Origin of the sequence: Actinomycetospora soli (assembly GCF_021026295.1) — a bacterium.
Taxonomy (GTDB): domain Bacteria; phylum Actinomycetota; class Actinomycetes; order Mycobacteriales; family Pseudonocardiaceae; genus Actinomycetospora; species Actinomycetospora soli.
In genome coordinates this window covers 1-55820 of the sequence record NZ_JAJNDA010000010.1, presented here as the reverse complement: position 1 = coordinate 55820, position 55820 = coordinate 1, and the positions used below count along the sequence as shown (strand labels likewise).

The following is a 55820-nucleotide window of genomic DNA, read 5'->3' as shown; positions in this document are numbered from 1 at the left end:
GGTCGCGTGGGTCAGCGCGTGGGTGGAGGTGTTCGGCACCGCCCCGGGCATGTTCGCGACGCAGTAGAAGAGCGCGTCGTGCACCGCGAACGTCGGGTCCGAGTGCGTGGTCGGGTGGGAGTCCTCGAAGCAGCCGCCCTGGTCGATCGCGATGTCGACGAGCACCGCGCCCGCCTTCATGCGCCGGACGAGGTCGTTGCCGACGAGCTTCGGGGCCTTCGCACCGGGCACCAGCACGGCCCCGATGACGAGGTCGGCGTCGAGGACCGCACGTTCGAGGTTGTCGGTGTTCGAATACAGCGTCTGGACGCGGCCGGCGTAGCGGGCGTCGAGGGCGCGCAGCGTGTCGAGGTTCTTGTCGAGCACCGTGACGCGGGCGTGCATGCCCACCGCCATCTGGATCGCGGCGGCACCCGACACCCCGCCGCCGATGACGACGACGTGCGCGGCCGGCGCGCCCGGCACCCCGCCGAGCAGCAGGCCGCGGCCGCCGTGCGACCGCATCAGGTGGTACGCGCCGGCCTGCGGGGCGAGCCGTCCGGCGACCTCGCTCATCGGGGCGAGCAGCGGCAGCGCGCCGTGGCGGGTGACGGTCTCGTAGGCGATCGCGGTGGTGCCGGCGGCGAGCAGCGCCTCGGTGCACGCGCGGGAGGCGGCGAGGTGCAGGTAGGTGAACAGCGCCAGGTCCGGGCGCAGGCGGTGGTACTCCGAGGCCACCGGCTCCTTGACCTTCACGACCATCTCCGCCTCGCCCCACACCGCGTCGGGGTCGGCGACGAGGCGGGCGCCCGCCTCCTTGTACTCGTCGTCGCCGAAGGCCGAGCCGACGCCCGCGCCCTCCTGCACGACGACCTCGTGCCCGTGGGCGACCAGCTCGCGCACACCCCCGGGCGTCAGGGCCACCCGGAACTCGTTGTCCTTGACCTCGGTGGGTACCGCGACCTTCATGATCGTCCTCCTCCTCGTCGTCGCGCCTCACCTCCAGTGTGAACGTCCTGCTGTTTCACCGGTAGATTCGTGAAGAAGGTTCTGTAGCCTGCCGTCGTGGATGAACTTCCCGACGATTCCGTGGTCGCTCCGGGGCCGCCACCGAACGATCTGCGGCCGCTCGACCACATCGACCGCGCCCTCCTGGGGCACCTGGTCGCCGACGCCCGGATCACCAACGCGGCGCTGGCCGAGGCCGTGGGGATCGCGGCGTCCACGGCCCTCACGCGGGTGCGCGCGCTGCGTGAGCGCGGCGTGGTGCGGGGGTTCCACGCGGACGTCGACCCGGCGGCCGTCGGGCTGCCGCTGCAGGCCATGATCTCGGTCCGGCTGCAGAGCGACTCGCGCGACCGGCTCGGCGAGTTCACCGCGTTCGTGCGCCGCCTGCCGGCCGTGCGGGACGTCTACTTCGTCGCGGGCGCCGACGACTACCTGCTCCACGTCGCGACGGCGGGGACGGGGGCGCTGCGCGACCTGGTCGACACCCTCAACAAGCACCGCGACGTGGCGGGCACCGTCACGAGCCTGATCTTCGACCACGTCCGCACGGCGCACGGCCTCTGACGGGCTCGTGACGGCCTCCGACGGGCGCTACGGCAGCGCCAGGGCGGTCGCCGCGCTCGTCGCCGACCAGTGCTCGTCGCTGCCGGCGACGACGTCCGCGGCGCCGTCCATCATCCGCGCCACCCGCGCGGAATTCTCCAGCGCGAGCCGCTGGTCGGCCTCGGCCACCGGCCGCATCCGGTCCTCGTACGCGGCGAACGCCTCCCCGACCGGACGGACGTCGAGCTCGTGCGCGAGCAGGTACGCCCCGACCAGGGCGAGCGTGGTGCCCTGGCCCGACAGCGGCGTGGTGCACCAGGCGGCGTCGCCCAGCAGGACCGTCCGGCCGGTCGACCAGCGCGGCGCGACGACCTGGGTCATCGGCGCGAGGTAGAAGTCCGAGGCGTCGGCGAGGCCCTCGAGCATGCGTGGCACCCACCAGCCCCGCCCCGCGAAGGCGTCGGCGATCAGCTGCTTCTGCGCGGCGACGTCGCGGTGGTCGTACTCCGCCTCGCCCTCGAACCCGAGGTTGACCCGCACCTCCCGGTTCTCCCGCGCCGTGTAGAGCCCGGCCATCCCGTCCGGGAACCGGCAGAAGGTCTGCCACCGGTCGAGGCCGAACACGTTGGGCATCGTGTACACCGCGAGGTGGCTGCCGAGGGGGCGCAGGCAGCCGTCGCCCACGAGTCCGGCGAGCCGGCCGACCGCGGAGCGCAGGCCGTCCGCGCCGACCACGACGTCGGGCTCCAGCGTCCGGCCGCCCGCGAGCCGCACGCCGTCGGCCCCGATCGCGGCGACCCGGTCCCCGAAGCACCACTCCGTCCCCGCCGCCGCGTCCACGAGCAGCGCGGCGAGGTCGTCGCGGAGGATCTCGACGTCGGGCGACCCCAGGGGTCCTCCGGTCAGCGTGGTCTCGGTGGTGCGGGTCAGCTCGGTGCCGTCGGGCGCGACGACCGACATGCCGCGCATGACGGTCCGCGCCGCCCGCATCGGCTCGCCCAGCCCCAGCCGGTCCATCACCTCGAGGGCCGGACCGCGGACGTCGACCGCCTGCCCCCCGGGCCGCGGGCGGGGCGCGGACTCCACGACGGTCACCCGGTGTCCCCGGGCGAGCAGCAGGGCGGCGAGGGCGGAGCCGGCGATCCCGGCGCCGGAGACGAGAACGTGCATGACGAGCTCCTCTGGACGGTGTACGAACAGCGGCGACCGTGCCCGTCCGTCGGCGAGGAGCACCAGCGTGTCGCAGGACAGCGATCTCCCGTTCCGGCGCGTGGCCGCGGCGTTGCGGGCGCGCCTCGACGACCTCGCGCCGGGTGACCGGCTCCCCTCGGTCCGCGCGATCGTCGCCGAGTTCGGCGTCGCCTCGGCGACCGCGTCGCGGGCGCTCGCGCTCCTGCGCGAGGAGGGCCTCGTCGAGTCGCTCCCGCGGGTGGGCACGGTGGTCGCGGCCCGGACGCCGTCCCGACGGCGGGTCCGGCCGCGCGGATCGCGGCCCGCGCGCGAGGACGTCGTGGCGCTGGCGGTCGAGCTCGCGGACGCGGACGGGCTCCCGGCGGTGTCGATGCGCCGGCTCGCGGCCGAGCTGGGGGTGCCGACGATGACCGTCCACGGTCTCGTGCACGGCAAGGACGGGCTGGTCATGGCCATGCTCGACGACGTGTTCGCCGCCGAGCCGTGGCCGGTGGTGGCCCCGGACGCCGGGTGGCGGGCGCGTCTCGAGCTCTCGGCGCGACGGCAGTGGAGCGTCTACTCGCGCCACCCCTGGGCGGCCCGGGCGATCTCGCTGCACCGCCCGCAGCCGGTGGCCGCGCTGCTCGCGATCGCCGAGTGGGACCTGCCGACGCTCGAGGGCGTGGTCGCCGAGCCCGAGCGCCGCTTCGACCTGTACCTGGCGGTCTCGGGCTACGTGCGCGGGATGGCCCTGACCCTCGCCGCCGAGCGGGACGCGGAGGCCGACACGGGCGTCGACGCCGATCACTGGATCGACCACGACCCGGCCACGGTGCGCGGCATGGCGCGCCTGGCGGGTCCGGCGATCCGTCGGGCCGGGCCCTACGCGTTCGACCTCGACCGCGTCTTCCGCACCGGTCTCGCTGCCCTGCTCGACGGGATCGTCTGACCTAGGACAGGATCACCCGCGTGGACGTGCTGACGCGCATCGGTCTGGTGGAGCTGGCCTTCGGCGCGGTGCTGGGGTGGGCCGTCGCCGCCACGATGATCACCCCGCAGCTCGTCGAGCGGGCCGGCGTGCGCAAGCCCCGCCGCATCCTCCAGGCGCACCTCGACTACGTGATCATGGGGATCATCCTGATCGCGGTCGGCCTCGCCGTCCCCGGGCTGCCGACGTGGCTGGCGGCGGCGATCGTGATCGGCACGTGGCTGAACCCGACGCTGTTCCTCCCGCTGGCCTGGTCGCCCCGCGCGGCGACGCGGATGTGGTTCCAGGTGCTCAGCGTCATCTCGTTCACGCTCACCAGCGGCGGACTCGTCGGTGCCGCGGTCGTCGGCCTGGTGCGCTGATCGCCCCGGTCCCGATCTCGGCCGCGCGCCGGATGCCGGGGTCAGAGAGCGACCGGCCCGCCCGGTGTCGTGAGCTCGGCGCGCAGGGCGACCGGACCCGGCGTCACGGTGACGCGGTTGCCGAGGTGCCCCACCAACCCGGCCGCCACCAGTCGTGCGCGCAGGTCGCCCGCCGACGGGGTCGACAGCACGAGCCGCGACAGGGCGAGCCCGCCGTCCGCGAGCCCCGTCGACGGGTGCCCGCCGTCCCAGGCGATCAGCGACGGCCGGACGCCGGAGCCGTCGCCGGGGAACGACCCGTCGTCGGGAACGGTGAGCGACCAGGACAGGTCGTCGCGTGTGAGACGCAGGACCGGGTCGGACGCCGACGAGAGCGTCGGCAGCCGGAGCACCCAGTGCACGAGCCGCGGCGGGCCGGCGAACCGGTCGAGGTCGAACCAGCGCGGGCGACCGGGCGCGGGCGCCTCGGGGTCGATCGCGATCAGCTCGAGGTAGGTGCCGTCGTCGAGGTTCCACAGGGCGTTGTGGGTGCCGAACCGGTCGTGCCGCGCGCGGCCGGCGGGCTCGACACCGAGCCGCTCCACGAGCCGGGGCACGCCCTCGTCCAGCGACGTCGTGGCGACGACCAGGTGGTCGACGCCCGGCGTCCGCACCGCGGGACTCACTGCGCGGCGGCCTTCTTCGCCGCCCGCTGCCGGCGCTCCTCGGCCTTCTCCAGCCCCTCCGACCAGCCCGCCCGGTTGAGGATGAGCCGGCGGTACTGCATGACCTCGGCCCGCTTGTCGACGGCGAGCGCGCCGACGAGCCGCTCCCCGCTGCGGTAGAGCGCGACGAACGCGCCGTCGTCCTCCGAGCCCATGACGATCTCGGTCTCCACCTCGGGGTGCTCGTCGTCGGCGCGGGAGACGCCGACGAACTGGATGCGGCTCGAGTACCAGTCCGACCAGAAGTACGGCACGGTCTCGTAGGCCTTCGCCGACGCCGGGTCGAGGGCGTTGCGTGCGGCCAGAGCGCCCTGCTCGGACGCCGAGGTCCAGTGCTCGAGGCGCATCGGGGTGCTCAGCACGTCGTCGAAGAGCGCGTTCGGCCAGCGGGCGACGTCGCCGGCCACGTACACGCCCGGCGCGGCGGCGAGCGTCTCGTCGGCGACCACACCGTTGTCGACCGTCAGCGACGACGACTCCAGCCACCCCGTGTTCGGGGTCGCCCCGATCCCGACGACGAGCACGTCGGTGGGGATCTCCGTGCCGTCCCCGAGTACCACCGACTCGACGTGCCCGGACCCGGTCACCCTCTCCACCGAGACCCCGGTGAGCACGGTGGTGCCGTGGCGCTCGTGGATCGAGGTCAGGGCGCGCCCCATGCGCTCGCCGACCCCGCGGACCAGCGGCACCGGCAGCGCCTCGACGATCGTCACCTCGAGTCCGCGCGTGCGGGCGACCGCGGCGATCTCCGAGCCGATGAACCCGGCGCCCACGACCGTCACCCGCGGCGTGCCCTGCCGCAGCAGCTCGCGGAGGTGCCGCGAGTCGTCCAGGGTCCGCAGCGTCACCACGCCCGCCAGACCCGGCGCGCACACCGAGGCGGGCAGCGGCCGCGCGTCGGCGCCGGTCGCGATGACGAGGCCGGAGTACCCGATCTCCCGACCGCCGACGGTCACGGTCCGGTTCCCGACGTCGAGCGACTCGGCCGGCGCCCCCAGCACCAGTTCGACGTCGAGCTCGGCGAGCTTCTCCTGCTCGCGGTACGTGGGGTCGCGCGGCTCGTCGTCGCCGAGGTGCTCCTTGGACAACGGCGGGCGGTCGTAGGGCAGGTGCTCCTCCGCGCCCACCAGCGCGATCGACCCGGAGAACCCGTCGTTGCGCACGGCCTCCACCGCGCGCAGTCCGGCCAGCGACGCACCCACCACCACGAGATCGGCCACGTCCCGACCCTAGCGACCGTAATCCGGTCTACGGCACTCTCCTCGGACGGCAAGCGCTCATCCCTTCGGGGTAGGGCGCTAACACGGCCGGCCCAGCAGAGCGATCTCGACAGCACAACGGTTCGAGCGAGGTCGGGGGGTCGCGATGCGGAAGGCCGGAATCGGGATGGCCGGGTCGGCGGTGCTCGTGCTGGGCGCGCTCGGCGTGACGACGGGTCTCGGCCCGGCCGACCTCGGCGGCGAGCGACCCGCGGCGGTCGCCGCGGCGGCCGGACCCGCCGCGCCGCTCGCCACCGTGCCGCCGGTGCTGCCCGCGCCCGCCGCGGCGAGCGCCGGAGTGACGACCCGCCCGGCGACCTCCGCGACCTCGACGACGACCTCCACGCCGAAGCCCACCTCGTCCCGCACCGCCCGGACGACGACCGCCCGGACCGGGCGCGACCCGTCGTCGGGAATGCCCTGCTCGATCAGCGGCGACGGCGCGTGCGTCTCGCTCTCGGCGAAGCGCGCGTGGCTGGTGCAGGACGGGGAGGTCGTGCGCAGCGCGCCGATCACGAGCGGCCGGCCCGGCGAGCGCACCCCGACCGGCACGTTCCACGTGACGTGGAAGGACGCGGACCACCGCTCGAGCCAGTTCGACGACGCGCCGATGCCGTGGTCGGTGTTCTTCAACGGCGGCATCGCCTTCCACACCGGGAGCCTGTCGCGGCAGTCGGCGGGCTGCATCCACCTGTCCGACGCCGTCGCCCGGCAGTTCTTCCGCACGCTCGCGGTCGGCGACACCGTCGTCGTCGTGAAGTAGACGACCCGGCGCCTCGTGGGGCGAGGCGCCGGGTCGCGGCACTGGGAACCGTTCGGGGCAGTTCCCGACGAGCGGACGCGGGCCAGCTGGGGAACGAAACGCCACGCCGGTGCTCGTCACCGTCCGTTCGGATCGGTGCCCGGATCAACGCCGCGGAGCACCCGTCGTGACGCGTCCACGCCTTGGTGCACACGGTGGGGTGGAAGGTGCGCGAACAGGTGTGAACGGACGAAGTTCCACGTCGTTATCGTGCCCCCGTGAGCTCGCAGCGTCCTCTCGCCCTGGTCACGGGCGCCTCGCGTGGCATCGGGGCTGCGGTCGCCACGGCCCTCGCGCCGACCCACGACCTCCTCCTGGGCGGTCGTGACGCCGCGGCGCTGGCGGCGGTCGCGACCCGACTGGGTGAGCGCGCCCTGCCGTGGCCGGTCGACCTCACCGACCCCGCGGCCCTGGACGGCGCGACCGAGCGGATCGACGAGCTCGACGTGCTGGTGCACTCGGCCGGGGTCGGGATGCTCGGGACGGTCGCGGAGCTCGACGTCACGACGTGGCGGCGGCAGTTCGAGGTGAACGTCGTCGCGGTGGCGGAGCTGACGCGGCTGCTCCTGCCGGCCCTGCGCGCCGCGCGCGGCACCGTCGTCTGTCTGAACTCCGGGGCGGGACTCGCCGCGCGGCCCGGGTGGGGCTCGTACGCGGCGTCGAAGTTCGCGCTCCGGGCGTTCGCCGACGCGCTGCGGGGTGAGGAGCCCGACCTGCGGGTGTGCTCGGTGCACCCGGGGCGCACCGACACCGACATGCAGCGCGAGGTGGTCGCGCACGAGGGCGGCACGTACGACGGCTCGCGGTACCTCCGGCCGGAGTCGGTGGCGGCGACGGTCCTGGCGGCGGTCACGGCGGGTCGTGACGCGCACATCACGGACCTCGTCGTGCGGCCGACGGGATGATCCCGCGCGAGAATCGGCGCGACACCGCCGTCTCTGCTGGGAGGCCCCCGCCGTGGACCCGTCCGACTTCGCCGACGTCCTGACCTCCGTCCGCGAGTTCGTGCGCGAGCAGGTCGTGCCGCGCGAGGACGAGATCGAGGAGACCGACGAGGTCCCCGCCGAGCTCCGCGAGGCGTGCAAGGCGATGGGCCTGTACGGGTTCGCGATCCCGGAGGAGCACGGTGGGATCGGCCTGTCAATGGCCGAGGAGGTCGAGCTCGCGATGGAGCTCGGCTGGACCACGCCCTCGCTGCGGTCGCTGTTCGGCACCAACAACGGCATCGCGGGCCAGGTCCTGCTCACCGGGGGGTCGCCCGAGCAGCAGGCGGAGTGGCTGCCGCGCCTGGCCTCCGGCGAGGTGGTGGCGTCGTTCGCGCTGACCGAGCCCGACGCCGGGTCGGACCCGTCCTCGCTCACGACGAAGGCCGTGCGCGACGGCGACTCGTGGGTGATCAGCGGCGCCAAGCGCTGGATCACCAACGCGCCCTTCGCCGACGTGCTCATGGTGTTCGCGCGCACCGACCCCGACGCGGCGCCCGCCCGCGGGATCTCGACGTTCCTCGTGCCGACCTCCGCGGCCGGCGTCAGCTTCTCCGAGCACGACGCGAAGATGGGCCAGCGCGGCTCCTGGACCTGCGAGGTCTACCTCGACGACGTCCGGGTCCCCGCCTCGGCGCTGGTCGGCGGCGAGGAGGGCCTGCACCGCGGGTACGTCACCGCCCTGAAGTGCCTGGCGCACGGCCGCCTGCACATCGCCGCGCTGTGCATGGGCATGGCGGCGCGGCTGGTCCACGAGACCGTCGAGTTCGCCACCCAGCGCGAGCAGGGCGGCCACGCGATCGCGACCTACCAGCTCGTCCAGGGCCTCGTCGCCGACTCCGTCACCGACTGGCACGCCGGCCGCGCGCTGGTCCGCGAGGCGGCGAAGGCCTACGACGACGGGTCCGACAAGGTCACCGGCCCGTCCACCGCGAAGTACTTCTGCTCCGAGGCTGTCGGGCGGATCGCCGACCGCGCGGTGCAGGTCCACGGCGGGTCGGGCTACATGCGCGGCGTACCGGTCGAGCGCATCTACCGCGACGTGCGCCTGTTCCGGATCTACGAGGGCACGAGCCAGATCCAGCAGGTCATCATCGCCCGGGGTGCGCTGGGCAAGGCAGCGCGTTCCTGACGGCGGGTGCGGCCGGGGGTCGTGTGCGTCCCGCCGGGCCGGCCAGCTCGACGATCGACCCGCGCGACTCCAGCGCGTCCCGCACACACATTCGTCCGCGCCTGTCGCCTCCGGCGCCGACCTGGTGCACCTTGTCGCGGTCGTCCGCGCCGCCCCGCTCGCCTTGTCGTGGGGATTCACCACGACAAGGCGCGCGGGCAACCACCGGAACCCACGACAGGGCGGGCGGAAGGGAGTAAGAGGCGCAGCAGTCGGCACGCCGACACTCGAGCGGTCCGATGTGTGCGCGACGCGCAGCTCTCATCAGCACCGAGCTATCCGCCGGGCGAGGTGTGTGCGCGACGCGCAGCACCCGCCCGAACCGAACACGGACCCGGCCAGAGTGTGTGCGCGACGCGCAGCATCCGCCAGAACCGAACACAGACCCGGCCAGAGTGTGTGCGCGACGCGCAGCATCCGCCCGAACCGAACACGGACCCGGCCGGAGCGTGAGCGCAGCGGCCGCGAACCGAGCCCACCCGCCGTCGGGAAAGTGGCGTTCCTGTCACTGGACGACAGCAACGACGCTTTCCTGCCATGAAGGCGACGCGTCAGCGCAGGGCCAGGCGCTCCCGGAGCGTCCCGGGCACGGGGTCGGCCGGCATCCGGCCGCGGCGGCGCAGTTCCGGCACGACGTGGTGGGCCATCTGCTCGAACGTGCCGGGCGTGACCGCGTAGGCCAGGTTGAACCCGTCGGCGCCGGTCTCGTCGACCCAGTGCTCCATCTGGTCGGCCACCTCGGTCCCCGAGCCCACCGCCACGGGTCCGCGCCCGCCGACCGCGAGGTGGCGGGCGACCTCGCCGACGGTCCACTCGCGGTCGGGGTCGTCGGTGGTGAACGAGGCGAGCGCGGAGCGCCCGGCGTCGGACTCGACGTAGCGCAGGGGCTGGTCGGGGTCGATGCCGGTGAGGTCGAGACCGGTCCAGCCCGCGAACAGGGCCAGCGCACCCTCGAGCGAGAACGACTCCAGGTACTCGGCGTACAGGTCCTGCGCCTCGCCCGACGTCGCGGCGACCACCGGCGCGAGCTGGCAGAACACGGTGACCGAGGCCGGGTCACGGCCGGCGTCGGACACCGCGGAGCGGAGCCGGTCGACCTGACCCGCCAGCACCGCCGTGGACGGCCCGGACATGAACACCGCCTCGGCGTGCCGCCCGGCGAACGCCAGCCCGCGTGGCGAGGCACCGGCCTGGAAGATCACCGGGGAGCGCTGCGGGGAGGGCTCGCACAGGAAGGGGCCGGGGACGTCGTACCAGCGGCCGTGGAACCCGACGTCGTGCACCTTGGCCGGGTCGGTGTAGACCCCGCCGGCGGCGTCGCGGACCACCGCGTCGTCCTCCCACGACTCGTGCCACAGCCGCCGGCACACCTCGAGGTACTCGTCGGCCTGCTCGTAGCGCTGGTCGTGCGCGAGCTGCTCGCCGAGGCCGAGGTTCGCCGCGGCGCTGGCCAGGTAGCCGGTGACGACGTTCCAGCCGACCCGGCCCTTCGTCAGGTGGTCGAGCGTGGTGAAGCGGCGCGCGAGGGCGTAGGGGTGCTCGTAGGACGTCGAGACGGTGACCCCGAACCCGAGGTGTCGCGTCGCGGCCGCCATCGCCGACACCGGCATCATCGGGTCGCCGAGCGGGAGCTGGATGCCGGCGCGGACCGCCGCGTCGCGCGAGCCGCCGGCGACGTCGTACACGCCGAGGACGTCGGCCAGGAAGAGCGCGTCGAACCCGGCGTCGTCGAGCAGCCGGGCGAGGCCGGTCCAGTGGTCGAGGTCGGTGTAGCGGAACCCCCGGTCCGAGGGATGCCGCCACAGCCCCGGCGACTGGTGGCCCGCGCACATCATGGCGAAGGCGTTGAGGTGGACGCGGGGAGGGACGGCAGGCATCAGAAGTACGCGCGCGTGACCCACTCGGCGATGCAGGCGGGCTTCGGCGCGCCCTCGATCTCCACGGTGACCGTCGAGACCACCTGCACGCCCTGGTCGGGCAGGTCCTCGGCCTCGGTGATGGTCACCGTCGCGCGGACCCGGCTGCCGACGCGCACTGGCGCGGGGAAGCGCACCTTGTTCAGCCCGTAGTTCACGCCCATCCGCACGCCGTCGAGGCGGCGGGCGGAGTTGGCGAGGTGCGGCAGCAGCGAGAGCGTGAGGAAGCCGTGGGCGATCGTGCCGCCGAAGGGGCTGTCCTTCGCCCGCTCCGGGTCGACGTGGATCCACTGGTGGTCCTCGGTGTCGTCGGCGAAGCCGTCCACCCGGGACTGGTCGACCGTGAACCACTCCCCCGGGCCCAGCTCGCGACCGATGGCCCCCCGCACGCCGTCCACGCCGGCCAGGATCTCCACGTGTGCCTCCTCGAGTGATCTCCGACGACCCTAACGCCGCAGCGCGACCCGGGCGTCGGGTTCGTCGCGGGCGGCCGAGGCGAGCAGCCCGAGCGAGATCATGCTGACGATCACCGAGCTGCCGCCCGCCGAGATCAGCGGGAGCGTGATGCCGGTGACCGGCAGCAGTCCCAGGACGTACCCGATGTTGATGACGGCCTGCGCCACGAGCCACACCGTCAGCGTCGCCACCACGACCCGGTTCCACGGGTCGACGGTGCGCGCGGCGATGCGGAGCCCCACCCACGCCAGCAGCGCGAACAGGCCCAGCACGGCGCAGGCGCCGACCAGGCCGAGCTCCTCGCCGAGGATCGCGAAGACGAAGTCGTTGGACGCGTTGGGCAGGTAGCTCCACTGCGCCGCGCCCTGCCCGAGTCCGTCGCCGAGCAGCCCGCCGTCGGCGAGCGAGTACAGGGCCTGCTGGGACTGGTAGCCCGCGCCCAGCGAGTCGTCGCCGCTGCCGAGGAACGACGTCAGGCGGGCCAGCCGGTAGCTCGCGGTCACCGCCAGCACCCCGACCGCGGCCAGCGCCCCCGCGCCGAGCAGCCCGAGGAGCCGGCCGGACACCCCGGCGAACCAGAGCAGCGCGAACAGCACGACGACGATGCCGAGCGCGGAGCCGAGGTCGGGCTCGACGACGACCAGACCTGCCGTCAGGACCCCGACCGGGACCACCGGCAGGAGCCGGCGCACCCCGACGACTCCGCGCTGCGCGAGGGATCTCCCGTCGCTGCGCCCGCCCAGGCAGAGGACGTGCGCGCCCCAGAGCACCAGCGCGAGCTTCGCCGGCTCGCTGGGCTGCAGCGACAGGCCCCCGACGACGAACCACTTCTGCGCGCCCGCCACCGACGAGCCGAGCCCCGGCACCAACACCGCCACGAGCGCGACGAGGCTGACCCCCAGCAGCCACGGACTCGCGACGCGCCACTGCCGCACCGGGACGCGGCCGGTCAACCAGAACGCGACCCCGCCGACGACGCAGTAGACGACCTGGTGGAGGAACACGCCGTACGGGCTGCCGGTGCGGGTCAGCGAGTCGATCGACGACGCCGAGAGGACCATCACCAGCCCGAGCCCCGCGAGCACGACCGTCAGTCCGACGACGACGTAGTAGGACGCCAGCGGCCGCCGCAGGGTCGCGGCCACGGCGCGGCGCAGCGCGACGACGTGGGGGGCGACGGGGCTGCGCGCGGCGGTCACGCCGTTCAGCCTCCGGCAGGAACCGTCCCGACGGCGGGACGTGCCCGACCTGCGTGCCCAGGCAGCATCCGGACGGATCTCACCGCTCGGGCCGTTCCCACCACAGACCCGAGCCGCGCTCGCCCGCGGCCTCCTGTGCGTCGAGCTCGGCGTCGACGCGGCGCGCCTCCCGGGCGTCCGCCGCGGCGAAGCGGGCGGCGATCGCACCGAGGAACGGCAGCCCCGCGAGGTCGCCGCCGATCCACCACACCCCGGCCCCGACCGCCTGGTCGTCGCGGAGGCTCGGCCCCCAGTCCCGGTCGACGGCGGTGTCATGGGCGACCGCGAGCAGCGGCCCGAGCCAGAGCACCAGCCCGAGCACGCCGTCGGTGACGACCTCGGCGATCGCGATCCCGAGGGTCAGCCCGTGGTGCGTGGTCCGCGGCACGGGGTCGATCTGCAGCCGGCTCACCGCGTAGAGCAGTCCGGCGCCGAGGAGGCCGAGCGAGACCAGCCCGCTCACCGTCGGGCTCCGCAGCTCCAGCGGGTAGAGGCCGGTGAGGTAGAGCAGGAACGGCGGGCCGACGAGCGCGAGCGTCGCGATCCCCGGGGCGCAGGACGCCCGCGCGACGCCGGACCGCCGCAGCCGCCCGAGGGTCGCGACGGCGCGGGCGGGCAGCGTCCCGCGGGCCAGGGTCAGCGGTGCCGCGGCGGCCAGCAGCATCGGGGCGACGACCAGCAGGACGACGCCCTGGACCGCGCGGGCCCAGAACAGGGTGTCGTCGTAGACGGCGATCGCGCTCGAGGAGATCAGCACCAGCAGGACGAGCGCGAGCGCGAGGGCGACGGTGCGCCGGACCGGCCACGGCGCGGCGAGCCGGCGCAGCCCGAGCCCGTAGCCCCCGCCGAGGAGGGCGATGCCACCGAGCGCGCCCGGCGCCAGGGTCCACGACGTGAGCAGGCGGGCGCCGGTCAGTGGCGGCAGGCCCGCCCCCGGGACGATCACCGACGCAGCACACGCCCGCCGGTGTACGCCCGCCGTGAACTACGTGGGCCGACGCAGGTGGCCGTACACGGTGGTGCGTGGGACGTCGAGCTTCTCCGCGATCTCGGTGACCGACCGGCCCTGGTCGTAGAGCCGCTGCGCCTCCGCCGCGGCCTCGGCGCTCAACCGGGGCGGACGACCGCCCCGCCGCCCGCGCGCCCGGGCCGCGTCGAGCCCGGCCCGCGTGCTGGCCGAGACGAGGGTGCGCTGCAGACCGGCGAGCAGGTCGAGGGTGGGGAGCACACCGGCGTCGGAGTCGGAGGTCGTGTCGACGTCCTCCTCGAGCGAGCGCAGTTCGGCGCCGACCGAGCGCAGCCGCTGCCCCACCTGCACCAGGTGCAGCACCGACGAGGCCAGCCGGTCGAGCCGGGTGACCACGAGGACGTCGCCGCGGCGCAGGTCGCCGAGCACGGCCTCGAGCTCCGGCCGCGCACCGCGCGTGCCCAGCGAGGTGTCGACCCGGATCCGCTCCGTGGGCACCCCTTCGGCCTGCAGCCGCGCGACCTGGTCCGCGGCGTCGTCCGTCGCCGATGCCACCCGTGCGTAACCGCGCAGCACTCCGGCCCCCCTCTCGACGTCGGTACGGAGGGGGCATCGCCGCAGAGCCACGTTCCGTAACGCCTCCGGTGGCGGCGGTGATCACGATCCGGATCTCGCGCCGGTCGCGTCGGCGCCGTCGAAACCGCTTCCGTCGACGGGGTCGCGGACGATCGTCGCAGGTGGAACACCTCGGGCGGGTGACGAGAACTCGGTACGCTCCGTCACCGGATCGTGGGCGTGGCGCGGGCTCGTCGCCCGCCGTTCACGACTTCGTGATGCAACCGTGACCTCATTCGGACCTCCGTCGAGGCCCGCGCGCGTCCGAAACGGTGGAACCTCCCGGAGCGACACGCTCTGCGGAGCGGCCGTCGAGGTACCGCCGAACAGAGCAGGGCCCGCCCGGGTCCGCGGGAGGAGTGGGTGGACGTGCGCAAGACCGTCGCGATCGGGGCGGCCGTCGTGGTCGCCGTGCTGGCGGTCGTGGCCGCCGGGGCGATCAGCAGCCCCGTGGCCTGGGCGGCCGCCGCCGTCCTCGTCGTCGTCGCCGCCGCGGTGGTCGCGACCGTGTCCCTGCCGCCGACGCTGCAGAACGTCGTCGTCGGCCTCGGGGCCCTGCTCGGGCTCGTGGGGATCGCGGTGGCCGTCGCGGAGTTCGGGGTGCGCGGGTTCCGCACCGACTCGACCGCGACGCTGCTGGGGCTCACCGCCGGGCTCGCGGGCCTGCTCGTCGTCGTCGGCGTGGTCGCGGCCCGCTCGATGCCCGCTCCCGCGCTGTGGGGCGGCGCCGGCCTGCTCGCCGCCGTCGCCCTCGTGGCCGGGCTCGTCGTCGCCGCGACCGTGCCGTGGCTGCCCCTCTCCCGCGCCGTCGGCTACACCACCGCCGACGCCGCCACCCAGGTCACGCTCTCCACGCCGGCCGGCGTGGAGGAGGGCGACGTGCTCGTCGCGCAGATCTTCCGCTCGGGTGCCGGGCAGGTGACCCCGCCGGCCGGCTGGACCACGCTGCGCACGACCGCGCTGCCCGGTGGGGCCGGCTCGGTCTCGCTGTTCACCGCGACCGCGCACGGCGAGTCCGGCCCGGTCACCTTCACCTCCGACACCCCGGCCACCCTCCTCGGCGGGATCGGCGCCTGGTCGAACATCACCGGCGTCACCGCGCCGGGCGAGACCACCGGCACCGGCGGGGCGGTCACCGCGGCCCCCGCGCCCGAGGGCAGCTCCACGCAGGTCCTGTACTTCGTCGCGGGCACCGGCGTCGCCGACATCACGCCGCCACAGCCGCTGACCGACGCCTGGACGGTGAAGGCCGACGACGTCGTCAAGGCCACGACCGTGCTGGTCGCCCGCCCGGCGCTCTCGGCCGACGCGGCCGCGCCGGTGTCGCTCACGCCGACCGCGCCGCTCGGGTCCTGGGCGGTGCAGACGGTGGTGCTCGCGGCCCGGTAGCGGGCTCCGCCCGGCTGCGGCACCGTGGCGGGGGTGCGGGGCGAGCCGGGCGAGACCTACTGGGAACGGTACGAGTCCCTCGTCGACGAGCAGATCCGCCGCGCCACCGCCGAGGGCGCGTTCGACGACCTGCCGGGGGCGGGCAAGCCGCTGGCGCTGCCCGCCCGGGACGACGAGCACTGGTGGGTCCGCTCGAAGATGCGGGCCGAGGGCGTGTCGACCGACGCGCTCCTGCCCCCGTCGCTGCGGCTGCGCAAGGACATCGAACGGCTCGACGACGACGTCCGCGACCTCGCCGACGAGGCGGCCGTGCGGGCCGTCGTCGCCGACCTCGACCGCCGCGTGGTCGCGTTCCTGCGCGCCCCCACCGGGCCCCGCGTCCCGATCCGGCGTCCCTCGGCCGACGCCGTCGTCGCCCGGTGGCGTGCGGCCCGCACCGCGACGACCCCGGAACCGCCCGCCGCCGACCCGACGCCGGCCCGTCGCCGGTGGTGGCGTCGCCGCTGAGCCGGTGCCGCGACGGCGCCGACCGACGCACGAGCGTACGAACCGGTCGCCGGGACCCACATCGGCATCACAGGGACGTCACACCGCCCGGCCAGACCCGGGCAGCACGCTCACGATCATGACCGCACCGAACTCCCCCGCCTGGTACGACACCGCGTCGACGCAGGCCCCCGCTCCCCGCACGCCCGTCGGCGGCGCCGACACCGACACCGTCCGCACCCACGCCGTGTACGGCGCGCCCGCCGACGCCGCCCCGGCGCCCGCACCCGCCGTCGGGAGGACCCGGCGCACCGTGAGCGCGCGCGTCACCGCCGCGATCGGCGTCGTGGCCTTCCTGCTCGGCGTCGGCGTCTCGATGCTGACCGGACCGCTGCTCGGCGGCCCCGGTGGCCCGGGCGACGGCGCGCCGGGCGGCCCGCCCGGGACGAGCCAGCAGTCCGGCACCACCGGCACGGCGTCGGGCTCCGGCGCCACCGGGACCTAGATCACCTCTGGCGTTCGGTCCCCGGGCGGGACAGACTCCGACCCGCCCGGGGACCCCGCCGACGAGGAGCCAGCCGCATGACCGAGCCCACCCGCATCGACCTGCCCTCCGCGGGCGGCCACACGCTGGCCACCTTCCGGTGGCTCCCCAAGGGCGAGGCGCGCGGCGTCGTGCAGCTCACGCACGGGATGGGCGAGCACGTGCGCCGCTACCAGCACCTGGCCGACCGCCTCACCGGCCTCGGCTTCCTCGTGCAGGGGCAGGACCACCGCGGGCACGGCGCCACCGCCGAGGCGAACGGGACCGAACCCGGCGTCCTCGGCGAGGGCGGGTGGGCCGAGCTGGTCGCCGACATCGGGCGGCTGCTCGAGCGCGGCCGCGAGGACACGCCGGGGGTGCCGGTGGTGCTCCTGGGCCACAGCATGGGCTCGTTCGCCGCCCAGCAGTGGCTGCTCGACCACTCCGCGGAGGTCGACGCGGCGGTGCTCACCGGCACGTCGCTGCTCGACCAGCTCGAGGCCGCGATCGACACGAGCGGGCCGATCGACCTGTCGGCGTTCAACGCCCCGTTCGCGCCCGCGCGCACCGACTACGACTGGCTCTCGCGCGACGAGGCCCAGGTCGACGCGTACGTCGCCGACCCGTGGTGCGGCTTCGGGCTCGACCCCGCCGGCGGCGCCGGGATGTTCGAGGCCGGCCGGGCCGTGGCCGACCCGCAGCGCCTCGACGCCATGCAGAAGGACCTGCCGATCTACATCGCGGTCGGCGAGCACGACCCCGTCGGCGGCCCCGTCGTCCTCGCGCAGGCCCTCGCGGACCGCTACGGCAACGCCGGGCTGACCGACGTGACGTTCACGGTCTGGGCGAACGACCGCCACGAGATCCTCAACGAGGTCGACCGCGACGACGTGGAGAACGAGCTGGTCGACTGGATCACGCGCGCCGTGCGGCGCTGATCACCAGAGCGGGCGGACCCGGGCGAGCACGACGCCGACCACCGGCGGCACGAGCACCGGGGAGAAGGCGGTGCCGATCGCGCCGAGCGTGAGGAGCACCGCCGCCTGCAGGTGGATCCCGAGGGTCAGCGGGATCAGGCCGAGCAGCACCGTCGCGACGAAGCCGAGCAGCGTCATGATCTGGCCGCTGCGCAGGCGGTGCGGCTCGGACACCCGGCGGGCGAACCGCGGGTCGCCGGTGCGGAGCGCCCCGACGAGGGCGGCGAAGCGGCGGTCGACCGGGGCGCGTCCGCCGTCGGCACGGGGGGAGTCCGGACGCTGGTCGTCCTCGTCGGAGGGGTGCACGGCTCCAGAGTGACCCGCCGCCGTCCATGAGCACACCGTGGGGTCGGACACGCGGGGTAGGCGGGATCCGCGCACACTGAGCCGCATGGGGGTCTCGCGCCGCGTCGCGCTCGCGGCGCTCGGCCTCGGCGCGAGCGGGCTCGCGAGTTGCTCGGCCCCGGTCTGGCAGGGCTTCGGCCTCGACGCGGTCCGCCCGGCGGCGGACGACGAACTGCTGGTCACGCTGTGGGGCACCGCCGCGGAGCGCCGCGCGTTCACCGCACTCGCCGAGGGCTTCCGCGCGAGCACCGGCATCCCGGTCCGCCTGCAGGCCGTGCCCTTCTCCCGTCGCGGCACCACCGTCGACACCGGCATCCGGGCGGGTGCGCCGCCGGACGTCTTCCGCGTCACCTACAACGACGTCGGGCTCTACCGCGACGCGGGCGTCCTCGCGCCGCTGCCGGACTCCGCCGCGCTGCGACCCGCCTTCGGCGAGCAGTTCTGGGCGGCCGTGACGGGACCGGGCAGCGACACCGCCGTGGCGGTCCCCCACCACACCGACACCTCGATGCTGCTCGTCGACACCGCCGCGGCAGAGGCGGCCCGGCTCGGTCCCCTGCCCGCCGAGCCGGACGCGGCGTGGGACTGGGACCGCTTCCTCGACGCCTGCCGCCGGCTCGCCGCGCTGCGCCCGGGACGCGCGGCCACGGCGGTGAACTGGCAGTCCGACGGCGCCTACCGCTGGCTGAACTGGGTCGACCAGGCCGACGGCCGGCTGCTGACGCCGACGCTGGACGGTGCGGTCCGCCCGCCCGACGACGGACTGCGCGCGGCCCTCGACCTCACCCGCCGCCTGTTCGACGAGGGTCTCGTCCCGCGCTCCACCTCGACCTCCGGCGGCGTGACCACCGACGAGCTGTTCAGCGCGGGGACGGTCGCGTCCGCGTTCGTCGGGAACTTCTCGCTGGGCGACCTGGAGGGCGCCCCGGCGTGGACCGCGGTCCCGCTGCCCCGCGCGGCGCAGGCCTCCGCCGACCTCGGGGGCAACGCGCTCGCCGCCACCGTCGGCCCGCGCACCGAGCAGTCGCTGGCCTTCCTGCGCTGGTGCGTCACCCCGGAGAACATGGCCGCCTTCTGCTCCGCCGCGTCCGCGCTGCCGACCCGCGTCGACGTCCCCGCCACGGCGCTGCGCTACCCCACCGCCCCCGACGCCATGAGCCGCTACGTCGCCCAGGCCGCGACCGTGCGCCCCCCGCTCGTCGAGCAGGTGACGATCCCCCGGGCCGCGGCGGTGACCGCTGAGCTCGCCGACGGTCTGGAGCGGGCGTTCCTCGGCGATCCGGCGACCCCCACCGCCGACCTCGCGGACGGGCTCGCCGCCGCCGTCGACCGGGCGGTGCGGCGGTGAGGGCGGTCCGGGCGCACGCGTCGGCGTGGCTGATGCTCGCACCCGTCCTCGTCGTCGTGGTCGTGTTCGTCGCCTACCCGCTGATCGGAGCGGTGGCGACGTCGCTGACCCGGGACACCGGGCTGGGCGCCGCACGCGGTGTCGGGCTCGCCAACTACGCCGAGCTCGCCCGCGACCCGGTGTTCTGGCGCGCGACGGCGAACACGATCGGCCTGACGGTGCTGCTCGTCCCGCTGGTCCTCGGCTCCGGGCTCGGGATCGCCCTGCTGCTGCGCCGGCTCACCCGCGGTCGCGCGGTGCTGCAGGCGGTGTTCCTCGCGCCCTACGTGGTGTCCGGGGTGGTGGTCGCGCTGCTCGGCCGGACGGTGTTCGACGAGAACGTCGGCATCGTCAACCGGGCGCTCCGCGGGGTCGGACTCGACGGCGTCGCCTGGCAGTCCTCGTCGGGCGCCGCCGGGCTGTCCGTGCTGATCGTCCTCGTCTGGGCCCGCAGCGGGCTCGCCGTCATCGTCTACCTCGCCGCCCTGGCCGACGCCCCGCGCACCCAGCTCGAGGCGGCCGCGCTCGACGGCGCCGGGCCGTGGGACCGGCTGCGCCACGTCCTGCTGCCCCACCTGCGCCCGACGACGGTGTTCCTCGCCGTCGTCGTCGTGGTGGAGACCTTCCGGACGTTCGACGTCGTCTACGTCATGACCGGCGGCGGGCCGCAGCACGCGACCGAACTGCTCGTCACCTACTCCTACGCGCAGGGCTTCGACGCCCGCGCCCAGGGCTACGGGACCGCGATCGGGCTCGTCGTCCTCGCCGTCGTCGGGCTCGGGACCGCCCTGTGGTGGCGAGTGCAGGCGCGCACCGAGGACACGGCGGTGGTGGAGCGATGACCCGCGCCCGGTCTGGAGGGTCCGGCTCCGCTGCGCTGCACGTCCGGTCCCGAGGGTCCGGCTCCGCTGCGCTGCGCGTCCGGGTCACCGTGACGATCCTCGTGATCGTCTGGCTCCTCCCGCTCTACTGGATGCTCGTCACCGCGCTGTCGGCACCCGGGGTGGTCGCGGCGGGCCGCCAGCCGGTGCTGCCGGACGCGCCCACGCTGCAGGGCGTGCGGACCGCGGTCGGCGAGTTCCCCTTCCTCACCTGGGTCGCGAACTCGGCGGCGATCGCGGTGGTCGCCGTCGCAGCGAACCTCGTCATGAGCCTGCTCGCCGGCTACGCGCTGGCGAAGCGCCGCTTCCCCGGGCGGGCGGCCGCGTCGGTGTTCGTGCTGGCGACGCTGACCGTGCCCGCCGAGGTACTGCTCATCCCGCAGTTCGACCTCGTCGCGTCGATCGGCTGGGTCAACTCGTTCTGGGCCGTGATCGTGCCGCGCGCCGCCGACGCGTTCGGGGTGCTGCTCGCGCGTCAGTACATGCTCTCGATCCCCGACGAGGTGATCGACGCCGCTCGGGTCGACGGTGCCGGCGAACTGCGGATCCTCCTCGAGATCGTGCTGCCCCTCTGCCGCCCGGTGATCGCGGTGATCCTCACCGTCTCGTTCATGTACCGCTGGAACGAGTTCGCGTGGCCGCTCACGGCGCTGCCCGACCCCGACCGCGCGACCCTGCCGGTCGGGCTGTCGTTCCTGCAGGGCCAGTACGCCACCGACTACCCGACGCTGATGAGCGGCGCGGTCCTGTCGGTGCTCCCGGTGCTCGTGCTGTTCATCGCGGCGCAGCGGGCCTTCGTGTCCGGCCTCGGCGCGCAGCGCTAGTTCCCGAGGAGCCGGCGCAGCGTCACGTCCCAGTCGCGCGTCAGCGGCGTCGACCGCTCCCCCGCGATCGCGCGCAGGTAGATGCCGTCGCCGAGCGCGGCGATCAGGTCGCCCGTCAGCTCGTCGCCGGTCTCCTCGGTGAGCACCGCGTGCCAGGCCGCCATGGACGCACGGGCGGTCGCCGCGGCCGCCTCCTCGGTGCCGGCGACCTTGAGGACGGCGACCATCGCGCGGAAGAAGTCGCTGTCGCGGTCCGGGTCGTCCGCCGAGGTGCGCAGGTAGTAGTGCGCGACCGTCTCGGTGCCCGCCGCGGCGGCCGCCCGGGCGGCCGCGATGTCGGCCTCGGTCAGGACCCGCACCCGCTCGAGCATCCCGGCGAGCAGGGCCTCCTTCGACCCGAAGTGGTAGAGCAGGCCGCCCTTGGACACGCCCGCGCGCGCGGCGACCGCGTCGAGGGTCACGGTCTCGGGGCCCTCGCTCACCACGTGGTCGACGTAGGCGTCGACGATCCGGTCCCGCTGGGACGGTCGGGGCATGCGCGGGACCGTACACCGTCCAGCTGGTACAGTTTCGTAACTGTACCGTCCGGACTGTCGAGAAACTGGAGACGCGTCATGTCCAGGCGAGCCCTCGCCCTGGGGGTCCTCACCGCCCCGGTCCTGCTGATCACCCTGGACATGACCGTCCTCGGCGCCGCGCTGCCCGCGATCAGCGAGGACCTGCGGCCGGGCGCCGCGACCCAGCTCTGGATCGTCGACGTCTACTCGTTCGTGCTCGCCGGGCTGCTCGTGGTCGCGGGCTCCCTCGGCGACCGCATCGGGCGGCGCCGCCTGCTGCTCATCGGCACGGCCGCGTTCGGGGTCGCGTCGGTCATCGCCGCGTTCGCGCCCACGGCCGGCGCGCTGGTCGCCGCCCGCGCGCTGCTCGGGCTGGGCGGCGCGACGCTGATGCCCTCGACGCTGTCGCTGATCAAGACCGTGTTCCCCGAGCCGGAGGCCCGCCGCCGGGCCATCGGCGTGTGGGCCGCGATGTTCTCCGGCGGCGCGGCCGCCGGCCCGGTGATCGGCGGCTGGCTGCTCGAGCACTTCTGGTGGGGCTCGGTCTTCCTCGTCAACGTGCCGGTCTGTCTGGCGCTGCTCGCCGTCGGGCCGTTCCTGCTGCCGGAGAGCCGCGACCCGCACCCGGGCCGCTTCGACCTGCTCTCGGCCGGCCTCGCGCTCGCGACGATGCTGCCGGTGGTCTACGCGGTGAAGTCCGTCGCCACCTCCGGGTTCACGACGACGGGTGCGGCGGCCGCCGTCGTCGGCATCGCCTCCGGTGTGGCGTTCGTGCGCCGGCAGCGTCGCCTGCCCGACCCGCTGATCGACCTCACGCTGTTCTCCCGCCGGGCGTTCTCGGTGTCGGTCGCGACGAACACGCTGTGCGTCTTCGCGCTGATCGGCCTGCTCGTGCTGGTGCCGCAGTACCTGCAGCTGGTGATCGGGATGTCGCCGCTGACCTCGGCCCTGTGGCTGCTCCCCGGCAGCCTCGCGGGCATGGCCGGTGCGCTGGTCGCGGCCCGTCTGGCCCGGCACGTCGCGGTGCGCCGGCTCGTGACCGGCGGGCTCTCCGTCGCCGCCGTCGGCTTCGGCTCGGTGGCCCTGCTCGCCGCGGGCGCCGGACCGACGGTGATCGTCGCCGGGCTGGCCGTGGCCGGGCTGGCGGTCGCCATGGTGGAGACGCTGACGACCGACCTCGTGCTCACGTCGGCGCCGGACGACCGCGCAGGAGCGGCGTCGGCGATCTCCGAGACGGGCTTCGAGCTCGGCGGCGCCCTGGGGATCGCCGTCCTGGGCAGCGTCACCGCGGCGGTCTACGCGGCGGGCCTGCCCGACGGGGTGCCCGGCGAGACCCTGGGCGGCTCGCTCGCGGCCGGGGTCGACCCCGCCGTGGCCGGTCCGGCGTTCACCCTGGCCCTGGCGGTGGCCGGTGCGGTCGCCGGGGTCGTCATCGCCTACGCCGCGTGGCAGGCGCGACTGCTGCGGCCGGTGGAGTCGGCCGCGGACGCCCCGGCGTCAGCCGTGGCCCACCACTGACGTCCAGCGTCAGGAACGGGACACGTCGACGCGTCGGGACGTCCGCAGCGGCCCGGCGCGGCGGCCTGTCGTGGCCTGCGGCCGCCACGGGCCTGCCCTGTCGTGGTGACTCGCCACGACAAGGCCGGCCGGGGTTCAGAGAAGGCCGCAACAAGGGTGGCGCGACAACCGCTAGGCAGTTGATCATGTCGAGCGCGACGTGTTGATTGTCGCGCTCGACATGATCAACTGCCTAGTGAGCCGATCTCAGGTCGCCACCGGCGGCACCGCCCGCGCGTACCCGGTGGCCGCCTCGTGGGCGAGGGCGACCTCCAGCACGCGGCGGTCACCCCCGGGCGGGCCGAGGAGCTGCACCCCCACCGGCAGGCCACCGGGTGTGAACCCCGCCGGCATCCCGAGCGCCGGGACGCCCGCCATCGACCACGGCGCCACCGTCTCCATCCAGCGGTGGTAGGTGTCCATCGTGCGGCCGGCGATCTCGCGCGGCCACGTCACCTCGACCGGGAACGGGTGCACCTGCGTGGCGGGCGCGACGAGCACGTCGAACCGCTCGAACAGCCCGACGACCACGCGGAACCACTCCGCACGCACCGCGGCGGCCCGGTGGACCTGCAGCGCGGAGAGCGCCAGCCCCTGCTCGATCTCCCACACCAGTTCCGGCTTGAGCTCGGACCGGTGGGGCTCGAGCAGCGGCGCCATCTCGCACGCGTTCCACCAGCGCCAGACGAGGAACGCGTCCCACAGGGCGTCAAGGTCGAACGGCGGGACGACCTCCTCGACGGTCGCGCCCAGCCCCGAGAACACGTCCACCGAGCCCCGGCGCGCGAGGTCGAGCAGCCCGTCCTCGCACGCCAGACGTCCGCCGAGGTCGCCGAGCCAGCCCACGCGCAGCGTCGTCGGGTCGGCGGCCGTCAGCGACGACAGGTCCAGCGGATCGGCGCGGTCGAGCGGACCGACGGGCCCACCCGTCGTCATGACCGAGAGCAGAGCCGCGAGGTCGGCGACCGAGCGCGCCATCGGCCCGGCCTCGCCGAGCTGCGCGACGAAGCCCGGCACCCCGGGTACGCGACCGCGCGAGGGGCGCAGGCCGTACACCGAGGACCACGCGGCGGGGTTGCGCAGCGAGCCCATGTAGTCGCTGCCGTCGGCCGCGGCGAGCATGCGGCAGGCCAGCGCCGCGGCCGCGCCGCCGCTGGACCCGCCGACCGTGCGGGTCGGGTCCCACGGGTTGCGCGTGGCGCCGTGGACCGGGTTGTAGGTCTGGGAGCCGAACCCCATCTCCGGGGTGTTGGTCCGCCCGACGAACACCGCGCCGGCCGCCCGCATCCGCGCGACGTGCGGGGCGTCGACCAGGCCGACCCGGTCGCGGAACACCGGCGACCCGGCCGTGAACGGCTGTCCCGCGACCTCGGCCAGGTCCTTCACGGCCTGCGGCACGCCGTGCAGCACCCCGCGCCACCGGCCGGCCGCGGCCTCGTCGTCGAGCGCGGCGGCCTCGGCGAGCACGGTGTCGGGGTCGCGGCGGTCGACGACCGCGTTCACGACCGGGTTCAGCCGGTCGATCCGCGCGAGCGCCGCCGTCGCGACCTCGACGCACGAGACGTCGCGACGGCGCAGCGCGGTGGCGAGCTCGACGAGGCCGAGATCGATGACCTCGTTCAGCGCGGCTGCACCTCGCCCATCTCGCCCCAGCCGTTGCCGTCCACGCCCTGGACGCTGACGATCTTCGGCGTCTCGGCCACGTAGTCGGGGGCCTCGGCGACGAACTTCTTGAAGTGGTCGGAGTTCACGTGGTCGCCGCCGGCGTCGTCCTGGAACGCCTCGACCAGCTGGTAGGTGTTCTCCTCCTCGAGGGACTTGCTCCACTCGAAGAAGATGTTGCCCGGCTCGTTGCGGGTGGCCTGCGTGAACTCGCGCGAGAGCTCCGGCCAGCGGTCCGCGTACTCGGGCTTGATCGTCCACTTCACGGCAATGAAGATCATGGGGGGATCCTGCCCGAGAGTGCCTTGCGGCACACCCCCGCGGCGCCACACTGTGCGGATGGGCAGGTCCGTCACGCGGCACGTGTACGACGTCCGCGACACGCCGCCGGGCATCCACCGCGCGCTGCCCTCGCCCTTCCTCACGTTCGTCGTCCCCGTCGACGAGCCGCTGCGGATGCGTCGTCCCGACGGCGGGTGCTCGGACTTCCGCGCCTGCCTCGCCGGCCTGCACGACGAGCCGGGCACGATCGTGCACCCGGGCCACCAGGCCGGCATCCACGTCTCCGTGCACCCGCTCGCGGCCCGCGCCCTGTTCGGCCTGCCCGCCGCGGCGCTGGCCGGCCACTCGGTCGAGGCCGCCGACGTGGTCGGCCGGATCGGCGGGGAACTGTGCGAGCGCGTGGACGCCGGCGCCACCTGGCCTGCCCGGCTCGCCGCCCTCGACGACGTCCTCGCGCGGCTGCTCCGCACGCACGACGACGGACCCCGGGCCGTCGCCGAACTCCGGCACGCCTGGGGCCGGGTGCAGGACGGCGGGTCGGTGCGGGACGTGGCGCGGGAGGTCGGCTGGAGCACCGACCACCTCTCGCGCCGGTTCGCGGCCGAGTTCGGGGTCCGTCCGTCGGTGGCGGGCCGGATGGCGCGCTTCGACCGGGTCCGGCGGGAGATCGCGCGCCGGGCCGGGCTCGGGGCGCTGGACCTCGCCGGGGTCGCCGCCGACCACGGCTACGCCGACCAGGCCCACCTCGCCCGCGAGTTCCGGGCGCTCGCGGGCTGCAGCGCGACGACGTGGGTGGCCGAGGAGGTCCACGGCGGCCTGGTCGGATCCGTCCAAGACGGGCCGCAGGCGGACGGGCCATCCTCGGCGGCATGAGCACCGCACCGGCACCCCAGGTCTGGCCCACCCTGCGCGCCCGCGACGCGCGCGCCCTCGTCGACTTCTACGTCGCGGCGTTCGGCTTCACCGAGAGCGTCGTGTATGCCGACGAGCAGGGCGTGATCCACCACGCCGAGCTCGCCTGGCCGCCCGGCGGCGGGATCATGCTCGGGCAGGAGCGCGAGGACGACTCCGGCCGCGCGTGGTCGCTCGCCCCCGGCACCTTCGGCGGCTACGCGGTCACCCGCGACGCCGCGCACACCGACGAGGTCTTCGCGCGGGCGGTCGCCGCCGGGGCGAAGCCGATCGGGGCGAGCGCAGCGACGGGGGACCGTCCCGCCGAGCCCTACGACACCGACTACGGGTCGCACGACTGCACGCTGCTCGACCCGGAGGGCAACCACTGGCAGTTCGGGACCTACCCAGGGCACGCCCCGACGAGCTGAGCCCTCACGAGCTGAGCCGTGCCGCCGGCGGGAGCGCCGACGGGTCGCCGGTGGGCCAGCGTGCCGGGTCGCCGTGCACGGCGAGCTGCGCGACCTGCTCGACGCACCACGGCGAGAGCTCCGGCCACGACCCCCCGCGCGCACCCTCGTGCAGAGTCGCCCACGGGACGGCCCGCACCTCGTCGACCTCCGCGGGGTCGGGCGCCGGGGCGCCCGTGGCGGTGGCGACGAACACCGGGCACATCTCGTGCTCGACGACGCCGTCCTGCTCGGCGCGGTACCGGAACCCTGGCAGCACGAGCCGCACCGACCCGACGTCGAGCCCCAGTTCCTGACGACCGCGGCGGACGACCGCCTCGTCGAGGGCCTCCCCGGGCGCGGGGTGGCCGCAGAAGCTGTTGGTCCAGACGCCGGGGAAGGTGCGCTTGTGCGCGGCCCGGCGGGTCATGAGCAGCCGCCCGTCGTCGTCGACGAGGTAGCAGGAGAAGGCGAGGTGCAGCGGCGTCGCCGCGTGGTGCACCTCGGACTTGGCAGCGGTGCCGATGGCGGCACCGTCGGGATCGAGGAGGACGACGAGCTCGGTCACGCGCTCAGAAGACCTTGTACGGCAGGAACTTGCCACTCCAGACGAGCTTGACCCGGTCGCCTTTCGGGTCCTCCTCGCGCTCGAAGGAGAGGCTGAAGTCGATGGCGGACATGATCCCGTCCCCGAACTCCTCGCGGATCAGCTCGTGCAGCGCGCTGCCGTAGACCTGGAGCGCCTCGTGCAGGCGGTAGGTCACGGGCTCGGTGGGGTCGATCGCGGCCTCGCCACGCACCGGCGGGAGCGACAGCGCCGCGACGGCGTCGTCGTCGAGTCCGAGCAGGCCGCCGACCTTCTGCGCCTGCTCGGCGTCGAGGGGCTGCTGGCCGAGGAGGGCGGACGTCGTCCAGACCAGCGAACGGTCGAGGGCGTCGGCGAGCTGCTGCCAGCTCAGGCCCTTCGCCTCCTTCGCGAACACGACCTCGCGGCCGGCGGAGAGACGGTCGTGGGTGGGGCTCATGGTCGTCGAGCCTGCCACGTCGGACGCCCCGACGAGTGCCCACGCACGACGACCGTCACAGCAGGCACGGTCCGGCGGTCGTCGTCAGCGTGGGGCTCCACGGCCCGGTCCAGGCACCCGCCGTGGCCCGCACCCGCAGGTACACGGTGGTGCGCACGATCGCGCGGACGGTGACCGTGGTCGACAGGGCGCTCGTGGTGCCGGCCGCGACCGGCGCGGCGAAGTCGGCGGCCGTCGCGGCCTGGAACTGGTAGGCGGTCGCCGCGGTCGCGGCCGTCCAGCTCAGGGTCGACGCGACGGCCCCGAGGCCGGTCACCACACCGGTGGTGGACGTGGTGGGGGCGACGGTCGTGGTGGTGGTCGTCGGCGCGGCCGTGGTGGTGGTCGTCGGCGTGCCCGAGGTGGTGGCCGCCGGGGTCGTGGTGGTGGCGGCCGGCGCCGGGGTGCTCGTGGTCGTGGTGGCCGCGCGCGGGGTGGCCGTGGTGGTCGTGGTGACCGCCTGTCCGGGGAACGCCTCGAGCGCCCCGCCGTCGGCGGCGAAGCGGGACGTGCCGAGCAGCCCGCCGCAGGTCCAGGCCGTCGCGCTCGCCGTCGTCGTGCCGAGCGCGTTCGCGCGGGCCGTCGCACTGCCCGGGCCGCTGCTCGTCCACGCCGCCCAGGCGACGCCACCGCCCGCGAGCAGCCCGAGCACCGTCGTGACCGCCACCAGCAGCCGGGTCACGGCGCACTCACCACCGTCACGGTGACGGGCACCGAGAACGTCGCCCCCTGGCACCCGGTCTCCGAGGCGGTCGACATGCCCACCGCGCCGGGCAGGGTGAGCGTGGTGCCCGCGGCGGGCGCGAGGACGACGCCGGTCGGGCTCTGGGCGACGAACGCGACCCCGGTCGTGGCGCACGTCCCGGTCCCGCCGCTCGCCGTCGCGGCACCGGCCGGCGCGATCGTCGTGACCCGCACCCGGTAGGGGTTCGGGTTGCTCACGGACAGGACGGCCGTGCCGGTGCTCCCGGGGGTGAGCAGCCCGGTCGTCACCGCGCTGCCGGCCACGGCGGTCGTGGTCGGGGCGAGGGCCGTGCGTCCGTCCAGACCGGGGCTCCCCGAGCCGGAGGCGAACCAGGCCGCGACGGCCACGCCCGCCGCGGCGGCGGCCGCCGCGAGCAGGGCGAGCACGACGACGAGCGTGGTCCGGCTGCGGCGGAACCAGCGTCGCCGGCGGGATCGCACCGGACGTTCCTGCCGCTCGGGGGTCACGGCCACGGGGGCCTCCGGATCGGGCACGCGACGGACCGCGGGCGGCCCGTCGTCGGGACGGCGGGGTGGGGCGGGACGGGCGTCGCGCCCACGCGGCAGCGCCGGGCCGACCGGGACGCCCCCGGCCGGGGTCGGCCGCGGGTCGCGCTCGCGCGGCACCGCCGGGGAGGGGGTCCCGACGGCGGGTCGCGCCGCGTCCGGTGCCACGTCCCCGGCCACGTCGGTCGGCACCGGGAACGCCCCGGGGGGCACGGCGAAGCGGGCGCCGGGGCGTCCGGGAGCCGCGGTGGGTCCGGCGACCCGGATCGGCTCGGTGACCGCCTCCGGGTGGACCGGACGCCCCCGCGGCGGGCCCGCGAGGTGGCGGGGGCGCCTGCCCGGCAGCGGGATGGGACCCGTCCGCTCGACCGGGTCCCGCCCCTCCCGCTGGAGCAGCGAGTCGACCTTCACCCCGCCGCGGACGCGAGGTTGGCGTCCAGCTGCATCGTGAAGGTCTTGCCCTGACAGCTGTTGTCGGGGTCGTTGATCATGGTCGCGGTCAGGGTGTAGTCCGCGGTCCCGTTCGGCGCGATCGTGCCGGGCGGGTTCGTCAGGCCGGGGCTGGTCACCGTGCCGGCCGGGCACGTGCCGGCGGCCGCCGACGAGCTGGCGGTGATGCTCACGACCTTCACCGGGTACGGGTTCGGGTTGTTGATCGTGACCGTGTAGGGCGTCGACGCCCCGGGGTAGAGCGCCGTGCCCCGCGAGCTCGGCTTGATGGTCGAGTTCACGGCGACGGTCGAGGTCGTCTCCCCGGTCCCGGTCCCGGTGGACAGGTACGCCGCGAACGCGACACCGGCGCCGGCCAGGACGAGCAGGACCCCGCCCAGGACGGCGAGACGCTTGCGGTTGTTGGTCATGTCGGGTCGACCTGTCCGGACCCGGATCGTGACGCTGGGTCACCACATGGTGTGGCGGACGTTTCAGTCGAGGTAGTCGCCCATGCGGCGGAACCAGTCGCCCGCCACGTGTTCGACGTCGTTCTCGTCCTTCACCCGCTGCAGCACCAGGCCGTGCTGGTCCCCGCGCCACGCCTCGGGACCGGCCACGACGATCACGCCCGACCCCTCGCGGGCGAACACCCGGCCGTTCGTGCCGCCGCAGCGGTTCCGCGAGACGCTCGCCTCGAGCACGCGCAGGCGCCGTCCCTCGTGCAGGCACCAGGCGTTGGGGTAGGGCCCGGTCTGCGCGCGGACCAGGTTGACCAGGTCCTTCGCGGGCCGGTCCCACGGGATCCGGTTGTCCCGGTCGGCGCGCCGGTGGAAGAAGCTGGCGTGCTCGGGGTCCTGGCGCAGCCAGTCGAACGGGCCGAACTCGACGCGGTCGAGGGCGTCGAGCGTGAGCGGGCCGAACAGGTCGACGGTGCGGAAGAACAGGTCCTCGGTGGTGTCGGTGGGCGTCACCGGCACGGTGCGCTGCGTGATGATGTCGCCGCGGTCGAGGTCGGCGTCCATCCAGTGCGCCGTGATCCCGACCTGCGACTCGCCGTTGATCAGCGCCCAGTTCAGCGGGGAGAACCCCGCGTACTTCGGCAGCAGCGCGTCGTGGGTGTTCACGGTGCCGCGGGTGGGCGCGGAGAACACCTTCGGCGAGATCCAGGTGCGCCAGTTGCAGGCGACCCCGATCTCGCCGCCGTGCTCGGCGATGGCGGCGACGAGCTCGTCGTCGACGGCCTTGTCGCGGTAGACCACCGAGATGTCGTGCTGCCGCGCGAGGTCGGCCACCGGCTCCTGGAAGATGGCCGGCTCGTGCTCCCCGAGGCTCTCCGGGTGGCTCACGCAGAGCACCACCTCGTGCCGGCTCTCGAGCAGGCTCTGCAGGAGCCTCGCTCCCCACTTCTGGTAGCCGAACAGCACCACGCGCACGGTCGCCTCCTCGCCCCCGCCGGTCAGGTGAGGCTCACCTAAGCAGAGATCGGCTCGTCGCGGGCCGCGATGTGAGATGGGTTCTCCCGAACCGCCACCACCGCGCGGGCGCGTCCGTCATCGTCGGTGCCCGTGGCGGGCCGACGGGAGCTCATCGAGTCCGAGGACTTCCAGCGCCGCCGGGGCGTGGCCGCCCTGGTGCGCGGGGACGACCTCGCGGTGGAGGACGTCGTCCGCCGCCCGAACGCCGCGCTGCTCGCGGGGCTCGTCGTCGTGGTCCTCGTCGCGGCGGTGTCCGCGGCCACCGCGTTCCTCACCGACCGCGCCCCCGACGGCTGGCGCGACGAGGGCACCGTCGTCCTCGACCGCGAGACCGGCGCGCGCTACCTCGCCACCGACGGCCTGCTGCGCCCGGCGCCGACGCTCACCGCCGCCCTGCTCGCGGGCGGCCGCCGCGGCGAGCCGGTCCTCGTCCCGCACGCGCGCGTCCTCACCGTGCCCGTCGGGACCGCCCTTCCCGACGACGGGTCGCCGCAGCTCCCGCCCGCGGTCGCGGGCCCCGTCCCGCTCGCGGCCTGCGTGACGGGGCCGGATCGCGACGCCCCGGACCAGGTCGCCGTCCACGTCGGCCCGGTCGTCGGCCCCGCGACGGCGTTCACCGGGTTCCTCGCCCGCGCGTCCGGCACCTCGGACACCGTGCTGATCGCCGGTGGCCGCACCCACCTCGTCGACCCGCAGGCCCTGCCGCTGCTCGGCTGGTCGCCCGGCCAGGTGCGGGAGGTCCCCGGGCCGTGGCTCGGGCTGCTCCCCCGCGCGGGCACCCTGTCCCCGCGCGCGGCACCCGGGCCCGTGGTCGCCACCACCGAGGGTGCCCGCTACGTCCTCGACCGCGGCCGGGCGCGGCTCGTCGCCGACGAGACCACCGCGCGGCTGCTGCCCGCCCCGGAGCGCACCGTCGTCGCGGACGAGGTCCTGCGGCTCCCGGCCGGACCCGTCGTCGGGATCGTGGACGTGCCGAGCGCGCCTCCGGTGGTGCCCGACCGCGAGGACGCCGCCGTGCCGTGCGTGACCCGCGGCGGCGACGACCCGACCCTGCAGGTGCTCGGCGGCGTCGCGGCGCCCGGTCTGGGGCCCGGGCCGGAGCGCCTGCTCGCCGGCGGGGCACGGTCGGTGCGCGTGACCTGGCACGTCCCGCCGGGCGCCGGGGCGCTGCTGGCACCGCCGGAGTTCGACGCGGCGACGCGGCCGTCGGGCCGCGCGGTCGACGAGGGGATGGTGCTGGTCGACGCCGGCCTCGGCTTCCCGGTCGCCGACGACGAGGCCCTCCGCGCGCTCGGGTACGCCCGCGGCCAGGTGCTGCCGATCGGGCGGCCGTGGTTCGCACTGCTCGCGGCCGGTCCCCGGCTCGCCGTGCCGGACTGACTTTCCCCGAACGGCACCCACGGCGCGCGCGGGTCGGTCACCGTGGGGACCGACCGCGGTACCCGACCCGGGAGGGGGCCCTGATGGCGGGGCAGTACGACGTCTCGACCGCGACCATGGCGCAGGCGCAGTCGCGCATGGTGGCCAACGTGGCCGACATCCGCTCGGAGCTGACCGCGCTGCGCGGCCGGCTCGACGCGGTCGGAGGCCAGTGGGTGGGCGACGGGAACACCGCGTTCTCGGGCGCCCACGCGCGCTACGAGGCCGCCAACCAGAAGCTCAATCAGGCGCTCGACACGATCTCGACCCTCGTGCAGCGGGCGCAGGCGGGCTACGAGACCAGCGACGCCGACGCGTCGGGCCGGATCCACCGCTCGGGCGCCGGCATGGACGTCGCCGTCCCGGGCTTCTAGGGGAGGACACGATGGCCGACCGGATCAAGGTCTCCTTCGGCGCGCTCGACACGGCGGTCGCCGACGTGCAGGGCGGGGCGCAGGCGATGGAGCAGCGGATGCAGCAGCTGCGCTCCGACATCGCCCCCATGCTCGCCACCTGGGACGGCGCCGCCCGGGAGTCCTACGCGAACGCGCAGGCCCAGTGGGACGCGGGCTGGCAGGAACTGCAGGCCGCCCTCGGCGAGCTCGGCCGCACGACGGCCGGGGCGAACCAGGGCTACAGCGACGCCGAGCGGGCCGCCATGCAGTCCTTCCAGGTGTGACCGCCGGGGGCCGACTCACCCGTCGGCCTCCGGCACCCACCCGATCTGCACGGGCTCCGGGTCCGCCCGCCGCGTGACGTACTGCGCCCGGCCCGGCGGGAGATCCGTCGCCCGCACCCCGTGCAGCAGCGTGCCCTCGTCGCGCGGCCCGGAGAGCAGCAGCCCCGGACCGCCGAGCTCGCGCAGCCGCCGCAGCACCGGCTGCATCATCGCCGCCGACGCCCCGGACGCGGACCGCGCGAGCACCACGTGCAGTCCGATGTCCCGGCCCTGCGGCAGCAGGTCGAGCAGCGCCGCGAGGGGGTCACCGCCCGGCGTGGCCACGAGGTCGTGGTCGTCGACCACGACGAGCATGTGCGGGCCGTCCCACCAGTCGCGCGCCCGCAGCCGGGCCGGGGTGACGTCGGGGCCGGGCAGCCGGGCGGCCACCTTGGCGGCGGCCGCGGGCAGGGTCTCCGCCGCCGCGGGCGCCGAGCCGAGATACACCGACAGGTGCTCCGGCGGCACCGCGTCGAGCAGCGTGCGGCGGTAGTCGACGACGACCACCCGCAGCTCCTCCGGCGGGTGCGCGGCGCACAGGGCGGCGATCACCGCGCGCAGGGCCGCGGTGCGCCCCGACCCGGCGTCGCCGAGGACGAGCAGGTGCGGGTCCCGCCCGCCGAGGAGGTCGAGCGGGAGCGGCCCGAGGTCGCTCTCGCGCAGCCCGAGCGCGCCCGGGGGCAGGCCGGCCAGCGGGACGAGCGGGGGCAGCATCCGGATCGGCGGCGCCGCGGGTCCGGACCAGCCGGCGGCGGCCCGGGTGGCGGTGGTGGCCGCGTCCTCGGTGCAGCCGGCCTCGTCCGTGATCACCGGCAGCGCGAGCTGCGCCTTGAAGCCCGCCCCGACCAGCGCACGGCCCGGCGTCGTCGGGACGCTGCGAGCGGCGCGACGGTCGATCACGGAGTCGGCGGCGTCGCCCAGCCGCAGCTCGATCCGGGTCCCGAGCGCGTCGCGCAGCGCCGGCCGCATGTCCCACCACCGGCCCGCGGTCACCACGAGGTGCAGCCCGTAGCCGAGCCCGCGGGCCGCGAGCGCGGTCAGACGCGGTTCGAGGTCCTCGAACTCCGCCCGCAGGGCGCCCCAGTCGTCGACCAGGAGCAGGACGTCGGGCTCCCGGTCGACCACGGCGACCGCCGTGGACGGGCGCTCGCGCAGCTCCGCCATCGACTCGACGCCGCGCTCGGCGAAGGAGCGCTCCCGCGCCGCCACGAGCGTCTCGAGCTGCGCGACGAGCCGGCGCACCACCTCCGGGCGCTGCCGGCCCGCGACGCCCCCGACGTGCGGCCACCGCTCCAGCGCGGACAGCGACCCGCCGCCGAGGTCGATCGCGTAGACCACCAGCTCGGCCGGGGTGTGCGTCAGCGCGGCCGCCGTGACCAGCGTGCGCAGCGCCGTGCTCTTGCCCGTGCGGGGCGCGCCGACGACGCCGAGGTGGCCGCCGGTGCCGGACAGGTCGACCACCAGCGGTTCCTGCGCCTGCCGGTCCGGCCGGTCGACCACCCCCAGCCCGACCGTGAGCGGCCCGGGCCGCGGTGCGAGCAGGCCGTGCCCCGCGGTGAGGGCCGGGCGGGGCAGCACCGCGGTCAGCGGCAGCGCCGTCGGCAGCGGCGGCAGCCACACCTGGTGCACGGGCTCGGCGGCCGCGCGCAGCCGGTCGACGACGACGTCGAGCGTGGATCGCTGCTCGGGGTCGGACAGGTCCAGACCGAGCGCCGGCATCGTCTCGGCGACCTCGCCGCGCCCGTCGAAGGCGCGGAACACCCGGGCGTGCGAGTGCCGCACCACGCCGCGCACCGGCTCGACGTACGGCGCGGACACCGTGGAGACCCGCAGCCGCCGGTACACGCTGGTGTCGACCTTGAGGTACGCCGAGCCCGGGACCGGGGGCAGGTCGAAGGCGTCGGTGTTGCCGATGACGGTGCGGCTCTCGGCCGCGGAGAACGTGCGCAGCGCGAGCCGGTAGGACAGGTGCGAGTCCAGCCCCCGCAGCCTCCCCTCCTCGAGCCGCTGCGTGGCGAGCAGCAGGTGCACCCCCAACGACCGGCCGACCCGCCCGACCTGCACGAACAGGTCGATGAAGTCCGGCTGCGCGGTGAGCAGCTCGGAGAACTCGTCGACGACCACGAGCAGGTGCGGCAGCACGGGCACCGCCTCGGGGCGCGCGAGCCGCAGCCGGCGGTGCTCCCGGATCCCGGTCAGGTTCCCGGCGTCGCGCAGCAGCTGCTCGCGGCGGCGCAGCTCGGAGCGCAACGCGTCGCCGAACCGCTCGACGGTCTCCGGGTCGTCCTCCAGGTCGGTGATCGAGCCCGCGACGTGCGGCAGCGTCGCCATCCCCGCGAACGTCGCGCCGCCCTTGTAGTCGACGAGGACGAGCGCGAGGTCGTCCGGCGGGTGCGTGGCGGCGAGACCGGTGACGAGCGTGCGCAACAGCTCCGACTTCCCCGACCCGGTCGCGCCGACGACGAGGCCGTGCGGACCCATCCCGGAGAGCGCCGCCTCCTTGAGGTCGAGCTCGACCGGCGCCCCGTCGGCGTCCACCCCGAGCGGCACGCGCAGCAGCTCGGACTCCGGGCGGCGCCGCCACGTGACCGCGGGGTCGAGGGCGGCGACGTCGTCCACGCCCAGGAGGTCGGCCAGCCCGTTGACCTCGGCGAGCGCCCCGCGCCCGGCCCGCCGCGAGAGCCGCATCGGGGTCAGCCGCCGCGCGAGCGTCTCCGCCTCGGCGAGGCCCAGCACGTCGGGCACGAGCCCGGTCACGACGGCGAGCGGCGCCAGCGCGGGCGGCGGGCTCCCGTCCCGGCCGCGGCGGACCTCGAGGCCGGGCCGGTCCCCGACGTGCACCGTGACCTCGGCCGCCGCCGGGCGGTCCAGCGGGTCGGTCACGACGTGGAGGACCCCGACGCCGAGCGCGGGCAGGTCGCCGAGCGGGTCGGGCACCGGGAGCGCGCCGTCGACGAGGACGACGAGCGCCGGTCCGGCCGCCGGCCCCCCGGGTCGAGCTCCCGAGCGCCGCCGGGCGAGCTCGGCGTCGAGCAGGTGCCGCAGCCCCTCCGCGTCCTCGGCGGCCAGCAGGCCGGTGCCGTCGGCCCCGCCGCCCGCGGGGTGCCGCGCGTGGGGCAGCCACTTGACCCAGTCCCACGCGGCGCGGGCGTCCGACGCGTCCGGGCCGTCGGGGCAGCAGACGGCGACGCGGACGTCGTCGGGGGCGTGCAGCGCCGCGAGCTGGGCGAGCATGGCGCGGGCCAGGGCGCGGCCACGGGCGGGGTCGCCGACGACGGCCACCGCGCCGCGCAGCGGGACCGCGACCGGCACGTCCGACACCGGCCCGAGGCGCTCGACGAGTCGGCGGGCCGCGGCCTGGGTGCCCGGGTCGCGCGGCTCGCTGGGGTCGGCGTCGGCGAGCACGGGCGCGGCGACGCCCGGCACGCGGCCGCGGCCCACGCGCAGCACGAGGAAGTCGGGGTCGTCGGGGCGCCGTTCCCAGAGCCGTTCGGCACGGTCCGGGAACCCGACCAGCGACGGCGGGTCGGGGTGCTGCTCCTCGGCGACGCGGCGCTGGTCGTCGGCCGCGGCCCGGAGCTCGCCCCGGACCGCGGCGAGGTGGGCGACGTAGCGCAACCGGGCGTCGGTGCCCTGCTCGCGGGACCGGCCGCGGGTCTGCAGGAACATCAGCACGCCCATGCCGAGCGCGCCGAGCACGAAGATGCCGCCGGCGAGGAAGTAGATCGGGTTCCGGTTGACGATCGCGACGACCAGGATGCCGCCGCTGCCCAGCAGCGGGAACAGCGCGGAGGTCCACGGTGTGGGCGGTCCACCGCCGCTCGAGGCGGGCGGGTCGACGAGACGGACGGGTGCGGGAGTTGGTCGAACCGGCCCACTGCGCGGGGGTCGGTGGACGAGGATGTCGTTCATGGCCATGGCCCGTCAGCCCTCCCCGCCCGCGACCGGTTCGTGGGACGGCCCGGGCGACGACGGCTCCTGGTGCACGGTGCGGGTCCGCGGCCCGGAGGGGGCGGTGGACGCCGCGCTGCCGGCGGGGGCCACCGTGGCGGAGGTCGTCGACGAGCTCGCGGCCCGGCTGCTGCCCGGCGCGCCGCTGGTGCGCGGCGCGGACGGTCGTCCCTGGTACCTGCACCGCACCGGGGCGGGGCCCATGCCGCCCGGGATCTCGCTGGCGGCCGCGGGGGTGCGCGACGGCGACGTGCTGCACCTGGGGCCCTGGCCGATGCCGCGCCCGGCGCAGCCGGTCGACGACGGCCTCGTCGCCCTCGCCGAGGGCGCGGGGCAGGTGCCGCGGTGGACCGTGCGCGGCGTCGGGGTGCTCGTCACCGTGCTGCTCGTCGTCGTCGCGGCGGTCGGGGCGTCGCTGTCGCTGGCGGTGCCGGGCGGCCCGCTCGTGCCGCTGGCGCTCGCGGGCATGCTGCTCGGCCTCGCCGCGCTGCAGCGTCGGACCCGGGCCACCGTCCCGCTCGACGGCCCGCCCCCGGGCGACGACCTGCCGACGCTGGGAGCAGGGCTCGCGTCGCTCACGGCGTGGACCGCGGCCGGGGTCGCAGGCGGCCTCGTGGCGCGCGGCGGCCTGCCGCTCGTGCTGACGCTCGCGGGGTCGGCGCTCGCGGTGGGGGCGGCCTCGGCGTGGCTGGTGGTCGGGGAACGCGGGTCCTGGTGGGCCGCGGCGGGCGCGCTCGGGGCCGGGTTCTCGCTGCCGTCGGCGCTCGTGGCGGGCGGGGTGCTCCCGGCCCCGCGCGCGGTCGCGGTGGCGCTCACGCTGTGGCTGGTGCTGCTCGTGGCGCTGCCGTGGATCGTCACCCGCAGCCGCACGTGGATCGAGCCGCGGGAGGACGCCGAGCACCTCGTCGACCACGCCGCGGCGACCCGCCGGACCCTCGACCTGGCGGTGCTCGCGGGCAGCACCGCCGCGGCGGTGGGGCTGTGGGTGCTGGCGACCTCGTCCGGCGGCGGCATCGTCCTCGGCTTCTGCACGGCCGTGTCCGTGACGGCGGTGCTGCGGGCACGGCGGTCGGTGTTCGTGGGCGAGTCCGCCGCGGCCGTCGGGGCGGGCGTGGTGGGCCTCGCGGGCGTCGCGTGGGCGGTGGTGCTCACGGGCGGTCCGGCCGGGCGGGCGGTGGTCGCCGCCGTCGCCGTCGCCGTGATCGGCGGGCTCGTCGGGCTCGGCGGGGCGTTGCGGACCGCCGAGCTCACCGACGACGGCGTCGCGGCCTGGTGGCGCCGACCCCGCACGCAGCGGTTGCTGGGATGGTTCGAGACCGGTGTCGCGGTGTGCGTGCTGCCGCTGCTGGCCGGGGTCCTGGGCATCTACGCCGCCGCTGCCGACGCCGGGGCGCGCTTCTAGCGGACCGTCCGGCCCGCGGCGGCGTCGGAACCGGCCCCGCCACCGCCCTGCACCGTGCCGTCGAGCGCGCCGGCCGCACCGGTGTCGGCCGACTCGTAGTTCCCCGCGGCGGTGACGACGTTCCCCGCCGCGGCGGCGGCGGCGTCCGCCAGCTCCTGCGTGCGGCTCTGCAGCTCCGCCCCGAGGGCGGCCAACGCGCCCGCGAGGCCACCGCCGTTCACCCCGCCGCCGGCCGAGCCCGCCGCCCCGGCCGCCTGCGCCCCCGCCGTCGCGAACCCGCTCCCGGCCGTCGAGAGCCGGCCCGCCCCCGCACGCATCGCGGCGGTGTCGGCGTCGAACGGCTGGGACATGCGCGGCCTCCTGGACGGTCGGTGTCGATCGACGTCCCGACGGTAGGAGGGCGACGCGGGCCGTGGGTGTCGTTCGGGAGAAGTCGGGCTCCGGAGACCGGTGGGTGCTCACCGTTCCGCCGACCTCGTCGTGGCCTCCCGGCGCGCGGCGCCCACCTTGTCGTTGTGAACAACTGCGACAAGGCAGCCGGTCGAGGGGTGCAACCCGCGACAAGGCGGGCGAGGCGAACCCGACGACCGCTCCGTCCGGCGCGAGAGCGACACCAGGCGTCCCGACGGGCCGCGGGACCTGCCTGATGTGCTCGTCGCGCGACATTCGTCCGGATCGGTCTCCGCGCCGACACCCGACGCTCGTCCGGACGTCGCACGCGGGCCATCCGGCTGCACCCACGACCGGGCGACCATGCAGCGGTGTCCCCCACCACCACACGGCGGGCCGTCCTGCTCGGGGGCGCCGCCGCGCTCGCCGCCGCGGCCACCAGCAGCCTCACCGTCCCGCGCGCGCTCGCGGCTCCCGCCGCCGGCGAGGTCTTCACCCTCGGGGTCGCCTCCGGTGACCCCACGCCCGACGGGGTCGTGCTCTGGACCCGCCTCGCCCGCGACCCGAAGCGGCCCGACGGCGGGATGACCGAGCGCGCCGTCGACGTCGACTGGCAGGTCGCCGACGACGAGCGCTTCACCCGTGTCCGCGCCGCCGGACGTACCCGCACCGGCCCGGAGGACGGGTACGCGGTGCACGTCGAACCGCGCGGGCTCCCCGCGGGCGGCACGTTCTTCTACCGGTTCGGCGCGCGGGGCCGCATCTCGCCGGTCGGGGTCACCCGGACCGCCCCCGCCCGGGGCGTGAACCCGCTGACCATCGCCTTCGCCTCCTGCGCCATGTACGAGCACGGGTACTTCACGGCCTACCGCCACATGGCCGAGGAGCAGCCCGACGTCGTCCTGTTCCTCGGCGACTACCTGTACGAGGAGGCGGCGGGCACGTACCGGGCCCCGAGCGGCAACCCGCGCAGCTACGACACCCCCGAGCCGCGCGACCTCGCCGGCTACCGCACCCGCTACGCCTACCACCACGCCGACGCCGACCTGCAGGCCGCGCACGCGGCCGCCCCGTGGATCAGCGTGTTCGACGACCACGAGGTGTCCAACAACTGGGCCGGCGACGTCCCCGAGAAGCCCGACCCGGCGTTCCTGCAGCGCCGGGCCGCGGCGTTCCGGGCCTGGTACGAGAACATGCCGGTGCGACCGGCGCAGCGGCCGCGGGGCTCGTCGATCCGGTGCTACCGCCGCCTGTCGTGGGGCGACACGGCCACGTTCCACATGCTCGACACCCGGCAGTACCGCGACGACCAGGCCTGCGGCGACACCTACCCGAGCGACTGCGCCGAGCTGACCGACCCGCGGCGCACGCTGACCGGCGGCGCCCAGGAGCGCTGGCTCGTCGACGGCTTCCGGCGCTCGCGCGCCCGGTGGGACGTGCTCGGCCAGCAGGTGTTCTTCTCCGCGCTCGACCTCGTGCCCGGACCGCCGCGCGGCTTCAACCCGGACGCCTGGGACGGCTACGCGGTGGAGCGCGACCGGATCGTCGCGGCGTGGCAGGAGGCTCGGGTGCGCAACGCGGTCGTGCTCTCCGGCGACATCCACACCCAGTACGTGGCCGACGTGCCGGCCCGCTCCGGCGACCCGAGCTCCCCGGTGGTCGGCACCGAGCTGGTGTCGAGCTCGATCACCTCGGGCGGCGACGGCGCGGACAGCCCCGCGGAGGTCACCGAGGCGCTGGCGGAGAACCCGCACATCCGCTTCGGGTCCGACCGGCGCGGCTACCTGACGGCGCGCTTCGAGGCGGACGTCATGCGCACCGCCGTCCGGGTGGTCGACCGGGTGTCGACGCCGGGTGCCCCCGTGCGCACGGCCGCGGCCTTCACGGTGGCCGACCGCTCACCGGGCCTGCGACCCGCCTGAGGGGTTACGATGGCGAGGACGGCGCCGGGCTCGTCCCTCGAGCCCGGCGCCCTCCTCTTGCGCAGCCACCTCGGGCGCCACCACAACACCCTCGCGGCCGGTTCGTGAGCGGATCGTCGTGCTCTCGATCTCGCTGAGGTGAGCCTAGCCTAACTCGGGCGGGGCGCAACACCCCGCGGCGACGAATCTGCGGCGCGTCCGCAGCGTCCGGCCATCCCGCGCAGTGCGGTGCCCAGCTCGGCGGGCTCCTCGACCTCGAACTCGAACCCCAGCGCGGCGAGGACGACGGCGACCCCGTGCACGTCGTCGCCCGCGAGCCGGACCCGGCACGTGCCGTCGCCGAGGTCGTCCAGGCCCACCTGGTCGGTCCAGATCCGGGCCCGGACCTCGTCGACCGTGGCGTGCACCCGGGCCCGGCACCGCACGGGCCGCACGTCGCGGACCTTCGACGCCACGTACTCCGCGGGGTCGCCGCCCGGGACCTCCCGCGGCACGAACCGCGGACCGGTCGCGAGCCCGTCCGGGGCCACCCGCGGGACCACGCGGTCGAGGCGCAGCGTGCGCCAGTCGTCGCGGCCGAGGTCGTAGGCGAGCAGGTACCAGCGCCGGCCCCAGGCGACGAGGTGGTGGGGCTCGACCCGCCGCCGTGTCCCCGTGCCGTCGTGCGCGGTGTAGTCCAGGTCGAGCACCCGCCGGTCCCGACAGGCCCCGCCGACGGCCACCAGCGTCGCCGGGTCGACCGACGGCGTCGCCCGCATCGGTGCCACCGTGGACACCCCGACCGCCCCGACCCGCCGTCGCAACCGCTCGGGGAGGATCCGCTCGAGCTTCACCATCGCGCCGACGGCGGTCTCGGAGAGACCGGCGATCCCCGCCCCGCCCGCCGTCTGCAGGCTCACCGCGACCGCGACCGCCTCCTCGTCGTCGAGGAGCAGCGGCGGCAGCGCGGCGCCCGCGCCCAGCCGGTACCCGCCGGTCGGGCCGAGGTCGACCTCGACCGGGTAGTCCAGACTCCGCAGCTTCTCCACGTCGCGGCGCACCGTGCGCACCGAGATGCCGAGCCGCTCCGCCAACTCCGGGCCGGACCACTCGGGTCGGGTCTGGAGCAGCGAGAGCAGACGCAGCAGGCGGGCCGAGGTCTCGAGCACAGAGGAATCCTGCCGCAGGAGGCGGTCGGGACCCGACCGCCTCTCAGCAGGTGACCGGCGTGGCCCGACCCGCGAAGCGCGCCTCGAGGAACGCGAGCGCGGGCGGGAACCCGGCCGCCGCGCCGGCCACGTGCGTCGGCACCGGCAGCGGCAGGAACTGCACCGCGGCCCCCTTCGCGCACCAGTTCCGCACCATCGTCGCGTCCTGCTCGAACGGCACGATGTCGTCGGCGACGGAGTGCACGACGAGCACCGGCACCCGCGGGGCGATCGTGCCGATGCGCTGCTGCTCGACGCGGCTGCGGAACGGCTCGCGGGCGAGGATCTGCGCGAGCGTGCTGCCGTCGGCGGTGAGGGTCGGCGACCGCAGGCCGGGATAGCGCACGACCGTGTCGCCGACGCACTGCTCGCGGGTCTCGGCGAGCAACCGCTTCCCGGCCGCGTTCAGCTGGTCGGGCACCCGCAGGTCGGGGTACGCGGCGTCGAACCCGTTGAGCGCGTACCCGACGAGCCCGGCGGCGGGCTTGCCGTCGAGGAAGGTGCCGGTGGCGGCCAGGTCCGCGGGCACGGCGCCGGCGTAGGCGCCGACCAGGGTGCGCTGCACGTCGGGGGCGTAGGACGGCGCGAGCTCGGCCGCCGATGCGGAGGCCCCACCGCCCTGGGAGTACCCGGCGATCGCGGTCGGCGCGTCGACCGGGACGCTGCCCAGCTTCTTCGCGGCGCGTGCCGCGTCGAGCACCGCGTGGCCCTGCGCGAGCCGGTTGACGTACGTGTGGACGCCCGGCGTGCCGAGCCCCTGGTAGTCGGTGACGGCGACGGTGTAGCCGCGGGCGAGCAGGCCGCCGACGAAGGCCGCCTCGTACTCGGTGCCCGCCGGGAACTGGCGCGACGGCGCGCACCGGTCGGCGATGCCCTGCGTGCCGACCGCGTAGCTGATCAGGCGCCCGTTGGCCGGCGCGAGCGGGCGCAGCACGACACCGCTGACCGCGATCGGGCGGCCGGAGGTGTCGGTGCTGCGGTAGAGCACGCGGGTGCCGCGCGCGGGCACCGTCGGCGTGCCGACCGGCTCCGAGCGGATCACGTCGCCGTTCTGCCCCGGCAGCGAAGACGGCGGGTCGTAGAACCCCGCGGGTTCCGCCGCCCGGGCGAGTCCGATCGGCGTCAGGAGCAGAGCGGTGACCAGGGTCACCAGCCTTCGGAGCACGATCGGGGACCTTAGAGGCCGATCGTGACCGCGTGTTCACCGGCCGTGGTTCCTCCGTGCCCGTACGATCTCGGGTGATGGCCAGGCCCGTGAAGACCCCGCCCACGCCCCGCTACCGCTTCGAGCGGGAGTCCCGGTACGTCGTCACCGTGGTGGCCGACGACGGCGAACGACTCGACCACCGGCTCGACGCCTACCAGGGCTGGCTCGCCGGCCCCGACGGCATCCGCCACCGGTTCGGGTCGGCGCGCCGCACGCGCACCGAGATCCCCGACCACCGCATCGCGGCGACGGTCGGGCCGCTGTCCGGCTGATCGCGGGAGAGCACGCCCGGACCCTGCCCGGTCGGGCGTGCTCCCGCGCTCGCGGGGGTGTCCCCGCGACGTCGGTGTCCCCCCGGTCCCCGTGCGATGCCGCCGCCTCCGACTCGGCGGTTCGCGTCCACGACCGGGGTCGCGACTCCGATCAGCTGACCAGGCCGCAGCGGAAGCCCTGGGCCACCGCCTGCGCGCGGTCCGAGGCCGAGAGCTTGCGGAAGAGCCGGCGGGCGTGGGTCTTCACCGTGTCCTCGGACAGGTAGAGCTCGCGGCCGATCTGGCCGTTGCTCTTGCCCTGGCTCATCCCGCGCAGCACCTGCATCTCGCGCTCGGTGAGGTTGATGCCCGCGCCCGGCTCCGAGGACTGGCGCTGCGCCGGGAAGACGTCGCCCATCGTCGTCGACGCGAGCGCGGCGACCAGCTCGGGCCGCGAGGCGTCCCAGCGCAGGTAGCCCCGCGCCCCGCCCGCGATCGCGGCGGCGATGCTGCCGGCGTCGTCGGGCGCGCCGAAGACGATGACGTTGGCCTGGTGGTGGGCCGTCACGAGCCGGCGGGTGGCCTCCGCGCCCGAGCTGACCGCGCGCTGCGTCCCGATGAACACGACGTCGACCGGCTGGCGGGCGTAGCGGGCGAGCAGGTCCTCCGGGGTCGCCACGCAGTCGATGCGCTGCACGCCGGGCACGGCCGACATGACACGGGTCAGGCCCTCACGGACACTGCGCCGGTCGTCGCAGATCAGAACCGTCCTCATACAGACTCCGTCTCCAGTGTTGCCTCGTAGCGGCGAACCGCCCTCGGTGGGCGCTGTCCTCATATCGGCGTCCCCGCCCGGGACCTTGACCCTCGAATCACACCCCTGTTGTTATCGCTGCGTGATCGTCTGGAGTGTCCGTGTCGCAGAATCGTGAAGCGCAAGGTCCGCGTCGGGTACTCCTGCTCCACGGGCCCAACCTGAACCTGCTCGGGCGACGCGAGCCCGATGTCTACGGCTCCGAGACCCTCGCCGACGTCGACGACCGGGCGTGCGCCCTCGGCGTCGAGTTCGGCCTCGAGGTCGACGCGCGGCAGAGCAACCACGAGGGCGTGCTGGTCGACGCGATCCACGAGGCGATGGACGGGATCGCGGGCGTCGTCATCAACCCCGGCGCGTACACCCACACCTCGGTGGCGATCCGCGACGCGCTGGCGGCGATCCCGTGCCCGGTCGTCGAGGTGCACATCTCGAACGTGCACGCCCGCGAACCCTTCCGGCACCACTCCTACGTCTCGCCGGTGGCGACCGCGGTGATCGCCGGGGCGGGCACGCTCGGCTACGACCTCGCGCTGCGGGTCATCGCGTCGAGGACCTGAGCGCGTCCAGCTCCGCGGCGAGCAGGTCCGGGAACTGCAGCGGCACGAAGTGCGTGCCGGGCACGCGGACCAGCCGCGCCCCGGGCACGGCGTCGGCGAGCGCCACCATGTCCTCGACCGGCGCCATCGTGTCGAACTCGCCGGCGATTACCGTCGTGGGGACGCGCACCGCGTCGACCGGGATCGGCGGTTCCTTCCCCGCCGCGAGCACCATCTGCGAGAACCACGTCCAGTCGTGGTGGGAGAACTCCCGCGCGACCTCGGCGAGCGTCTGCAGCGGGGGCGGCGCGAAGGCCGCGAGGGGCGTGGCGGCCCCGACGTCCATGCTGCGCGGCAGCAGCGAGATCAGGCCCGCCACCGGCGGGCCGACGATCCGCAGCGACCACGCGCTCGCCGTCGAGATCCCCCGGGAGAGGAACGCGGGCGCCCAGGACGGTCCGCTGCGGAACCCGCCGCCCGCGACGCCGCCGAGCACCAGCAGCGACGAGACCCGCTCCGGGGCCCGGCGGGCCGCCTCGAAGGCGACCGCCACCCCGACCGACCAGCCCACCACCGCGGCCGAGTCGATGCCCGCCGCGTCCATCACCGCGAACATGTCGTCCACGTGGTCGCCGATCGTGATCCGCTCCGGGTCGGCGGGGCGCTCCGACCCGCCGAGCCCGCGGTGGTGCCAGGTCACGGCCCGCGGCGTCGCCGACGACGGGTGCCCGTCGCCCCCCAGCCACGGCCACGCCGCGGGCGAGGCGCCGAGACCGTTGGAGATCACGACGTCGGGCGCGGGGCGCCCGACGCACCCGTTGTCCCACCAGCGGATCCGGGTGCCGTCGGGCGCGACGACGTCGTCGAGGTGGGGCATCCCGCGAGCCTAGGGAGGCCTCAGGACGCCCGCGCGCGGATCTCGTCGCGGGTCAGGTACGAGGTGGTGCCCTCGAACTCGTCGACCGTGGCCTTGCGGTCGGCGAGGAAGCCGATGCGGATGAAGTCGTCGCCGCCGAACAGGTGGAGGATCCAGTTGGCCACCACCCGCGCCCGCGTCCGCATGAGCGGCAGCGCGAAGAGGTGGTAGCCGCGGGTCACGACCTGGGCCGGCATCCCCTTGAGCTCCAGGAAGAGCGGGTGCGCGACGGCCTGCGAGCCACCGAGGTCCACCACCAGACCGAGGTCGTGGTGCTTGTAGTCGGTCAGGGGCTCACCGCGCAGCGAGGCCACCACGTTGTCGGCCGCCTTCGTCGCCATCCGCGTGGCGTGCTGGGCGGTCGGCGGGCAGATCGCCTCCGGGTCGTCCTGGGTGAGGTCGGGCACCGCGGCGCAGTCGCCGAGCGCGAACACCCCCGGCTGCCCCTCGACCTGCAGGTCCGCGCCCACCTTGAGCCGCCCGCGCACCAGCTCGACGTCGAGGTTCTTCACCAGCGGGCTGGAGGTGACCCCGGCGGTCCACACGAGCGTCCGACAGGGCACGACCTCGCCGTCGGTGAAGGTGACCGCCTCGTCCGTGACCTCCTGGACCCCGGTCTCGAGCTTGATCTCCACGCCGCGGCGGCGCAGCAGGTCGAGCGCCTGCTCGCCGAGCCGCTTGCCGAGCTCGGGCATCAGGCGGGGCGCGATGTCCACGAGCGTCCAGCGCACCATCCCCGGGTCGAGGCGCGGGAAGCGCTTGAGGGCCGACTCGGTGAGCAGCTGCAGACAGGCCGCGGTCTCGGTGCCCGCGTAGCCCCCGCCGACCACGACGAAGCGGCAGCGGGCCGCCCGCTCGGCGTCGTCGGTGGCCGCGTTGGCGAGCTCGAGCTGGGCGAGCACGTGGTCGCGCAGGTAGGCGGCCTGCGCGAGGTTCTTCATGCCCAGGGCGTGGTCCTCGAGGCCCGGGATGTCGAACTGGCGCGTGACGCTGCCGGGGGCGAGCACCAGCCGGTCGTAGGGCAGGTCGACCTCCTCCCCGGAGATCTTGCGGACCACGCAGCACTTCCGCTCCAGGTCCACCCCGACGACGGTGCCCGGCAGCCGGTGCGCGCGCCGCACCGCGCGCGGGAGCGGCACCGTCACCGACTGGGCGGTGATCACCCCGGCGGCGACCTGCGGCAGCAGCGGCAGGTAGAGCATGTAGTCGTTGGGGGCGACCAGGACGACCTCGACGGACCCGTTCCCGATCTCGTGGCGCAGCACCTTCTCCAGGCGCTTCGCCGTCTCCAGCCCGGCGAACCCCGCCCCGACCACGACGATCCGCTCCGCCATCTCGCCACCTCTCCACCGCGTCGTCACGCCGGCAGCGGTGCGCGACGTCCCATCCGCCGGAAGATGCCCCCCGAGGGCCGAGATGACACCCTCTGCTCCCGTGACCGCCGTGCTCTTCACCGGTTTCCCCGGTTTCCTGGGCTCCGCCCTCCTCCCGCGCACCCTGCGTCGCGATCCCACTGCGCGCGCGGTCGCCCTGGTGCAGCAGCGCTGGCTGGGCCGGGCCCGCGAGGCCCTGGCCGAGATCGAACGCGCCGAGCCCGCGCTCGCCGGTCGCACCGACCTCGTCGTCGGGGACATCACGACGGCGGGTCTGGGGCTGGATCCGGCGGTCGCCGACCGGCTCCTCGGCGAGCAGCTCGAGATCTTCCACCTGGCGGCGGTGTACGACCTGTCGGTCGCCCCGGAGATCGCCTGGCGGGTGAACGTCGACGGCACGCGCCACGTGGTGGACCTGGCCCGACGCGCGGCCGACGGCGCCGGGCTGCGCCGGCTGCAGTACGTCTCGACCTGCTACGTCTCCGGGCGCTACGACGGCCTGTTCTACGAGGACGACCTCGAGCTCGGCCAGCCGTTCGCCAACCACTACGACCACACCAAGCACGAGGCCGAGCGCGTCGTCGCGAAGGCGCGGGACGCGGGCCTGCCGGTGACGATCTACCGCCCCTCGGTGGTGGTCGGCGACTCGACCACGGGACGGACGCAGAAGTTCGACGGCCCGTACTACGTGCTGCAGCTCCTGCTCCGGCAGGGATCGACGGCGCTCATGCCGCTGCCGCGCGGCGCCGACCGGGTGGCGTTCAACCTGGTCCCGTCGGACTTCGTCGTGGACGGGATCGCCGCGCTGGCCGGGCACGGCGGCGCGGTCGGACGGACCGTCGCCCTGGCGCAGCCGGACCCGCCGACGGTCACCGAGATGTGCGAGGCGTTCGCCGGGCAGGGCGGCCGGCGGCTGCGCGTGGTGCCGATGCCGACCGCGCTCGCCGCGTTCTCGATCGACCACGTGCCGGGCGTCGGACGGCTGTTCCAGGTGCCGTCGTCGACGTTGGAGTACCTCACCCACCCGACGCTCTACGACACGACCGCGACGACCGCGCTGCTCGCGGAGGTCGGCGTCGTGTGCCCGACCTTCGCCGACCACGTGGGCCCGATGGTCGAGTTCTTCCGCTCGCACCCGGAGGTCGGCAGCGCCGCGATGGTGTAGCGGTAGCCTCGCGGCGTGGATGGGTCGAGCGCGGCTCCGCTCCGTCTCCCGGGCGTGCGCATCGCGCTCATCGACTCCGGTCTCGGCATGCTCCCGACGGCGGGCTGGCTGCGCCACCTGCGTCCGGACGCGCACCTCGACCTGCTGATGGACCCGGCGGGCATGCCCTGGGGCTCCCGCCCGGGCGCGTGGATCGTCGACCGGGTGCTCGACGCCGCGCGGCTCGCGGTCGCCCGCGGCGCGGACGCCGTCGTGGTGCCGTGCAACACCGCGAGCGTCAACGCCCTGGTGCCGCTGCGCGCCGAGCTCGAGCCGGGCCGCCCCGTCGTCGGGACCGTCCCCGCGATCAAGCCGGCCGCCGCGAGCGGCGCGCCGTTCGGGGTCTGGGCCACGGAGGCGACCAGCGCGAGCGCTTACCAGGCCGACCTCGTCGCGCTCTTCGCCGCGCCGGGGCAGGCGACCGCCGTGCCGTGCCCGGGGCTGGCGCGGGCGGTCGAGAGCGCCGACCGCGACGCGATCGCCGACGCGGTGGCCGCCGGGGCGGGGCGCACACCGGACGACGTCACGGGCGTGGTGCTCGGCTGCACCCACTACCCGCTGGTCTCGGACGCGATCGCCGCGGCGCTCCCGGGCGTGCGCCTGTTCGACAGCGCCGGCGCCGTGGCCGGCCAGACCCTGCGCCGCCTCGGCCTCGCCCCCCGCCCGGACGCCGAGCCCGCCGGGGTGTCGGTGGTGCTCTCCGGCGACGAGGGCCCGCTGCCCGCCGCGGCTCGGGCGTACCCGGTCGGCGCGGCCCTGGCGGCCGGCGGTCGGGTCGGGATCGACCTGCTCCCACCCGCCGTCCGGGAACCGGTTGTGAGCAACGAGTCGTTCTCTGGTGCACGACCGGTCCCCGGTCGTTGAATACGGGAATGCCCAAGGCCACCACCACCGCCCGGGACGATCGCGCCCTCCTCGTCGAGACCGAGGAGCGCCTGGTGGCCCGGTGGGCCGCCGAGGGGGTCGCGCCGGACGCCGTCCGGGGCGCCGTCGCCGCGGCCGTCGACCGGCTCGCCGGCGCCCGCGTGCATTCCTTCCTGCCGATCCTCGTGGAGCGCCGGGTGCGGCAGGAGCTCGGCCGACCGGGCGGGCTCGCCGCCGGCGCCTGAGCCCCGGACCGGCCCCGTGACGCGACCGGGGCATCACCCGCACGCCCGTACGCTGACGGGGTGAGCCCCAGCCGCCGTGCGTCCGCCGCGCGGATCGTCCTCGGGACCGTCCTCGCGCTCGTCGTGACGGCCGGGTGCGCCGGTCCCACCTCCTCGTCCGGCCGCGGCCCGTCCTCGGGGCCGACCGGGGAGGGCGTGGTGTGGCGGTCGGGCACCACCGCCGACGTGCTCGACTCCTACCGCGTCACGCCCTGGAACACCGACGACGCCGAGGACCCGCGCGCGGTGGAGTCCCCCGACGTCCCGGGCCGCACCGCGGTCGAGTACACCGTGCCCGGGGGCGGCACCCGCTCCGAGCTCGAGCCCGCGTACCGCAGCTTCCGCCCCGACGACGAGTACTGGTTCGGCTTCGCGGTGTACCTGCCGTCGGGGTTCCCGGTGGACGCCTCGGACTGGCAGGTCATCGCGCAGTGGAAGAACTCGGGCGACGGCAGCCCGCCGCTGTCGATCCAGGTCCGGGGCGGCCGGTTCGTGCTCGACGGCGGCGAGGGCATCGGCGAGCACTGGACCCGCGACATCGGCCCGGCCCGCGCCGGCGCCCGGTCTGACCTGGTCCTGCGCGTCCGCTTCTCCGACGACCCCGACGAGGGCAGCATCGACGTCGTCCACGACGGGCGCGAGGTGGTCTCGGACTACCGGCCCCGCGGCGGCACCCTCTACCCGGACGAGGTCTCGTACCTCAAGACCGGTCTGTACCGGTCGGACGACATCTCCGACGAGGGCTCGGTCTACTTCGACGACGTGGTCATCGCGACGAGCCGCGAGGCGGCCTCGTCGCTGGCGTCCAGCTCCTGAGCCTCACCGCGTCAGGAACGCCTCCGCCGCCAGCCACACGCCGAACACGAAAAACAGCACGGCCGCGCCGATCCGGACGGCCTTCTCCGGGAGCTTCCGCCCCAGCAGGCGGCCCACCACGATGGCGAGGCCGTCCGCGATCACCATCCCGACCGTGGACCCGAGCCACACCCCGATCACGCCACCCCAGCCCTGGTACTGCGTGGCCAGCGTGATGGTGGCGAGCATGGTCTTGTCGCCGAGCTCGGCGAGGAAGAACGCGACCGAGGCGGCCACGACGGCGGAGCCGCTCGAGCGCGCCGCCTTGTGCTCCTCGTCGGCGGTGAGCCGGTCGCCCCGCAGGGTCCAGAACCCGAAGCCGACGAACGCGACGGCGGCGACCAGGCTGATCCAGAACGTCGGGAGCGCCGCACCGAGCAGGTAGCCGACGCCGACGGACACGGCGTGCACCACCGCGGTCGCGATCGTGATCCCGACCAGGACCGGGAGCGCCTTGTAGCGGGTGGCGAACGTCAACGCCATCAGCTGGGACTTGTCCCCGAGCTCCGCCACGAAGATGACGGCGAAGCTGACGGCCGTGGCGGCCAGGAAGGTGGCCACGAAGGGGTCCACGAGGGTCCTCTCGTCTCCGGCCGGACCGGAGTCACGGGCGGCTCCGGCCCGACCCGTGCGTGCAACGGATCGGAACCGAAGGTCTCGCCCGCCACCGTGGAGCCGGTGGCCGCCGCGACCGGATGCACGCCCCCGGACGGATCCGGCGACGGCGATCAGTGTGTCGACCGCGGTGTTGGGAGCTACTCCCCCTCGTCGCCGAGAACCCTAGCAGCCCGGCGGCGACCCGTCGGGCGGATCGCGACGCGGCTCACCGTGCCCCGGCGGCCGGTCACCGCGTGCCCACGATCGGGCGTGCCGCTGCGCTGGCGGGGCGACGTCACGCTCGGACATGATCTCCGTCACGTTCCCGATCGGACCAACGATGACGTCGTCGACCGCCGGACGGGGCACTCGGCGACATCGCGACGAGGCGAGGGAGACGGGATGACGGAGCAGGCGACCCACCCGGTCGACATCGACGTGCGCACCCGCCTGTTCACCTGGTTCACCGACCGGGCCGGGGTCATCGCCATCAGCCGCATGAGCACCGAGGACCTCGCCCGCGCCCGCAGCCGGCGCCTCTCCCACAACGTGGTCACCTCGCGGGTGTTCGGGCCGATGCCCGCGGACGTCTCGCTGACCGACCTGCGGGTCGACCTCGCCGGGGCGACCGGGGCCACCGACGCCGACGCCCCGACCACCCTGCGCGTGTACCGCCCGCACGGGCCGCTGCCCGGGGGACGCCGCCGCGGCGACGGGCTGCCGATCGTCCTGAACTACCACGGCGGGGGCGGGTCCCTCGGCAACCTCGACCAGTCCGACTGGCTCTGCGCGCAGGTGGCGGCGCGGATCGGCGCGCTCGTGGTCTCCGTGGACTACCGGCTCGCCCCGGAGCACCCCTACCCCGCCGGGCGCGACGACGGGTACGCGGCGCTGGTCTGGGCGGTCCGCCACGCCGACGCGCTGGGCGGCCGGACCGACCAGGTCGCGGTGATGGGCGACAGCGCGGGCGGCAACCTCGCGGCGGTCGTCGCGATGATGGCGCGCGAGGCCGGGCCGGCCATCGACGCGCAGGTGCTCATCTACCCCGTCGTCGACCTGTCCCTGGACGCGGAGTCGACCGCGGCCTACGAACGCGGGCCGCTGCTGACCAAGGCCGACATGGACGTCTTCCGGGCCAACTACCTCGGGCCGGACGGCGACCCGACCGACCCGCTGTGCTCCCCGCTGCTCGCCGCGGACCACCGCGGCCTGCCCCGCGCGCTCGTCATCACCGCGAAGGTCGACCCCCTGCACGACGATGGCGTGGCCTACGCCGACGCGCTGCGCGCGGCGGGGGTGCCGACCCGGCACCGCGACCACGCGCGGGCCGTGCACGGCTTCATGTCCTTCCCCGGCATGTGCCGGGCGGCCACCGCCGCGCTCGACGAGATCTGCGCCGAGCTCGGCGGGGCCTTCGGGCTCGTCCCGGCGGATCAGGAGGACATGAAGAGCCCGCCGTTGACCGAGTAGACCTGCCCGGTGATGTAGCCCGAGTCGGGGTCGGCGAGGAACTCCACCACGCGGGCGACCTCGTCGGGCTGGCCGAGGCGGCCGAGCGGGACCTGGCCCACGATCTTCTCGAGGGCGGCCTCCGGGACCCCGGCGACCATGTCGGTCTCGATGTAGCCGGGCGCGACGCAGTTCGCCGTCACACCCTTCTTCGCCCCCTCCATCGCCAGGGACATCGTGAGGCCGAACAGACCCGACTTGGTGGCCGCGTAGTTCGCCTGGCCCGCGTTGCCGCGCTCGCCGATCACCGAGGAGATCGACACGATCCGCCCGCTGCCCCGTTCCCGCATGTGCTGGAACGCCAGGTGGGACATGTAGAAGGTGCCCGACAGGTTGACTTGGATGACCTTGTCCCAGTCGTCGACCTCCATCTTGTGGAGCATCTTGTCGGCGGTGATGCCGGCGTTGTTCACCAGGATGTCGATCCGACCGTGCTGGTCGTAGACCTCCTGCACCACGCGCTCGCAGTCCTCGCGGCTGCCGATGTTGCCCTGGTGGATCGTCATCCCGGGGTACTTCTCGGCCAGCTCGGCCGCGGCGTCCCGACCGTTCGAGTAGCCCACCGCGACCTTGCAGCCCCGGTTGGCCAACCGTTCCGAGATCGCCTTGCCGATCCCGCGTGCGCCGCCCGTCACCACGGCGACCTGTCCGGTCATGTCCGCCATCACGACACCCTTCGCTCGTCGTCGTCCGCATCGCCTGCGGCTCCCACCGATGGGTGACGTGCCCGTTGGTGTCAGCGGTCACACGTATCTATGCGTCTTGCGACACACCCGTGACGAGGTCCGGCCGTTCGTCGCAGGCCACGCGCCCGAGCGCCGCCGGACGGCTCGTTGCGAACTATGCCTAGCGGACTTACGGTTCGCCGAGCAGCCGGTGCCGTCGCCTGTCGCCGGTTGCCCGAGGAGGAATCCCGCCATGACCGTGACCACCGGACACTCCGTGACCGACGGCGCCACCGAGGCCCCCGACGCGCCCGCCATCGACCCGGTCGACCCCGCGGCCTACCTGCGGACCTTCCGCGGCGAGACCCTGCGCAAGGCCACCACCGCCCTCGTCGAGGGCGGGGCCTACGTGACGACCCGGGCGCTCGCGCAGGCCGCGACCCCGCACCGCACGGTGTACGACGCCGTCCGCTGGTGGGGCCACGTCCTCGGCCGGCGCCGGCCGTCCTGGTCGACCGAGCACCGCGTCGTCTGGGAGACCCCGATCGCGCGGCTGCGCGACTTCACCTCCCCCGAGGACCCCGCCACCGACGTCGTGCCGACCCTCGTGCTGCCGCCGCAGGCCGGGCACGACTCGTGCATCGTCGACTTCCAGCCCACGCAGTCGCAGATGCAGGTCGTCCGCCGCGCCGGCCTGACGAAGGCGTTCACCCTCGACTGGGTCGGCGCCACGCAGGCCACGAAGAACACGACGATCGAGGACTACGTCGCCGTCGTCGACCGGGCCGTGGACACCGCGCTGGAGGGCACCGGCCACACGTCGGTGAACCTCGTCGGCGACTGCCAGGGCGGGTGGCTCTCCACGATCTACGCCTGCGTGCACCCCGAGCGGGTCAACACCCTCACCCTCGCGGGCGCGCCGATCGACTTCCACGCCGGCGACACGGCCATCGGGGCCTCGTCTCGGGTGATGACCCGCCGTTACGGGAAGCTGCCGTACCGGACGATGGTCGCCATGGGCCGCGGCAACATGCCCGGCCAGTTCGTGCTCAACGGCTTCATCGCGATGAGCCCGGACGCCGAGATCGCCAAGCACGTCGACCTGCTGCGCCACCTCGACGACCCGGCCGCGATCGCGCGCTACCAGGCCTTCGAGGACTGGTTCAAGCACACGCAGGACGTGCCCGGCACGTTCTACCTCTGGCTCGTCGAGCACCTGTTCTCCGGCAACGAGCTCATCGAGGGCCGCCTGGAGGTCGGCGGGAAGCGGCTGTCCATGGCCGACCTGTCCTGCCCGCTGTTCCTGCTCGGCGGCGCGACCGACCACATCACCCCGCCGGTCCAGGTGTTCCGGGCCGCGGACGCGGTCTCGACGCCCGCCGACCAGGTGTGGAAGCGGACCGCCCCCGGCGGGCACCTGGGCCTGTTCATGGGCAACCAGGCGCTGCGCGAGGAGTGGCCGCCGCTGATGGCCGAGGTCGCGCGCTACTCGGGAGTCACCTCCACGGGCACGCGCAAGGGCTCCAAGAAGAGCTCCGACTGAACCGATTCCCGTGAGCGGTGCCGCGCCTTGGGTGCATGTTCGCCCCTGGGGTGTGGGCACCGACACGGGTAGGTTCGAGGACTCCGGCGGTCGTCGCGGTCCTCACCCGACGTCGTGTCAGCGAAGACTCCCGACAACGTCCAGGAGGAAGCCCATGCCCGGCTCCGTCATCGTCTCCGGCGCCCGCACGCCGATCGGCAAGCTCTCGGGGGCGTACGCCGACCTCACCGCCCACCAGCTCGGGACCACGGCGATCAAGAAGGCGCTCGAGCAGGCCGGCATCTCCGGTGACCAGGTCGAGTACCTGATCATGGGCCAGGTCATCCAGGCCGGCGCCGGCCAGAACCCCGCCCGCAAGACCGGGACCGACGCGGGCATCCCGATGTCCGTACCGTCCTTCACCCTCAACAAGGTCTGCCTCTCCGGCCTCGACGCGATCGCGATCGCCGACCAGATGATCCAGGCGGGCGACTACGACGTGGTCGTCGCCGGCGGCATGGAGTCCATGACGGCGGCGCCGTACCTGCTCCCGAAGGCCCGCCGCGGCTACAAGTACGGCGGCGGCAAGATCATCGACGCCACCGAGTACGACGCGCTGACCGACGTCTACGACGCCGAGTCGATGGGTGCCTCGACCGAGCGCTTCTCGAAGGCGATCGGCCTCACCCGCGAGGCGATGGACGAGTTCGCCGCCTCCTCGCACCAGCGTGCCGCGGACGCCGCGAAGAACGGCCGGTTCGACGCGGAGCTGGCCCCGGTGTCGGTGCCGCAGCGCAAGGGTGACCCCCTGGTCGTCACCGAGGACGAGGGCGTCCGCGGCGACACCACGGCCGAGGGCCTGGGCAAGCTGCGCCCGGCGTTCGACAAGGAGGGCGCCATCACGGCCGGCACCTCCTCCCAGATCTCCGACGGCGCCGCGGCCGCGGTGGTCATGTCGGAGAAGAAGGCGAAGGAGCTCGGCCTCGAGATCCTCGCCCGCATCGGCCACCACGGCTGGGTCGCCGGCCCGGACAACTCGCTGCTCTCGCAGCCGTCGCGGGCGATCTTCAAGGCGCTCGAGCGGGAGGGCCTCAAGCCCGACCAGCTCGAGATGCTGGAGCTCAACGAGGCGTTCGCCGCGGTCGCGCTGCAGTCGACCGAGGAGCTCGGCGTCGACCCCGCGCGGGTCAACCCCGACGGCGGCGCGATCTCGCTGGGCCACCCGGTCGGCATGTCCGGCGCCCGGATCGCGATCCACCTCGCGCACGAGCTCAAGCGCCGCGGCGGCGGGATCGGTGCCGCGGGCCTCTGCGGCGGCGGCGGCCAGGGCTCGGGTCTGATCCTGTACGTCTGATCGACCCCGCACGACCCCGGACGGGCGGTCACCTCCCCGCGAGGTGGCCGCCCGTTCTTTCGTCCGCAGACCTTGCGTAGTGCCCGGCGTGACGTGGAACCCTGCACGCGCACGCATGAACGCATGAGCCGACGACGTGGAGGGCGAAGAATGCCGCAGGAGGTCCGGGGCGTGGTGTCCCGGGAGAAGGGCAAGCCGGTCACCGTCGAGACGATCGTGATCCCCGATCCGGGTCCCGGTGAGGCCGTGGTCGCGATCCAGGCGTGCGGGGTGTGCCACACCGA

58 protein-coding genes and 1 pseudogene (1 of these 59 running past the window's edge) are annotated in these 55820 nt (G+C 75.1%); 31 read left to right on the top strand and 28 right to left on the bottom strand.

Annotated elements, in window-relative coordinates; all coding sequences use genetic code 11:
- On the bottom strand, positions 1–948 hold the 5' portion of the coding sequence (ald, locus tag LN037_RS17355; protein WP_230754828.1) for an alanine dehydrogenase. It extends 153 nt beyond the left edge of the window; only the first 948 of its 1101 coding nucleotides appear in the window; its start codon is at positions 946–948; its stop codon lies off the left edge, out of view.
- A gap of 96 nt (positions 949–1044) precedes the next feature.
- Between ald and LN037_RS17350 the strand changes: the two genes are divergently transcribed.
- The gene (locus LN037_RS17350; RefSeq protein ID WP_230754826.1) at positions 1045–1551 is read left to right on the top strand and encodes an Lrp/AsnC family transcriptional regulator; all 507 of its coding nucleotides are present in this window, start codon (positions 1045–1047) and stop codon (positions 1549–1551) included.
- A 27-nt stretch (positions 1552–1578) separates the two neighbouring features.
- Here the strand turns inward: LN037_RS17350 and LN037_RS17345 are convergent, their stop codons facing one another.
- Positions 1579–2700 (bottom strand): FAD-dependent monooxygenase, encoded by a 1122-nt coding sequence (locus LN037_RS17345; RefSeq protein WP_230754824.1) that lies wholly within the window; start codon positions 2698–2700, stop codon positions 1579–1581.
- A gap of 67 nt (positions 2701–2767) precedes the next feature.
- On the opposite strand from LN037_RS17345, the gene LN037_RS17340 reads away from it, so the two are divergent.
- Entirely contained in the window at positions 2768–3649 is an 882-nt protein-coding gene (locus tag LN037_RS17340; protein ID WP_230754823.1) for a GntR family transcriptional regulator, read from the top strand.
- Between the two features lie 20 nt (positions 3650–3669).
- Positions 3670–4050: a hypothetical protein gene (locus LN037_RS17335; RefSeq protein ID WP_230754821.1), complete on the top strand. Its 381-nt coding sequence runs from the start codon at positions 3670–3672 to the stop codon at positions 4048–4050.
- Positions 4051–4091: 41 nt separating this feature from the next.
- On the opposite strand, the gene LN037_RS17330 is transcribed toward LN037_RS17335, so the two are convergent.
- Both LN037_RS17330 and LN037_RS17325 read right to left on the bottom strand, forming a co-directional pair.
- Complete coding sequence (locus LN037_RS17330) at positions 4092–4715, bottom strand: VOC family protein (RefSeq protein ID WP_230754819.1); 624 nt, start codon at positions 4713–4715, stop codon at positions 4092–4094.
- Entirely contained in the window at positions 4712–5974 is a 1263-nt protein-coding gene (locus LN037_RS17325) for an NAD(P)/FAD-dependent oxidoreductase (RefSeq protein WP_230754817.1), read from the bottom strand. Before LN037_RS17325 ends, LN037_RS17330 begins: the two co-directional genes overlap by 4 nt.
- Positions 5975–6119: 145 nt before the next feature.
- Between LN037_RS17325 and LN037_RS17320 the strand changes: the two genes are divergently transcribed.
- From LN037_RS17320 to LN037_RS17310, 3 genes are all read left to right on the top strand, one after another.
- The gene (locus LN037_RS17320; RefSeq protein ID WP_230754815.1) at positions 6120–6776 is read left to right on the top strand and encodes a L,D-transpeptidase; all 657 of its coding nucleotides are present in this window, start codon (positions 6120–6122) and stop codon (positions 6774–6776) included.
- A 257-nt stretch (positions 6777–7033) separates the two neighbouring features.
- Positions 7034–7720, top strand: coding sequence for an SDR family oxidoreductase (locus LN037_RS17315; RefSeq protein ID WP_230754813.1), 687 nt, complete (start codon positions 7034–7036; stop codon positions 7718–7720).
- A 52-nt stretch (positions 7721–7772) separates the two neighbouring features.
- Complete coding sequence (locus LN037_RS17310) at positions 7773–8930, top strand: acyl-CoA dehydrogenase family protein (protein WP_230754811.1); 1158 nt, start codon at positions 7773–7775, stop codon at positions 8928–8930.
- Between the two features lie 590 nt (positions 8931–9520).
- Here the strand turns inward: LN037_RS17310 and LN037_RS17305 are convergent.
- The 5 genes from LN037_RS17305 to LN037_RS17285 form a co-directional block, all read right to left on the bottom strand.
- Positions 9521–10846: an LLM class flavin-dependent oxidoreductase gene (locus LN037_RS17305; RefSeq protein WP_230754809.1), complete on the bottom strand. Its 1326-nt coding sequence runs from the start codon at positions 10844–10846 to the stop codon at positions 9521–9523.
- The gene (locus LN037_RS17300) at positions 10846–11301 is read right to left on the bottom strand and encodes a MaoC family dehydratase (RefSeq protein WP_230754807.1); all 456 of its coding nucleotides are present in this window, start codon (positions 11299–11301) and stop codon (positions 10846–10848) included. Before LN037_RS17300 ends, LN037_RS17305 begins: the two co-directional genes overlap by 1 nt.
- 30 nt (positions 11302–11331) lie before the next feature.
- On the bottom strand, positions 11332–12540 hold the full coding sequence (gene ftsW, locus LN037_RS17295; RefSeq protein ID WP_230754805.1) for a putative lipid II flippase FtsW: 1209 nt from the start codon (positions 12538–12540) through the stop codon (positions 11332–11334).
- A 79-nt stretch (positions 12541–12619) separates the two neighbouring features.
- Entirely contained in the window at positions 12620–13525 is a 906-nt protein-coding gene (locus LN037_RS17290) for a cytochrome c oxidase assembly protein (RefSeq protein ID WP_230754803.1), read from the bottom strand.
- Between the two features lie 39 nt (positions 13526–13564).
- The gene (locus tag LN037_RS17285; protein WP_230754801.1) at positions 13565–14101 is read right to left on the bottom strand and encodes a recombinase family protein; all 537 of its coding nucleotides are present in this window, start codon (positions 14099–14101) and stop codon (positions 13565–13567) included.
- 429 nt (positions 14102–14530) lie between these two features.
- Here LN037_RS17285 and LN037_RS17280 point away from each other — a divergent pair, with 429 nt between their 5' ends.
- The 4 genes from LN037_RS17280 (at position 14531) to LN037_RS17265 (ending at position 17497) form a co-directional block, all read left to right on the top strand.
- Positions 14531–15550, top strand: coding sequence for a hypothetical protein (locus tag LN037_RS17280; protein WP_230754800.1), 1020 nt, complete (start codon positions 14531–14533; stop codon positions 15548–15550).
- Positions 15551–15583: 33 nt separating this feature from the next.
- Positions 15584–16057, top strand: coding sequence for a DnaJ family domain-containing protein (locus tag LN037_RS17275; RefSeq protein ID WP_230754799.1), 474 nt, complete (start codon positions 15584–15586; stop codon positions 16055–16057).
- A 118-nt stretch (positions 16058–16175) separates the two neighbouring features.
- Positions 16176–16541 (top strand): hypothetical protein, encoded by a 366-nt coding sequence (locus LN037_RS17270; protein ID WP_230754798.1) that lies wholly within the window; start codon positions 16176–16178, stop codon positions 16539–16541.
- A 77-nt stretch (positions 16542–16618) separates the two neighbouring features.
- Complete coding sequence (locus tag LN037_RS17265) at positions 16619–17497, top strand: alpha/beta fold hydrolase (RefSeq protein ID WP_230754797.1); 879 nt, start codon at positions 16619–16621, stop codon at positions 17495–17497.
- Here the strand turns inward: LN037_RS17265 and LN037_RS17260 are convergent, their stop codons facing one another.
- Positions 17498–17842 (bottom strand): DUF3040 domain-containing protein, encoded by a 345-nt coding sequence (locus LN037_RS17260; RefSeq protein ID WP_230754796.1) that lies wholly within the window; start codon positions 17840–17842, stop codon positions 17498–17500.
- 85 nt (positions 17843–17927) lie between these two features.
- On the opposite strand from LN037_RS17260, the gene LN037_RS17255 reads away from it, so the two are divergent.
- From LN037_RS17255 to LN037_RS17245, 3 genes are all read left to right on the top strand, one after another.
- Positions 17928–19229, top strand: coding sequence for an extracellular solute-binding protein (locus LN037_RS17255; RefSeq protein ID WP_230754795.1), 1302 nt, complete (start codon positions 17928–17930; stop codon positions 19227–19229).
- Positions 19226–20110 carry a carbohydrate ABC transporter permease gene (locus LN037_RS17250; RefSeq protein WP_230754794.1) on the top strand — a complete coding sequence of 295 codons (885 nt, stop codon included), beginning with the start codon at positions 19226–19228 and terminating at the stop codon, positions 20108–20110. The genes LN037_RS17255 and LN037_RS17250 overlap by 4 nt, the downstream gene beginning before the upstream one ends.
- Before the next feature lie 89 nt (positions 20111–20199).
- Positions 20200–20973: a carbohydrate ABC transporter permease gene (locus LN037_RS17245; RefSeq protein ID WP_230754793.1), complete on the top strand. Its 774-nt coding sequence runs from the start codon at positions 20200–20202 to the stop codon at positions 20971–20973.
- On the opposite strand, the gene LN037_RS17240 is transcribed toward LN037_RS17245, so the two are convergent.
- A complete protein-coding gene (locus LN037_RS17240; RefSeq protein ID WP_230754792.1) occupies positions 20970–21509 on the bottom strand; it encodes a TetR/AcrR family transcriptional regulator in 540 nt (179 codons plus the stop codon). The genes LN037_RS17245 and LN037_RS17240 overlap by 4 nt on opposite strands.
- Positions 21510–21587: 78 nt before the next feature.
- Here LN037_RS17240 and LN037_RS17235 point away from each other — a divergent pair, with 78 nt between their 5' ends.
- Positions 21588–23048, top strand: a complete 1461-nt coding sequence (locus LN037_RS17235; RefSeq protein ID WP_230754791.1) for an MFS transporter — start codon at positions 21588–21590, stop codon at positions 23046–23048.
- A gap of 246 nt (positions 23049–23294) precedes the next feature.
- On the opposite strand, the gene LN037_RS17230 is transcribed toward LN037_RS17235, so the two are convergent.
- On the bottom strand, positions 23295–24665 hold the full coding sequence (locus tag LN037_RS17230; RefSeq protein ID WP_230755202.1) for an amidase: 1371 nt from the start codon (positions 24663–24665) through the stop codon (positions 23295–23297).
- A 41-nt stretch (positions 24666–24706) separates the two neighbouring features.
- Positions 24707–25030 (bottom strand): putative quinol monooxygenase, encoded by a 324-nt coding sequence (locus LN037_RS17225; protein WP_230754790.1) that lies wholly within the window; start codon positions 25028–25030, stop codon positions 24707–24709.
- A 58-nt stretch (positions 25031–25088) separates the two neighbouring features.
- Here LN037_RS17225 and LN037_RS17220 point away from each other — a divergent pair, with 58 nt between their 5' ends.
- Entirely contained in the window at positions 25089–25904 is an 816-nt protein-coding gene (locus LN037_RS17220) for a helix-turn-helix domain-containing protein (RefSeq protein ID WP_230754789.1), read from the top strand.
- Positions 25901–26353, top strand: coding sequence for a VOC family protein (locus tag LN037_RS17215; RefSeq protein ID WP_230754788.1), 453 nt, complete (start codon positions 25901–25903; stop codon positions 26351–26353). The genes LN037_RS17220 and LN037_RS17215 overlap by 4 nt, the downstream gene beginning before the upstream one ends.
- Positions 26354–26357: 4 nt before the next feature.
- On the opposite strand, the gene idi is transcribed toward LN037_RS17215, so the two are convergent.
- The 6 genes from idi to LN037_RS17185 form a co-directional block, all read right to left on the bottom strand.
- Positions 26358–26939 (bottom strand): isopentenyl-diphosphate Delta-isomerase, encoded by a 582-nt coding sequence (idi, locus tag LN037_RS17210; protein WP_230754787.1) that lies wholly within the window; start codon positions 26937–26939, stop codon positions 26358–26360.
- A gap of 4 nt (positions 26940–26943) precedes the next feature.
- Positions 26944–27396 (bottom strand): cyanase, encoded by a 453-nt coding sequence (gene cynS, locus LN037_RS17205; RefSeq protein WP_230754786.1) that lies wholly within the window; start codon positions 27394–27396, stop codon positions 26944–26946.
- Positions 27397–27451: 55 nt separating this feature from the next.
- Positions 27452–28117, bottom strand: coding sequence for a hypothetical protein (locus LN037_RS17200; RefSeq protein WP_230755219.1), 666 nt, complete (start codon positions 28115–28117; stop codon positions 27452–27454).
- On the bottom strand, positions 28114–29097 hold the full coding sequence (locus LN037_RS17195) for a hypothetical protein (protein WP_230754785.1): 984 nt from the start codon (positions 29095–29097) through the stop codon (positions 28114–28116). The genes LN037_RS17200 and LN037_RS17195 overlap by 4 nt, the downstream gene beginning before the upstream one ends.
- Entirely contained in the window at positions 29094–29546 is a 453-nt protein-coding gene (locus tag LN037_RS17190; RefSeq protein WP_230754784.1) for a hypothetical protein, read from the bottom strand. Before LN037_RS17190 ends, LN037_RS17195 begins: the two co-directional genes overlap by 4 nt.
- 63 nt (positions 29547–29609) lie before the next feature.
- Positions 29610–30551: a methionyl-tRNA formyltransferase gene (locus tag LN037_RS17185; protein WP_230754783.1), complete on the bottom strand. Its 942-nt coding sequence runs from the start codon at positions 30549–30551 to the stop codon at positions 29610–29612.
- A 132-nt stretch (positions 30552–30683) separates the two neighbouring features.
- On the opposite strand from LN037_RS17185, the gene LN037_RS33720 reads away from it, so the two are divergent.
- The 3 genes from LN037_RS33720 (at position 30684) to LN037_RS17170 (ending at position 32691) form a co-directional block, all read left to right on the top strand.
- On the top strand, positions 30684–31973 hold the full coding sequence (locus LN037_RS33720) for a type VII secretion protein EccB (protein ID WP_230754782.1): 1290 nt from the start codon (positions 30684–30686) through the stop codon (positions 31971–31973).
- A gap of 83 nt (positions 31974–32056) precedes the next feature.
- Positions 32057–32386, top strand: a complete 330-nt coding sequence (locus tag LN037_RS17175; RefSeq protein ID WP_230754780.1) for a WXG100 family type VII secretion target — start codon at positions 32057–32059, stop codon at positions 32384–32386.
- An 11-nt stretch (positions 32387–32397) separates the two neighbouring features.
- On the top strand, positions 32398–32691 hold the full coding sequence (locus LN037_RS17170; protein ID WP_230754779.1) for a WXG100 family type VII secretion target: 294 nt from the start codon (positions 32398–32400) through the stop codon (positions 32689–32691).
- A 15-nt stretch (positions 32692–32706) separates the two neighbouring features.
- Here LN037_RS17170 and eccCb read toward each other — a convergent pair whose 3' ends face one another.
- Complete coding sequence (eccCb, locus tag LN037_RS17165; RefSeq protein ID WP_230754777.1) at positions 32707–36648, bottom strand: type VII secretion protein EccCb; 3942 nt, start codon at positions 36646–36648, stop codon at positions 32707–32709.
- Between eccCb and LN037_RS17160 the strand changes: the two genes are divergently transcribed.
- Positions 36641–38083, top strand: a complete 1443-nt coding sequence (locus LN037_RS17160) for an EsaB/YukD family protein (protein ID WP_230754775.1) — start codon at positions 36641–36643, stop codon at positions 38081–38083. The two genes, eccCb and LN037_RS17160, sit on opposite strands and share 8 nt — an antisense overlap.
- Here LN037_RS17160 and LN037_RS17155 read toward each other — a convergent pair.
- Entirely contained in the window at positions 38080–38433 is a 354-nt protein-coding gene (locus LN037_RS17155) for a type VII secretion target (RefSeq protein ID WP_230754773.1), read from the bottom strand. The two genes, LN037_RS17160 and LN037_RS17155, sit on opposite strands and share 4 nt — an antisense overlap.
- 411 nt (positions 38434–38844) lie before the next feature.
- On the opposite strand from LN037_RS17155, the gene LN037_RS17150 reads away from it, so the two are divergent.
- Positions 38845–40395 (top strand): alkaline phosphatase D family protein, encoded by a 1551-nt coding sequence (locus LN037_RS17150; RefSeq protein ID WP_230754771.1) that lies wholly within the window; start codon positions 38845–38847, stop codon positions 40393–40395.
- A 149-nt stretch (positions 40396–40544) separates the two neighbouring features.
- Here the strand turns inward: LN037_RS17150 and LN037_RS17145 are convergent, their stop codons facing one another.
- Positions 40545–41543 (bottom strand): helix-turn-helix transcriptional regulator, encoded by a 999-nt coding sequence (locus LN037_RS17145; protein WP_230754770.1) that lies wholly within the window; start codon positions 41541–41543, stop codon positions 40545–40547.
- Between the two features lie 43 nt (positions 41544–41586).
- Positions 41587–42747, bottom strand: coding sequence for a lipase family protein (locus LN037_RS17140; protein ID WP_230754769.1), 1161 nt, complete (start codon positions 42745–42747; stop codon positions 41587–41589).
- 77 nt (positions 42748–42824) lie between these two features.
- On the opposite strand from LN037_RS17140, the gene LN037_RS17135 reads away from it, so the two are divergent.
- On the top strand, positions 42825–43061 hold the full coding sequence (locus LN037_RS17135) for a hypothetical protein (RefSeq protein WP_230754768.1): 237 nt from the start codon (positions 42825–42827) through the stop codon (positions 43059–43061).
- 151 nt (positions 43062–43212) lie between these two features.
- Here the strand turns inward: LN037_RS17135 and LN037_RS17130 are convergent, their stop codons facing one another.
- On the bottom strand, positions 43213–43815 hold the full coding sequence (locus LN037_RS17130) for a response regulator transcription factor (RefSeq protein ID WP_230754767.1): 603 nt from the start codon (positions 43813–43815) through the stop codon (positions 43213–43215).
- Between the two features lie 140 nt (positions 43816–43955).
- On the opposite strand from LN037_RS17130, the gene aroQ reads away from it, so the two are divergent.
- Positions 43956–44414, top strand: a complete 459-nt coding sequence (gene aroQ, locus LN037_RS17125; protein WP_230754766.1) for a type II 3-dehydroquinate dehydratase — start codon at positions 43956–43958, stop codon at positions 44412–44414.
- Here aroQ and LN037_RS17120 read toward each other — a convergent pair.
- Together LN037_RS17120 and LN037_RS17115 are read right to left on the bottom strand one after the other, a co-directional pair.
- Entirely contained in the window at positions 44395–45270 is an 876-nt protein-coding gene (locus LN037_RS17120) for an alpha/beta fold hydrolase (RefSeq protein ID WP_230754765.1), read from the bottom strand. The genes aroQ and LN037_RS17120 overlap by 20 nt on opposite strands.
- 20 nt (positions 45271–45290) lie before the next feature.
- Entirely contained in the window at positions 45291–46643 is a 1353-nt protein-coding gene (locus tag LN037_RS17115; protein WP_230754764.1) for an NAD(P)/FAD-dependent oxidoreductase, read from the bottom strand.
- A gap of 100 nt (positions 46644–46743) precedes the next feature.
- Between LN037_RS17115 and LN037_RS17110 the strand changes: the two genes are divergently transcribed.
- From LN037_RS17110 to LN037_RS17095, 4 genes are read left to right on the top strand one after another with little or no spacing between them, the layout of a single operon-like run.
- Positions 46744–47847, top strand: coding sequence for an SDR family oxidoreductase (locus LN037_RS17110; protein WP_230754762.1), 1104 nt, complete (start codon positions 46744–46746; stop codon positions 47845–47847).
- Positions 47848–47862: 15 nt separating this feature from the next.
- Positions 47863–48750 (top strand): glutamate racemase, encoded by an 888-nt coding sequence (locus tag LN037_RS17105; protein WP_230754760.1) that lies wholly within the window; start codon positions 47863–47865, stop codon positions 48748–48750.
- An 8-nt stretch (positions 48751–48758) separates the two neighbouring features.
- Positions 48759–48995 (top strand): three-helix bundle dimerization domain-containing protein, encoded by a 237-nt coding sequence (locus LN037_RS17100; protein WP_230754759.1) that lies wholly within the window; start codon positions 48759–48761, stop codon positions 48993–48995.
- 60 nt (positions 48996–49055) lie between these two features.
- Positions 49056–49850: a polysaccharide lyase family 20 protein gene (locus LN037_RS17095; protein WP_230754757.1), complete on the top strand. Its 795-nt coding sequence runs from the start codon at positions 49056–49058 to the stop codon at positions 49848–49850.
- A 3-nt stretch (positions 49851–49853) separates the two neighbouring features.
- On the opposite strand, the gene LN037_RS17090 is transcribed toward LN037_RS17095, so the two are convergent.
- On the bottom strand, positions 49854–50462 hold the full coding sequence (locus LN037_RS17090; protein WP_230754755.1) for a TMEM165/GDT1 family protein: 609 nt from the start codon (positions 50460–50462) through the stop codon (positions 49854–49856).
- A gap of 426 nt (positions 50463–50888) precedes the next feature.
- Here LN037_RS17090 and LN037_RS17085 point away from each other — a divergent pair, with 426 nt between their 5' ends.
- Complete coding sequence (locus LN037_RS17085) at positions 50889–51956, top strand: alpha/beta hydrolase (RefSeq protein WP_230754753.1); 1068 nt, start codon at positions 50889–50891, stop codon at positions 51954–51956.
- On the opposite strand, the gene LN037_RS17080 is transcribed toward LN037_RS17085, so the two are convergent.
- Positions 51920–52660 carry a beta-ketoacyl-ACP reductase gene (locus LN037_RS17080; protein ID WP_230754751.1) on the bottom strand — a complete coding sequence of 247 codons (741 nt, stop codon included), beginning with the start codon at positions 52658–52660 and terminating at the stop codon, positions 51920–51922. The two genes, LN037_RS17085 and LN037_RS17080, sit on opposite strands and share 37 nt — an antisense overlap.
- Before the next feature lie 253 nt (positions 52661–52913).
- On the opposite strand from LN037_RS17080, the gene LN037_RS17075 reads away from it, so the two are divergent.
- The 3 genes and pseudogenes from LN037_RS17075 to LN037_RS17065 form a co-directional block, all read left to right on the top strand.
- Positions 52914–54203: an alpha/beta fold hydrolase gene (locus tag LN037_RS17075; protein ID WP_230754748.1), complete on the top strand. Its 1290-nt coding sequence runs from the start codon at positions 52914–52916 to the stop codon at positions 54201–54203.
- A 154-nt stretch (positions 54204–54357) separates the two neighbouring features.
- Entirely contained in the window at positions 54358–55536 is a 1179-nt protein-coding gene (locus LN037_RS17070) for an acetyl-CoA C-acetyltransferase (protein ID WP_230754746.1), read from the top strand.
- Positions 55537–55686: 150 nt separating this feature from the next.
- Positions 55687–55820 (top strand): annotated as a pseudogene (locus LN037_RS17065) (S-(hydroxymethyl)mycothiol dehydrogenase); the annotation flags it as partial.

Coding starts and splice junctions, on each gene's coding strand:
- LN037_RS17345 (WP_230754824.1), bottom strand. CDS start 2,700: ATGCACGTTCTCGTCTCCGGCGCCGGGATCGCCGGCTCCGCCCTCGCC.
- LN037_RS17320 (WP_230754815.1), top strand. CDS start 6,120: ATGCGGAAGGCCGGAATCGGGATGGCCGGGTCGGCGGTGCTCGTGCTG.
- LN037_RS17305 (WP_230754809.1), bottom strand. CDS start 10,846: ATGCCTGCCGTCCCTCCCCGCGTCCACCTCAACGCCTTCGCCATGATG.
- LN037_RS17270 (WP_230754798.1), top strand. CDS start 16,176: ATGACCGCACCGAACTCCCCCGCCTGGTACGACACCGCGTCGACGCAG.
- LN037_RS17265 (WP_230754797.1), top strand. CDS start 16,619: ATGACCGAGCCCACCCGCATCGACCTGCCCTCCGCGGGCGGCCACACG.
- LN037_RS17255 (WP_230754795.1), top strand. CDS start 17,928: ATGGGGGTCTCGCGCCGCGTCGCGCTCGCGGCGCTCGGCCTCGGCGCG.
- LN037_RS17240 (WP_230754792.1), bottom strand. CDS start 21,509: ATGCCCCGACCGTCCCAGCGGGACCGGATCGTCGACGCCTACGTCGAC.
- LN037_RS17235 (WP_230754791.1), top strand. CDS start 21,588: ATGTCCAGGCGAGCCCTCGCCCTGGGGGTCCTCACCGCCCCGGTCCTG.
- LN037_RS17225 (WP_230754790.1), bottom strand. CDS start 25,030: ATGATCTTCATTGCCGTGAAGTGGACGATCAAGCCCGAGTACGCGGAC.
- LN037_RS17220 (WP_230754789.1), top strand. CDS start 25,089: ATGGGCAGGTCCGTCACGCGGCACGTGTACGACGTCCGCGACACGCCG.
- LN037_RS17215 (WP_230754788.1), top strand. CDS start 25,901: ATGAGCACCGCACCGGCACCCCAGGTCTGGCCCACCCTGCGCGCCCGC.
- cynS (WP_230754786.1), bottom strand. CDS start 27,396: ATGAGCCCCACCCACGACCGTCTCTCCGCCGGCCGCGAGGTCGTGTTC.
- LN037_RS17190 (WP_230754784.1), bottom strand. CDS start 29,546: ATGACCAACAACCGCAAGCGTCTCGCCGTCCTGGGCGGGGTCCTGCTC.
- LN037_RS17175 (WP_230754780.1), top strand. CDS start 32,057: ATGGCGGGGCAGTACGACGTCTCGACCGCGACCATGGCGCAGGCGCAG.
- LN037_RS17170 (WP_230754779.1), top strand. CDS start 32,398: ATGGCCGACCGGATCAAGGTCTCCTTCGGCGCGCTCGACACGGCGGTC.
- LN037_RS17160 (WP_230754775.1), top strand. CDS start 36,641: ATGGCCATGGCCCGTCAGCCCTCCCCGCCCGCGACCGGTTCGTGGGAC.
- eccCb (WP_230754777.1), bottom strand. CDS start 36,648: ATGGCCATGAACGACATCCTCGTCCACCGACCCCCGCGCAGTGGGCCG.
- LN037_RS17155 (WP_230754773.1), bottom strand. CDS start 38,433: ATGTCCCAGCCGTTCGACGCCGACACCGCCGCGATGCGTGCGGGGGCG.
- LN037_RS17135 (WP_230754768.1), top strand. CDS start 42,825: ATGGCCAGGCCCGTGAAGACCCCGCCCACGCCCCGCTACCGCTTCGAG.
- LN037_RS17130 (WP_230754767.1), bottom strand. CDS start 43,815: ATGAGGACGGTTCTGATCTGCGACGACCGGCGCAGTGTCCGTGAGGGC.
- LN037_RS17120 (WP_230754765.1), bottom strand. CDS start 45,270: ATGCCCCACCTCGACGACGTCGTCGCGCCCGACGGCACCCGGATCCGC.
- LN037_RS17115 (WP_230754764.1), bottom strand. CDS start 46,643: ATGGCGGAGCGGATCGTCGTGGTCGGGGCGGGGTTCGCCGGGCTGGAG.
- LN037_RS17100 (WP_230754759.1), top strand. CDS start 48,759: ATGCCCAAGGCCACCACCACCGCCCGGGACGATCGCGCCCTCCTCGTC.
- LN037_RS17085 (WP_230754753.1), top strand. CDS start 50,889: ATGACGGAGCAGGCGACCCACCCGGTCGACATCGACGTGCGCACCCGC.
- LN037_RS17080 (WP_230754751.1), bottom strand. CDS start 52,660: ATGGCGGACATGACCGGACAGGTCGCCGTGGTGACGGGCGGCGCACGC.
- LN037_RS17075 (WP_230754748.1), top strand. CDS start 52,914: ATGACCGTGACCACCGGACACTCCGTGACCGACGGCGCCACCGAGGCC.
- LN037_RS17070 (WP_230754746.1), top strand. CDS start 54,358: ATGCCCGGCTCCGTCATCGTCTCCGGCGCCCGCACGCCGATCGGCAAG.